This window comes from Siccirubricoccus soli, assembly GCF_024178315.1.
Classification (GTDB): Bacteria; Pseudomonadota; Alphaproteobacteria; order Acetobacterales; family Acetobacteraceae; genus Siccirubricoccus; species Siccirubricoccus soli.
Genome location: NZ_JAMZIK010000016.1, coordinates 55,852 through 110,442, shown reverse-complemented (window position 1 = coordinate 110,442; position 54,591 = coordinate 55,852). Strand labels below are relative to the sequence as shown.

Here is a 54,591-nt window from a genome sequence, read left to right as displayed (position 1 = left end):
CAACGCTTCGCCCTCCGGCAGCAAGATCGCAGAGGGGCTGGCGCGCGCCATACCACTGCGCCGGCTCGGCCAGCCGGAGGACTATCCCGGCATCATCGCTTTCCTGCTTTCCGACGACGCGGCCTACATGACCGGACAGACAATCAGTGTCTCCGGCGGTCTGACGATGAGCTGACGCCATGAGCTTCGCCCTGGGACAGGATCAGATCGAGGTCCGCGACCTGGTGCGTCGCGTCGCGCAAGAGCGCGTCGCCGCACGAGCCGCCGAGATCGACCGCACCGCCGAATACCCGCAGGACATGTTCGACCTGCTGAAGGAGCTCGGTCTCTTCACGCTCCCGTTCCCGCCGGAGCATGGCGGGTCAGGAAGCCTGCTGTCCGCGGTCGTCGCAATCGAGGAACTCGGCCGTGTCTGTTACAATACCGCCTATCTGCTGCTGGTGCAGTGGGCGCCGCTCGGCGCCATACTCGCCGGTGGCACGCCGGAGCAGAAGGCGCGGCTGCTGCCTGGCCTCGCCGATGGATCACTGCGCGCCGCCTTTTCGCTAACCGAGCCGCAATCGGGATCGGACGTCGCGGGCATCCGCACGCGGGCGCGACGCGACGGTGGGGACTACATCGTCAACGGCGGCAAGATCTGGTGCACCAACGCCGGCGTGTCGGATTTCGTCCTCGTCGCCTGCAAGGTGGATGATGGCGACGAAGTATCCTTCTTTATCATTGAGAAGGGCATGCCGGGCTTCACCGTCGGCAGCAAGGAAGACAAGATGGGCGCGCGTGGCGTGCCCTCTTACGCCATCTTTCTCGACAATGTGCGCCTGCCGGCTGCGAACCGTCTAGGCGGCGAGGGCGGCAAGTTCAAGGACGTGATGGAGGCGCTGAACCAGTCGCGGCCACTGATCGCCGCGCGCGCGCTCGGTTGTGCGCAGGGCGCGATGGACCACGCCGTCGCCTTCATTAAGGATCGCCGCGCGTTCGGCCAGTCGGTCGCGGACTTCCAGGGCGTGCGCTGGATCGTCGCCGACATGGCGATCCAGATCGAGGCGGCGCGGCAGCTCGTCTATGCCGCAGCCGCGGCCGTCGATGATGGGCTGCGGGGCGGCGAGATGGCGCGGCTCGCTGCCTCGGCCAAATGCTTCGCCACCGACACCGCGATGAAGGTGGCTACCGACGCGGTACAACTCTTCGGCGCGGCCGGGATCTCGAACGAGTTCCCCATTAACCGCTACTTCCGCGACGCCAAGGTGCTCCAGATCATCGAGGGCACCAACCAGATCCAGCGCAACATCGTCGCGCGCAACATCATCGGCCCAGGGAAACGTTGACCATGACCGCCAGCAGCGACCTGCCCGTGCTCGGGCTCGGCCAGTTCTTCGAGGACATGCCGGTGGGGCGGAAGTTCCGCACCATCGGCCGCACGATCACGGAGCCCGACATCGTCGCCTTCATCAACTGCACCGGCATGACCGAGGTGCTGTTCACCAACATGGAGTTCCTCAAGCACGAGAGCGACATCAAGGGTCGGCTCTCGCCGGGGTCACTGGTTTATTGCTTTGCCGAAGGCCTGCTGGTTCACGCGACCATGCAGCATACCGGCTACGCCTTCCTTGGGATGGAACTGAAGATCGAGAACCCGGTCTTCGCCGGGGATACCATCCATGTCGAGGTGGAGGTGACGGAAAGCCGACGCTCCAAGTCGCGGCCGGATCGCGGCATCGTCACCACCTTCAACCGCGTGGTGAAGCAGGATGGCAGCACAGCGCTGACCTACACGCCGACCCGCATGATCAAAGCGCGGAGCAGCGGCGGATGAGCGGACCGCTCGCGGGCGTGAAGGTCATCGATCTCACGGTCAACATCCTCGGCCCGGTGGCAACCCAGGTGCTGGGCGACATGGGGGCTGACATAATCAAGGTCGAGCCGCCCACGGGCGACCCGATCCGCGTCATGGGGCCAAGCCGTAGCCCGGCCATGAGCGTCTTCTTCCTCAACACCAACCGCAACAAGCGCAGCGTGGTGCTGGATCTGAAGCAGCCCGAGGCGCTGCAGGCGCTGTTGACGCTCATTGACGGTGCCGATGTCTTCGTCCACAACATGCGCATCGGTGCAGCGGAACGGCTGGGCCTGGACCACGCCACACTTACTGCGCGCAATCCGCGGCTGATCTACGCGGCGGCGACCGGCTTCCGTAAGGATAGCGCCTGGCGCGACAAGCCCGCCTTCGACGACGTGATCCAGGGCATGAGTGGCATTGCCGACCTCCATGCCCGGCGCGACGGCAAGCCTGGCTTTGTGCCCATGGTGATCGCCGACAAGTTCTGCGGCTTCGCCCTCGCCTCGGCCATCGGCATGGCGCTCTACCGGCGCGAACGCAGCGGCGTCGGCCAGGAAGTTCACGTCCCGATGCTGGAGACCATGCTGAGCTTCAACATGGTCGAGCATCTCTGGGGCGCGACGTTGGACGACACCTCGCTCGGCCTTGGCTATGTGCGCATGCTGACGCCGTTCCGGCGTCCGCATGCGACCGCCGACGGGCACATCTGCCTGCTGGCGAACACGGACGAGCAATGGGCGCGGCTCTTCGTTGCCATGGAGCGGCCGGATCTCGCGAACGACGCGCGGTTCGCGAAGCTGGCGCAGCGCACGCTCAACGTCGCCGCACTCTATGAGATCGTGACCGCAGTGATGGCGACGCGCACCACGGCGGAATGGCAGCGGCGCCTGGATGCCGCCGATATTCCAAACGGGGCGGTGCTGACCCTCGATGGCATGTTCGACGATCCTTACCTCGTCGAGACTGGCTACTTTCAGCATGTCCAACACCCCAGCGAAGGGGCGATGATCACTACCGCCGTACCGACATCCTTCTCGGAATCGCCGGGCAGCATCCGCCGGCTGGCGCCGCGGCTCGGTGAACATACGGAGGAGGTCCTGCGCGAGGCCGGTGTGCCGGAGGCTGCGGCAGCGCGCCTCGCCTCGTGACGCGCGTCACCCGAAGACGGGCTTGCGCCGCCCCTCGAAGGCGGCGAGACCTTCTTCCACATCCGGCGTAAGCAGGGCAGGTACCACCGCAGAGGCCTCCTGCGCCAACCCCTCGGCTAGGCTGTCCTCCAGGCCGCCCCGTGCCAACTGCTTCATCAACGCCAGGCCCGGCGCGCTGCGCTCCGCGATGGCACGGCAATACTCGATCGCTGCGTCCTGCAGCGCCTCGTCCGCGACCACCTGATTGACCAGCCCCCACCGTTCGGCCTCCGTCGCCTCGATCCAGCGGGCGCTGAACATGAGGTCGAGCGCGCGGCGCAGGCCCACCAGGCGCGGCAGGCGCTGCGTGCCGCCCCAGCCGGGTACTAGCCCAAATTGGGCATGCTGATCGCCGAAGCGCGCCGAGGCCGCGGCCAGGACGACGTCGCAGGCCATGGCGAGTTCCAGCCCCCCTGCCAGGCACAGCCCATGCACCGCGGCGACGACCGGCAGCGGGCTCGCTTCCAGCGCGCAGAGGACGGCATGGCCATGCGCGATGAAATGGCGCAGCGCCGTGTCCTCCGCGCGCATCCGCTTCACTTCGCCGAGTTCAGCGCCCGTACAGAAATGCTTACCCTGCGCACGAATCAGCACGACGCGGATGGCGGGATCTCCTTCGAAGTCGCGCAGGGCGGCAAGGATCTCGTCGTAACTCTGCACCGACAGGCAGTTGAATACCGTCGGCCGCGCCAGTTCGATGACACCAATCCGTCCGTCCCGTGACGCTGCGGTCCGCGCTTCCCGATCCATGCCGTTCCACTCCTTCGCCCGGTGCCCCCGAGGCTGCCAGCCCGACACGCAAAAATCAAGAACGCTGTTCATCATGATGAACATACGCTACGAACGCTTATCGCGGGCAGCGACCCTGCAAGACGGGAGGAACGACAATGAAGCGACGTACCGTGCTGCGCGGCCTCGCGGGTTCGGCTGGCAGCATCATGACGATCCCAGCACTCGCCCAGGATCGCTATCCCGAAAGGCCGATCCGCCTAGTGGTCGCCTTTTCAGCCGGCGGCCCGACGGACCTCATGGCCCGTCGTCTCGCCGAGCGTCTTGGTGCACATCTTGGGCAGTCCGTGGTCGTGGAGAACAAGACCGGTGCGGCTGGCACGATCGGCGCGACGGAGGTCGCGCGGGCGAGGCCGGATGGCTACACGCTGATCGTCGCCGTTTCCTCGAGCCACGCGATCGCCGCGACGCTGATGCGGCGTCCGACCTTCGATCCGGTAAAGGACTACGCGGGCGTCGCCGTGCTTGGCACGGTGCCGATGGCGCTCGCCGTGCATCCCTCCTTCCCGGCGCGGACGCTGCAGGATTTCCTGCGGGTCGCGCAGGACGCACCAGAAGGTCTCAGCTACGGCACCTCGGGCGCCGGCGGCATCGCACATCTGTCGGGCGAACTATTTCAGCGCGAGGCGCGCGGCATCAAACTCACCCCAGTGCATTACCGCGGGGCGAGCACGGCGCTTCAGGATCTGCTCGCCAACAACATCCCGATCGTGATGGACACCATGGCCTCGATCGCCGAGCCTTATCGCGGCGGGCAGGTCCGCATCCTCGCCACCTTCGCCGAACAGCGCTCCCCCTATCTGCCCGACCTGCCCACGGCAAGGGAGCAGGGACTGCCCGGCGTCGTCTCCAACACCTACAATGCGGTGCTCGCCCCCGCCGGCACGCCGGCGTCCGTACTGGCGACGTTGAACGGCGCCGTGCGCACCGCACTCGCCGATCCGACCATGCAGGCCTTCATGGCATCGAACCTGGTCGACCCCTTCCCCGATCCGACACCGGAGCGGACCATGGTCTTCATCCGCAGCGAGCTTGAGAAGTGGCGTCCGGTCGTTCAGGCGACCGGCCTGTCGATGGAGTAGGGCCCGATGGACCGCAGACACCTTCTGTTCGCGGCCGCACTCGGCACGCTCGCCCTGCATGGTCGCGGCGCAGTCTTGGCCCAGGGCACCTTTCCGGACCGGCCGATCCGGCTCGTCCTCGGCTTCGCGGCCGGCGGGCCGACCGACATCGTGGCGCGGCGCCTGGCGGACCGGCTCGGCAGCGTCGTCAGGCAATCGATAGTCGTCGAAAACCGCACCGGGGCCAGCGGCACCATCGCCAGCGCCGAGGTCGCTCGGGCCCGCCCGGACGGCTACACGCTGATGCTCGCCACTTCCTCCAGCCACGCCATTGCAGCGACGCTGATGCGGCGACCGACCTTCGACCCCATTGCGGACTTCGCTCCCATCGCCCTGGTCGGCGAGGTGCCGATGGTCATGGCGGTACACCCTTCCTTCGAGGCACAATCCCTACCCGCCCTGCTGGAACTGGTACGCCGTGCTCCGCGGGGCAGCATCAACTATGCCTCCTCCGGGGCCGGCGGCATCGCGCACTTCACGGCCGAGCTCCTGATGCGGCAAGCCGGCGGGGTGCTGATGACCCAAGTGCCTTATCGTGGCGCAGGGCTGGCGCTGCAAGACCTCCTTGCCGGGCATGTCCCGATCTATATCGACACCTTCGCGACGACGCTGAACCATCACCGGGAAGGGCGGCTGCGAATCATCGCCAACTTCTCCCGCATCCGCTCACCCGCGGCGCCGGAGGTGCCGACCGCGATCGAACTCGGCGTGCCGGACATGGTCGCCAACACCTACAACGCATTGCTCGCGCCCGCCGGCACGCCGCAGCCCATCATCGACATCCTGCAGGATGCCGTACGGCGCGTGGTCGCGGAGCCGGACTTCCAGGCTTTCCTGAGCTCGGTCTCGGTGGAGCCGGTGCCGGATTCGACACCGGTCAGCACCGCCGCTTATATGTGGCAAGAGTTGGAAAAGTGGCGTCCGATCATCCAGGCGACGGGGATGACGATGGAATAGCCGCGCGCCTTGGGTTCGGCGCATTCCGATGCTAGGAAAAGAAGCAGGGCCGCGATGACTGCGGCCAGGGAATTAATGCATGACGACGCTGGATGGCACCCCCCGCTCCCTGCTCCGCGTCCTCGGACTCTTCGAAGCCGTGGCGGGCAGCAAGGATGGCTTGGCGCTCGCCGACCTAAGCCGTGCGCTGGGCAGCCCCAAAAGCAGCCTGCTGCTGCTGCTTCGCCCGCTGGTCGCGCAGGGCCATCTGACGCATATCGACGGCCGCTACCGGCTTGGCCCAGCGGCCTTTCGCCTTGCTAACACCATCCTCGCTGCGCGCGACCAGTCGGCCCAGCTCCGGAACGCCATGGAATGGCTAGCACGCAAGAGCGGCGAGACGGTGCATCTGACCACTATTGAGCGTGAACTTGGCCTTGTCGCCTACGTCGAGATCATCCCGAGCGAGCAGCCGGTGCGCTACGTGCCGCAGCTTGGATCTATGCGGCCGCTGCATTCGTCATCGGCCGGGCGCGTGCTGCTTGCGTTCCAGGACGAGGCCTGGCGCGAGGACTACCTGAAGCGCACCCAGATCAAGCGGCTAACGCCGCACACGACGACGAGCCTGGCGGCCTTGCGTCGCATCCTCGATGATGTGCGGCGCGAGGGCGTATGCGTGACCATCGAGGAGACCATACTCGGCGCCGCCGGCTGCGCGGCGCCGGTCTTCGATGCCGACGGCGGCGTCTCGACGGCACTGTTGATCGGCGCGCCGGCCGATCGCTTTCGTCGCGATGTGGAGCGCCACAAAGCTCTGGTACGGGAAGCGGCGGCGCGGGTTTCCGCAGCGCCGCCACCCGCGGCCATCAGAGCGGGCAGTGGGCCGGAAAGGCCGGCTTCCGCTTCTCGCGGAACGCGGCGACGCCTTCCCGCACCTCAGGCCCCGTAAAGCCAAGGAACTCAAGCGCGAGCGAGGCGTCGAAAGTCGGTCCGGCCTGCCGCAGCCAGTTGTTCAGGGCGTATTTCGTCCAGCGGATGGCTGATGGCGGACCCTCCGCGAGACGTGTCGCAACATCGAGCCCCTTGGCGTCCAGTTCGGCATCATCGACGGCGAGGCTGACCACGCCGATGCGCTCCGCTTCCTCGCCGCTAAGGACATCGCACAGCAACAGGTAGTATTTCGCCTTCGCCATGCCGCAGAGCAGCGGCCAGATGATAGCGCAATGGTCGCCGGCGGCGACGCCGAGCTTGGTATGCCCGTCGATGATACGGGCATCCTTCGCCGCGATGGACACGTCGGCCAGGAGCCCCGCCACCAGCCCCGCGCCCACGGCCGGACCCCGGATGGTGCTGACGATTGGTTTCGAGCAGTTGATGACATTGTAGACGATGTCCCGCGCTTCCTTCCAGTTGCGTGCGCGGGTCTCGGAATCGTCAGCGATGGCCTCGACCAGTGCCATGTCGCCACCGGCCGAGAAAACCTTCGGTCCGCCAGTGAGGAGCACAGCGGAGACGGAGGGATCGGTGTCGATGTCGCGCCACACCTCGCCCAGTTCGGCATGCATCTGCTGGTCGGCGGTGTTCATCCGACCGTTGTTCATGGTGATGCGCAGCACGCGCGGATGCGGGCGATCGAAGAGCAGGCGCTGGTAGCGCGCATAGCGGTCCGTCATGCGGGATCTCCTGGTGAGCTCAGTTCTGCATTGTCAAGGCGACGCGCCCGATAGCCTGGCGCGAGGCAAGCAGGTCGAGCGCCTCGGCAAAGCGCGCCATAGGCAGGCTGTGAGAGATGTGCGGACGCAGCCGGCCTTGTGCGGCATGACCGTACATCCAGCGTTCATAAGCCTCGCCGACGGCGGGATCGCGCTCGGCATGGGTCAGGGCTTGGACACCAACCACGCTGATGCATTTCAGGAGCGGCTGGTTGCCAGGGATCTGTTGGATCCTGCCGCCAGCGAAGCCGACGATGAGGATGCGCCCTCCGAAAGCCATGCAGCGCAACGAGGTATCAAAGGTATTGCCACCGACGGGGTCGAAAACGACATCCGCGCCGCGACCCTCGGTGATCTCACGCACCCGCTCGCGGAAATCCTCCCGGCTATGGTCGATCGCATGGTCGGCGCCATGGGCTGTCGCGACGGCGAGCTTCTCCGCCCCACCGGCGACGGCGATGACAGTTGCGCCCAGCAGCTTGCCCACCTCCACAGCGGCTAAGCCAACGCCACCGCCGGCGCCATGAACGAGAAGCATTTCGCCAGGCGCAAGTTGTCCGCGCTGCAGCAGCGCATTGGTCGCTGTAGCCGTGGCGACGTGGAAGCAGGCTGCCTCGGCGAAGGTGAAGGGGGCGGGTATCAGTCGCACCGTGTGCTCAGGCGCAACGATCTCCTCGGCAAAGGCGCCGTGGCTGAGATTGAGCAGGACACGGTCGCCGGTTCGGCACCGCGTCACGCCACTTCCAACCGCATCCACCACACCCGCGGCTTCCCGCCCGAGCGCGAACGGCAAAGGTGGTTTGAACTGGTAGCGGCCGGCAGCCATGAGGAGATCCGGGAAGTTCAACCCGGCGGCATGGATCCGCACGCGGACTTCGCTCGGCCCGGGCGGGCCAGCCGGCGGCACCTCCTCAAGGCGCAGCGCGGCTGGTCCTTCTAGGACGCGACACAGGACAGCTTTGGGCATGGCGTCACTCCAACCGGATACTGGCGGCACGGATTACGGCCTGCCATTTCTCGGCTTCGCTTTCCAGGAAGGCGCGATACTCGGCGGTCGGCATCGCCATCGGGATGGTGCTGCTCTGAGCAAGACGCTCGATCACGGCAGGCTCTGTCAGGAGGTTAAGCATCTCTGACGAGAAGCGGCGGATGATCGCCTCCGGTGTCCCGGTGGGCGCCATCACGCCTTGCCATGATTCGGCGGTGAATCCGGGCGCTATCGCCTCGGCAATAGTCGGCACGTCGGGCAGGCTCGCCACACGCTGAGCCGACGCGATGCCGAGGGCGCGGACGGTTCCATTCCGCACGAAGGGAACCGCCGTGTTCGTGGTGTCCATGTAGAACTGCACGACACCGCGGACGATGTCTGTCAAGGCAGGTGCCCCGCCCGAATAGGGTACGTGCGTGGCGTTCCCCTGCAGTTCCAACAGCAGCCGCGCCGCAGCGAGATGCGTGGTGTTGCCGATCCCAGCTGAGGCATAGGAGAGATCTGAATTCGGGCGGCGGACCAAGGCCGCGAATTCAGCCAGGCTTTGTGCTGGCAGAGACGGATGCACGAGCAGGATCAACGGCACGCTCGCCACGCCGACGACCGGCGTAAGATCGCGCTGCCAGTCATAGGCTATGTTGGGTGTCAGCGCGGGCGAAGTGACGACGAAGGATGTATTGTAGAGTAACGTATAGCCATCGGGCGCAGCGCGAACGACGGCGAGCGCACCGATGTTCCCCTGACCCCCGATCCTGTTCTCGATCACCACGCTGACGCCAAGCTTCTCCGTCAGCCGCTGAGCGAGGAACCGCGCGGTAATGTCGGTTCCTCCGCCCGCCGCAAAGGGCATGACGATGCGGATCGGCCGTGTCGGCCAAGGCGCATCCTGGGCTCGCGACCTGGCGAAGGGAGCCATCAGCAGGGCAAGAAGCACCAGGATGGTGCAGGCAGAGCGACGCATGAGTGATCCTCCCGGACACTTTGGCTACCACCACTGCGTCGCCGCGGAACGGATGCCGACTGCGAAAAGCACATACGTGGCGGAGAATATGGCCGTCAGCCGGCCATCCGGCTCACGGCACCCGCCGCTTCGTCACCGCTACCGATAGCGTAGCCGGACCCAGATCGAAGGTAGCGGACGGTGAGATGTTGCGCGCCATCACCCGGACCGTGTTGTTGGTCCAGGCCGCGGCGTCGAGTTCGATGAAGCGGGTCGAGGAGACCAGGGCCGCGTCGGCCAGATCGCCCTGCCGGCAGCCGGTGACGGCCACATCGAGCAGGCTGGTGGCACCCGGGACCAGGTTCGGCAGGTCCCAGGCGATCTCCGCGGCGAACTCGCGCGGGCCCACCGGCAGGGTGGGCGTGCCGCAGAGCAGCGCCGGGGCGTGCTCCGGCAGGCCGTAGAGCCGCAGCGCCTCGAGCTCGATCTGCCCATCGAAGCCGACAATCCCGATCTGGGCAAAGGCCACCACCTCGGCCAGGCGGTGCTGCGCAATGCCGACACCCATAGCTCCGACATCGTGCGCCGCGTGTCGGCGGCGGAGATCGAGGCCGCGGTGGTGGACCAAGTCCGCGCCCTGCTGCGCCAGCCGGAGGTGGTGGCCGGCACTTGGCTCGCGGCGCGCGCCGAGGTACCGGACCTGAAGGAGGGCGAAGTCCGGGAGGCCCTGGCCCGTCTCGACCCGCTATGGGGCGATCTCTTTCCGGCGGAACAGGCGCGAATCGTCCGGGCTCTGGTAGAGCGGGTGGTGGTCGGGCCTGCCGGAGCGGATATCCGCCTCCGCGTGGAGGGACTGGCCGGCCTCGTCCGAGACCTGACCGCCGTCGCGCCCGAGGCGCTCAGGGTGGCGGCATGACGGTGGCGACCAGCATCACTGTCCGGGTCCCGCTGACGATCCGGCGCCGGCCGGGGCGGCAGACGGTGGTGACAGCGGCAGGGGATGGCGGCGAGACGGCCCTATCAACGCGGGCCGACCCGGCCCTGGTAAAGGCGCTGGCGCGGGCGTTCCGTTACCAGCGCCTCCTGGACGAGGGGCGGTATGCCTCGATCAGCGAGATGGCGGCGGCTGAGCGAATCGAGCGTGGATACCTCGGGTCGCTGCTGCGGCTGACGCTGCTGGCACCGCAGATCGTGGAGGCGATCCTGAACGGTGAGCAGGTATCTATGGCTGCTTGGAGACACTCTTCGGATGGGTTGCCAGCAGAATGGGATGATCAGCGAAGGATTATGTGTCGTGGTTCGGGTTTGAATATCACCTCGTCTTCGTAAATTTACCCCCGGTTCAGCGTGCCAAAGCAAAGTAATTGATCGTGATATATTGTCGCCAGTTCCTGATGTGCTTTAGGTTTGGTGGTTAAATTTCCTCGAATTCTATGTCGCCAAAAGCCCCTCAATGCGCCATAGTGCAGTTATGCGAATCGCAGCGGCGACAGACCTCTTTGCGGCAGACTCGGGCGAGGCCCCCTGGAGCGATATCCGGAGGGCGATCGCGGACGAGTACGCGGCGTCCCATGCTCTCCCTTGGATCGTGGGCTTTTCCGGCGGGAAGGACAGCACCCTCGTCGCCCACCTTGTGTTCGAGCACCTCTTGTCGCTTCCGCGCAGCGCGCGACGTCGGCCGGTGCATATCGTCGCGAACGACACACTGGTCGAGAGCCCCTTGGTCATCGCGCACATCCGGGCGGTCCAGGACGAGATGCGGAACGCGGCCTCCGCCTTCGACCTGCCGGTTACCGTAGCGACCACCGCTCCCGATCCGGAACACACCTTTTGGGTGAACATGATCGGCCGCGGCTATCCCTCGCCGAACCGCACCTTCCGGTGGTGCACAGATCGGATGAAGATCCAGCCTACTAGCCGGTACGTGCGCCAGCAGGTGGACGCCTCCGGCGAGGTTGTCCTCCTCCTGGGAGTCCGCCGTGACGAAAGCGCAACGCGCGCCGGGACGGTCGCGCGCTACGACAACGGCGAACGACTCAACCGGCACAACGACCTCCAGGGCTGCTGGGTGTTCCGCCCCATCGTTGAGCTCTCGACCGAAGACGTCTGGGAGTTCCTCGGGACCGAGAACCCGCCCTGGGGAGGCAGCCACGCTCGCCTGATTAAGCTGTATCGTGACGCTGGGGGCGGCGAGTGCCCAGTGGTTACAGCCAAGTCCGATGCCCCCTCCTGCGGCACGACGTCGTCCCGGTTCGGGTGCTGGACCTGCACGGTGGTGGACAAGGATCGTAGCCTCGCGGGCTTCGTTGAGGCCGGGTTCGGCGAGTTCACGCCCCTCCTGGACTTCCGAGATTGGCTTGTTTCGATTCGGAACGACCCGGAGCGGCGGCTTGCCCGGCGGCGGGACGGCCGCGTGCTGATCGCGCCGAATGGGGTCCACGTGCCTGGCCCCTTTACGCTCGCAACGAGGGCGGAAATACTTACTAGGTTGCTCGCTTTGCAGGAGCGGGTCGGGCGGCAGTTGATCATGCCGTCGGAGGTGGATCGTATCCGCGCTCTTTGGGCAAAGGACGCCCTGGACGGGGCCGAGCGTTCTGCTGCGGGCTAGAGTAAGGGTCTGAGACGGCATTGGGGGGCAGAGTGCCGCGGAACATCGTAGTGCTGCTGAACAGCGAAGAGGGCCGGGCGCTGGTCAGGAAGAAGTGCCGCGCCGCCGGGATCCGGATCGGAGTGCTCGAGGAGCTAATCGAGGCCGAACTCGACCAGCAGGGGAAGAGGCGCAAGGCAGGGCTCTGGGAGGAGTTTGACCGCATCCTCGACGAGGCGGCACCCGAGGAACAGGGCTAATGCACCTCCGAGCGGTCGAGCTTAGGGACTGGCGGTCCTACCGCCATGCGCGATTCGAGTTCCCAATCCCGAAGGGCCGACGCAATGTCATCCTCGTCCGCGGGCCGAATGAGCACGGAAAGACCTCGTTCTTTGAGGCGGTGACGCTTGGCCTGTTCGGTCGGGAGGGTCTGTTCCTGGTGCCGAGGGCACGCGTTGCAACCAACGGCGATCTGTCCGACCGCCAGGCGGTGACCTACAGCCAGTTCCTGGCCGGCGTGCTGCACCGGCGTGCGATCGCGCAGGGGCGCCAGAGCTGCTCCGTGACTCTGGAGTTCGACGACCCCGAGGGTGACCCGATAACTCTCACTCGGAAGTGGCATTTCTCCGCCAACGGGCAGCACAAGCTCTATGATGATGAGCTGCTGATCTTCGAGGGCCAGGGGCGCCGCCCTGTTGCGCCCCCCGCGGCGGTGACCGACCGCGACGGCTGGTACCGGGACTTCATCGCGCAGACCTGCCTTCCCGCGCCTTTAGCGGAGTTCTTTCTGTTCGATGGAGAGCAGGTACAGCGGTACGCAAGCCGCGGCATGTCCGGTCAGGTGCGGCTCGGCGTCGAAGGTCTCCTCGGGCTACCGGTGCTGAAGAGCCTGAGGGAGTCGCTGCAGAAGTACGCTCAGGCAAAGAGGGCCAGTGCCGCGGCGCCATCGGACGAGAAGGTCCGATCCGTGGAGGCCGATATCGCCCGCCTCGAAGCCGAAATTGTGGAGGAGCGCCGGAAGCTTTCCGAGGCAACCGCCCTGCTGCCCGCCCTTGAGGCGGAAAGCGACGAGCTGGTGCAGCGGCTTGGTGGCGGCGGAGAAGGCACCATGGCGATGGTCGCCGATCTTATCCGGGAGGAGGAGCGGTTCCGGGCGGAGGCTGACCGCGCCACTGACAGCCTTATGAAGCTGCTGGCCGAGGACGTGGCCCTGGCCCTCGCTGGGCCGACGCTGCGGAACGAGACGGTCGCGCGGCTGCGTGCGGAGGAGACCCGCGAGGCTTGGGAGGCGGGTCGCAACCAGGGTAACGCCAATCTCGACCGGTATGTCGCCGATCTCTCGCGGCGCCTGGATGCTCTCAAGCCCCCAATCGAAGCGAAGCAGCGCGACACCGTCGTTGCCGAGGTGCGAGAGGCTTGGCACGCGCTATGGCACCCCGCACCGGAAGGGTGTGCCGAAGGCTATCTCCACGCGGGCCTGATGGGTGCTGCGCGGATGCAGGCGGTCGAGCGGCTCATCGCCGTCGGCGGACGATCGGTCGCGGAGCTCAGCGCAATCGTGGCAACCATCCGATCGTCGGCTGACACTGCGGATGCTAAGAAGCGGGAGCGGCTCTCGCTGGAGCAAAGCGCCCCAGAGGCGGAGCGCCTCAGCGCTCGGCTAAAGGAGGTGAGCGAGGAAATCGGGCGGCTCAGGCTGCAGCGAGACACCGCTGAGCGGGCAGCGGCGGCCCTCGAAGGCCAACTCGGATCGAAGCGGCAGGAGTTCGGCCGCTACACAGACAGCATCGGGCGCGGTGCACCTGTGCTCCGAAAGGCCACACAGGCAGAGGCGGTGGCTCGCCTTATCGATGACATTCTGGAGGACGCGATACCGACGCAGGTCGGGGCGGTCGCCGAGGCCATGACGAAGGCTTGGAAGTCTATGGCCCACATGTCCGACCGCGTGGATCGAATCGAGATCACGCCAGACTGCGACGTCAAGATGCTCAACCGGAAGGGCGAAAACCTGCACGAGATCGAGAAGTCCGCCGGGGCGAGCCAAGTCTTCACCCAAGCCCTTATCTGGGCGGTGACGCACGTCAGCGGACAGGATTTTCCCTTTGTTGTGGATACGCCTCTCGCACGCCTCAGCAGGGACCAGCGACTCGGTGTCCTGAAAACCTTCACTGACCGGCCTGGGCAGGTGATCCTCCTGTCCACCGACGAGGAAGTAGTGGGCGACAAGCTCGATGCCATCAGCGACCGGATCCTAGCAGCCTACCAGCTGCGTGTGCGCAGCGACGACGGGGTCGCCGTCACCTCCGTCGAACGCGATACTGTCTGAGGCTTCAGGCCATGCCCCTCGGCGTCATGGACATCACCAACGCGCAGTACCGGACCACGCGGGCGGCGGACGCCCAGTGTTCGGAGCTGCTCAAGAGACTCGGCTACAAGGTGCGGTACCTTGCGGCTAGGCTGGCCATCGCCCGCTCCCTCTCCCAGACCGAACCTCCTGATCCTCCCCTCCCCGACGACGAGGACGAAGCGGCCGGCGCCATCCGGGGCCAGCAGCTCTTCGGCGACGGTAGCGACCCGGCGGCGTGGCTCGCCTTGATCACCCAGCGATCCGGGCGGACCAATCTTAGCCGCAAGGATTTTCAGGGACTCGTCTCCGCGCATTGGCGGCGCGGCGCCGACCTGCTGACCAAGGATTGGGAAGAGGCGAACGGTAGCCTTGCCGCCTTTGTTACCCGCCTCGCCGATCTCGCGAGCCTCGCCGCCGGCGACCCCGACCGCCCTCACCGCCAGGGGGACCCCGACGAGGCGGCCACGCTCGCCGCCGCCGTCGTGCTCCCCGTCGGCCCGGTCGCAGAGGACGCCCAGACCGGCGAGCCCGTCACATTTCCGCTCAACACGCCTGGCGGCAGCCCGCATATGGCGATCATGGGCGGAACGAACTCAGGTAAGACCTACACAGCTTTGACGATGCTGAAGCGGCTCAGGTCCTTCGGCTCGGTTCCGATCCTTGCTTTCGATTTCAAGGGAGACCTGTCGGATAAGCTTGCGCCCGACATCGGCGCCGAGGTGGTGTCTCCGCCGCGGACGCCTGTCCCCCTGCACGTGCTGTCGGTCCAGGTTGCGGACGAGATGGGCCTTCGCGAGGCGGCGGGGCGCATCCGCGAGTCCATCGGGCGGGTGAAGAGCTCGAAACTCAGCGGCGTGCAGTCGGACGCGTTGCGTGAGGCGGTGCTCCAAACGCTCCGAGCGCGGCCCGGCAGCGGGCCCGCCACCCTCGCCGACGTCTCGCGCGCGCTCGCCTTGGAGTATCAGCGGCGGAACCGAAAGCCAGACGAGCTGACAGCCACGCTGAACGAGCTGACGCAGTTTACCCTGTTCACCCCTCAGATGTCCCCGGCCGAGTTCTTCGGACGGAGCTGGGTCATCAGGCTACCGCAGGATGGAACGGCCGAGGTCCGTAGGCTGGTTATCAATCTGACACTCGATGCACTGGACCGTTGGCTGAACTCGCAGCCGGACTCCCCGACGGTCGAAGGGCGGCGGGCGCTTCGGCACGTGTGCATGCTGGACGAGGCGCACGTGATTCTGGCAACCCGGCTCCCGGCGCTGAGCAATCTGATCCGGATGAGCCGCTCGAAGGGCGGCGTCATCATGCTGGTCTCCCAGTCACCGGACGACTTCGAAGGCGAAGAGGATGGGTTCTTGGACAACATGGGTCTGACGCTCGCGTTCAACACGCAGGCCAAGGCTGGGCCCACGAGGACCATCTTCGGCGCCGGTGCCTCGCTTGCTGAATTGGCGGTCGGGGAGGCGCTTTGCCGGATCAGGACGGAGGCGCGTACGCGTCGTCTCATCGCCTGGCGGCCATGAGTTGCGTGCGTCCAGCGCCCCTCGTTATCGGCCGCAGTGCCATGCCCCTGCTAAGGGGTAATCGAGATCTGCGCGCGTAGGTGCTCCGCTTAGGCCGGTCCGCGGGAGGCATGCATGGTCAAGAAACCGGAGGATAGGGCCACAGAGTTCCTCGAGCAGCTAGGTAAGCTCCGGCAGTTCTCGGCGATGGGGCGTCGGGCGCCGCACAAGCCGCTGCTCCTCCTCTACGCGCTCGCGCAGCTGAAGCACCACGGCCGGGACCGGGTAAAATACCGGGATGCAGAGCGCGTCCTCACTCCTCTCCCGCAGACGTACGGCCCCACCGGTACCCGCGCTCGTGTGGCTGACCCCTTCGCGCGACTCGAGGGAGACGGCATCTGGCGGATCGAGTCGGAGAATCGCGACGCGTTATTCGACAGCGGAGGAAACGCGCGCCCCGGCGCACTCAGCAAGCACGATGCCGAGGCGGGCTTCGACGATCGGACGTTGTCCCTGCTGAGGGACAGGCCGCGCACGATTGATGAGGCGGCCCGGGTCCTCCTCGAACGGAACCTGCCGCCGCAGACCCATGCGGAGGTGTTGGAGAGAGTAGGCCTTCGGCTGGACGACCCCGCATGATGTGGCGGCATAACTTGGGGCGCTAGCCAAACCGGTCTGCGAGCCAGCGCAACGGACGCACCTGCGGCACCCGCCGCCCGCTCGGGCCCGGCAGCATCGTCACCAGCGCTCGCTTCTCCTCAGGGCCGATGCTGATGTGGAGGGGCCGATCCGCACCATAAAAGTACATCCTGTCGAAGGTTCGCCGATTGACGATCCAATGTGCAATTTGCCCGGAACAGATGCCCTCGATGCGGAAGTCGGCGGCTTGGCCGAGGCGCGAACAGATCGGTGTTCCGTCTTCCTTGAGCTCGTGTCCAGCGTGCTGGTCGCGCGTCGGGTCTATGCGGCCCGGCACCATGCGCGCCAGCGCGCGCGACGAGAAGCCGTAGGTCACTTCCAGCGGCCCGAACTCGGCGATCACCGGGTCCAGGATCTCCTCCGCAAGCTTGTGCATCGACAAAATCGTTTCAGGCCTCTCCGGGAGATTGGGCACGCGGGTCCGCTGCCATGTTTCCCCTGCCTCGACCAGGTCACGCAGCCGCAGGAAGCGCCCGCACGGGGCATCCAAGTCGACGCTCAGCACCGATCCGCCTCCGGCTCGCCGGACGTCCGATCACGCCTGACAATGCCTGCGGCCGCAAGACGGCGTGCTAGCGCATGGGTGCCCGGCCCCAGACCTTCTTGGACCAGCACGCCCCGGCTGCGGAGGACCCTATCGAAGCGCTCCTGTCGGTCGCGCCCTGGCGCGTCGGACGGCATAAGCCGCGCCTTACCGAGCAGGACGCGTCGGCCTTCGGGGCCATCAACTGGCACGTCCTCGGCGCGTCGGCGCCGGAGATCCACCACGAGCCGCCAGGCAAGGACCGGGAGCGGGCGCCCGGCGAAATCGTCGAAGCGGAGATAGCTCACGCGGTGGCCCGAGCCGTGAACCTTTAGCAGGTCGACGTTGGAGGAAATGGGCTCTAGCCGCTCGGCGCAACCTAGGAGGATGCGAAGCGGCGCGGGCTGCTGCTGCAGGAGCGAGGCATGGAAGGTGTAGTCGCCGTCCTTGGCGGCTAAAACACCCAACCCTTCGGTCGCTGCCTGCGCGGCTGCCGCCGCCGTGTGCTCGGCGGAACCGCTCTCGAACAATGCGCTCCGCGCCCGCTCAACCGCGGCCTTTTGGCTGCCGAAGAAGCACCGGATGTCCCGCTGGACGGACGCGGGCAGCGTCTGCGCCGACCCCCGCTGCTCGAAGAGATTCAACGCTAGGTAGACGAGGAGATCTTCAGCACGACGGGCCGCCACCCGCGCCAGCTCAGCCTCTCTGTCGGAGAACGGAAGCGCCGCGAAGGCGCGACGTGAACCGCCGAACGCCTCTGCAATGTCGCTCCACCGCTCAAACTCCCCGGCTCCGGCAGACGACCGAGCTCAAGTGCATCGCTCCAGAAGGCATCGAGGAGCTCTCGGTGCTTCTCGTAGAGCGATGGACGCGTCCGCTTGGCCCGCTCGCGTGCATGCATTTCCGTGCTCAGAGCGTCGCCGGGTCGCAGGACACTCCGTTGCCGCTGCGCCAGGAACGCTTGCTCCTCCTCGTCAGCGCGAAAGACAAAGACCATCCCTGGCCCGACCGTCACCGGGTCGCGGCACAGGACACCGGCCACGTAGTCGCACAGCTCGGCTTGCCCGAAGTACCGCTGGAAGGTGCCGCGCCGCGTCAGGACGCCGTCCGCGTACTCGCGCCCGCCGCCCCCGCGTCCGTCGCCAGGCTGCATGACCGCAACCGAGAGGACGCGTCGGGCTAAGGCAAAGGCTCGGCTGAGGGTCTGTGCCCGCTCCACTGAATCCTCGATGACATTGAGCACAAAGCCGAGGTTAACCACATCTGCGGGTTCCAACGGCTCCTCGGGCGCGAAATGCGGATCCCAGCCGGTTGCCGCCACCCCGGCGGCCCTGAGAGCGCGCACATCGTCACCGCGGCCGCAGCCGTAGTCCAGGACAGCCGTCGAGCCATCAATGAAGCCCCAGCGGGTCAGCGCTTGCATGGGAGCGGAGAGGCGACCGCGGGCAATTGCCGTCCTGTGGCGTTTCACCGCACCAAGGCTGGAGCCGCGTCCGTGCGCGGTTCCGCCGCCGTCTCTCACCGTAACCGCATGGTCCTCGACACGCAGCCCGAGCTCTGCGAGGGACTGCTCCCAGAATAGGCGTCGTCCGATACGGTTCGCTGACCGGTCGAAGGCGCCCATATCCTCCAGTTCGGCTGTGAGGCGGGCAAACCTCGCTCGGTCCGGATGACGGTCATCCAACATCAGCTCCTTGCGATGCAGGATCGGCGGGTTGCCCTGGTTCGGGAAGTCGCGACGCGAGACGCGGCCGGCACCAAGCTCCACGAGCCAAGAGGTGTGCAGCGCCGGGAACGGGACCTCAAGAAAGTCTGGGTAGTCCAGCAGCGCCACCTCCGGTCGGTCGTGACAGATGCGCACGACGGTGAAGCGGCCACTGTCCACGCCAGCGATTCGCGCCGCATCCTCGACCAGATGACGCACCACCTGAACCTGCGCTCCGAGGAGCGAAACATGCATGTAGGTGGCGTTCCCTATGCGCTTGCCGCCGTCGAGCTCGCGCACAGCCCTAGCATGTACACGCTGGACATCTCGCTGATCGCAATTCATGTGCCTGTCCATGGCGCTCTCCACCGGAGACCTTCGGCGCCGGCCTGACGTAGTTCGGCGCCTCGAGAACACAGCCTGGCCATACTGGGACAGCACGTTCCACGCGCGGCTCAAATGCCCCCTAGCTAGGTCACTAGCGGGGAACCTAATCTATCTCCAGGCTAGGGGCTTAACGAGATACATCATCCATGGTGCACGATTTCGTCCAGAAGGTAGACCAGATAGCTGTGGACCGCCGTGACTTTTACGTTAGTCCCTCGCGCTGGAATACATCACGCGTTTCAGTAAGTCTGAATTGGATGAGCATACAGTTCTCTGCCGCCAATCAGGCGTCCGTGCCACGCGCGCCGGGGGTTTATTCTTTCGTTGTTCGGCGCGAGAACGGTCACTTTCCTCCACACGGCTTCATTATGTACGTCGGAATCACGACCCGCACACTGAGAAAGCGTTACGGTGAGTATTTGGACGAAATGAGACGTGGGAAGAGACCTCGCGTCTATTACATGCTGAACAAGTATCCGGATGATTTGTATTTTAATTATGTCTCCCTGCAGCCTGAAACCGCAGATTTGGAGCAGCTTGAGTTGGATTTGAACGATGCGATATTGCCCCCGGTTGTGACTAAGGATTTTACTGCTGAGATCAGAGATCTGGTAAGTGCTCTGAGGTGATGAGGGAGCCCGTAATGAGTAGGCTTGATAGCCCGGCTGACGTGCCGAGTCTCGGTGAGGGTAGGCATCTCCTTCCGGCTTTAAGGGGCCGCTTCGGCGATTGGGCATACTACTCCGCCCTAATGACGCTGGAGGTTGTGAATGAGCGCGTGCGAATGGCTCACGAGCTGCACAGCGTGAATCGTTCACGCGAGCTTTCCAGACTGATCCAGCGAGAACTTCAGGGCGGGCGCGAGAAGGAGATTGCGAACTACCTCAGGAGCAACTCCGACAGGTTCTTTAATTCCCTTGTGATTGCCGTATACGGAGGCGAACCCGAATGGCTACCGTTTGAAATAAAGGCACGAATCGGCGGCATCGACATAGAAAACCTGGATTCTACATCACGGCATAGCGTTGGCTTTTTTGCACTAGGACGTTCTGAGGAGCTGTATGCCCTTGATGGGCAGCATCGCCTTGCTGGCATCCGAGCAGCCATCAAGACGAATCCAGAACTCGCCCGCGACGAAGTTTCTGTACTGATTGTGGCGCACCATAACGATGAGGCTGGGATGCGCCGGACTCGGAAACTCTTCACCACGCTGAATAAGACCGCGAAACCTGTGCATAAAAGCGAGATTATCGCTCTTGATGAAGCAGACATCTCGGCCATTGTGACGCGACATTTGGTAGAAAATCATAGATTTTTTGCAGATAGTCGAACGGAAGTGCTCCGAAGAACACCAAACCTGCCTAGCACAGATGCAGAACATATTACGACGATTGTTAACCTTTACGATACGGTCGATACGCTATTCTCTTCGGTAGTTGACAAAGTAAGTCCCAAGGATTGGGCTAACGTGAAAAGCCTCAGGCCGGACGATATAGAGGTTCAGAGATACATCAAGATTGCCTCATCGTATTTCGAAAAACTAGCGAGCATTTTCCCGGAGCTTGAAGAATATTTTCTTTCCAAGAACCCTGGCGCTGTTCTGCGAAAGTATCGAGGGCGTAGCGGGGGGCATATTCTGTTTCGCCCTGTCGGGCAAACTGTGTTCGTGCAGTTCTTGGGACATCTTCGGCGCTCTGGTATGTCGATGGATGAGTCCTTTTCCGTATTGTCCCGACTGCCAACAAATTTGGCTAAGCCTCCCTACGCAGGCGTGTTATGGGACAAGCAAAATGGCACTGTAATCAACAAAGGATCTTCTCTAACGCGTGATCTTCTATTGCACATGGTCGGGAAGTTCGGGGGATCGCTAACGACTTTGCGCAAGCGCTATGCATCGGCTTTAGGAGTCGAGCCGACTGATGTGTCACTTCCTGGTCAAGTTTCTGCCTCACGGCGTTGACCGTAGGTGAAGTGTGGTGTGCGAGGATTGTGGGGCGTGATCTCAGTGCCTGATTCGCGACACAGCACATCGTCCGCTGGGTCGCCGCCCTGCCATTCGTCTCGATACCCTACACCTTGCCGCCGGGGGTGTGGAGCTCGCAACCCGGTGTAAGCGACTCAGGTTACTGGCCCCGAGCCGTCTCTCGCAGGCGTCCTGATCGGCTCGATCGAGCAATGTGGCCGCCGGCTTGGAAGTGAAGCGGTATTCTCGGCCCTCCGCGTCTTTGGTCGGGCAATCGACTTGCTGAATCCGAGCGAGATGGCCCGCCCAAAACGCTCGGTAGAACAATACGTTAGGCCTTGTTGGCCAAATTGCCTAACCCTCAAGGTCCGGAGAGTCTCCGCCGTCCGGAGAGCGAACTGCGCCCTCGTTCCGGTTTGGCACCATCAAGGTGCGCGCCGAAAACGGCGGGCAAACCGCGGCGCAGCGCGACGCCGGTGCTATGGAGAATGTTCTGGTAGGGACCGACTGGAGCAGCGGTGGGAACCGGGAACTGAAATTCTCTGGGCTGCACCTTCTTCAATACCAGAAGCCCGATCGATGAAAGCGAGGTGCCTGCGGGCGGGGCACTTCGAGCCCGAACTCCCTGTGAGGCGGAATGGCGAGATCCCCACCCCGCGGACCCAGCAGTGATCGCAGCTTCCTGATCCGCTCCTCGGTTGGCGGGTGCGTGCGCAGGAGTGACGGTTCGGGGATCCGGCGCCCCGGCAGGAACATCTCCTCCCAGAAACGCCCGACCCGACGCTCAAGCTTGGCCAGAGCCGAGGCGAGGCCCTCGGGGTCGCCCGTCAGCCGCACCGCCCCGAGATCGGCATCGAACTCGCGCCTTCGCGACAGCGCGAGTTGCAGCAGGGCCATCACGGTCGGCGAGAAAGCAAGGGCCAGCGGCGCGATCCAGGGAAGCGTCACCGCTCGCGCGACAATCAGGGGCAGGTTCGCGAAAAGCAGGATCTGTCCGAGCCAGCTCGCCAGCGAAACCGCCCGCGACATGGTGTCCGCGAGGCCCATGAGCCACAGGTCGCGGTGCGCGATATGCGCGATCTCATGCGCCAGAACGCCCGCCATCTCGCGAGGGGACAGGAGACGAAAGAGACCGTCCGAAACGCAGACGACGCTATCCTCCGGATTTCCCATCGCGAACGCGTTCGGCAGCTGGCTAGGGACGTACCAGAGTTCCGGGCAGCGCGGCAGTCCGGCGCGTGCGGACAGGGTCTCGAGCAACGCGAAGCCCTCGGGCCAGTCGCGTGCGCCGAGTTGCCGCGCGCGGTAGCCGGGCAGCAGAAGCTCGCGCGACAGCGTGGGCGCGAAGAGGAGCCCTCCGGTCATCACCGCAACGATGACGAAGGTCGTCTCGGGGCCCGCGATCATGCCGACGACGAGCCAGGCGATCGCAGCCATGCCGCCGAGCAGCAGGACCGTCTGCGCGAGGTTGTTCAGCCGGTGGGCCAGCGTGGGGGCGATGACGAAATGGAACATATCGTAATCAGAATCTCCCGGGCGGAACGCCAAGCATATTCAGCACGACGCGCGCCAGAACCCGGCCTGCGAACGTGATGCCTGACGCCCACCTTCACTTCCGCCCCGCATCCAGCCATCGCACCGCACGACGACATCCGGCGTCCCCCTGCGCCGGTGCCGCCGATCTTGCAGATCGCGATCCGCGGATCGGCCGGCAGCCTGTCGAGCGCGCCCTAGGTCAGTGCCTCGTGGGAGCCGCCGCCCTGCGGGGTCGAGATCCACCGGCCTCACGGGCACGCCGTCGGCAATGCCGGACATCGGTGCCCCGCGGTCCGGCGGCCTGCATCGCGGCCGGGCACGGTCGTGACCGGACCCTTTTGATCCCGAGGCGGAGCGGAGGGCGGGGCATGTGCCTTGCCACGCCCCGCCGCGGCGCATCTCAGCCCGCCTTCACCTCGATCCGCTTGACCTTGGCCTGCGCCTCCGGCGTCTGCGGCAGCCGGATGGTCAGCACCCCGTTCTTGAAGCTGGCCTCCGCCTTGCTGCCATCGACGCCGGGAGGCAGCGGGATCGCGCGATAGATCGCACCATAGCTGCGCTCGGAGAGGTAGTAGCCCTTCTTCTCCTCCTGCCGCTCGATGCGCTTCTCGCCCTTCACGGTCAGGACGTCGTCCCCGACCGTCACCTCGATATCCTTCATCTCCATGCCCGGAAGTTCGATCGAGATCTCCACGGCGTTGTCGGTCTGCACCACGTCCGACTTCGCCTCGCTCTGCCCCCAAGGCCATTCGAACCCCGCGAGCGGCTTGCCGAAGCGGTTCATGAAGTTCTCAAACACCTGGTTCATCTCCCGCTGCAGCGAGGCGATCGGGCTTTGCTCGGCGGCCTTCTGCTCGGGCTGGTCATCCTTCCGGGCCCACGGGATGAGATCCTTGATCTGCATGATATCCTCTCCTTTGCCGCTCAGGCGGCCTTGACCTGGATCTTGCTGGGCTGAGCCTCGGCCGCGCGAGGCAACCTCAACGTCAGCACACCGTCCTTCAGCACGGCCTCGATGCGCGCGGCATCGAAGTCTTCCGACAGGACGAAGCTGCGCTCGTAGTCCCCCGGCTCGAACTCGAGGTGGACGAGGCGGAGGCGATCGGGCTGCGGGCTGCTCCCGCGGCCGCGCACGGTGAGCACTCGCCGCTCCAGCGTGATGTCGACGTCGTCGGCGACCACCCCCGGCATCTCCATCATCAGCACGATGCCCTCTGCCGTCTCCACGACATCGGTGAGCGGGCGCCAGATGCGCACGTTGCGGGTCGGCTCGGCCCCCGCGGCCGCCGGGGAGACAGCGCCGGCTTCGGTTTCGGCATTCATCGGTGTCGCTCCTCTCAGCCGGCCTTGATCTCGATCCGGCGTGGACGTTGGTCCTCGGGACGCTGCAGGGCGATGGTGAGCACGCCGTTCGCGAAGCGGGCCTCGACCTGGGACGGATCGACTGCGAAGGGCAGGCGGACGATGCGGGTGAAGCGGCCGAAGGCGCGCTCGCGCCGGTGCCAGACGGCGCCCTCGGGCATCTCGGGCGGCCGCCGCTGACCAGTGATCGTCAGGACATCATCCTTGGCCGTGATCTCGATGTCCTCCGGGGCCACACCCGGGACTTCGGCAACGATCGCCACCGCCGCCTCGTTCTGCCAGAGGTTCAGGGGCGGAAAGGCCGGGGCGGAGGTCCCGAACGGCATGCGATCGAGCGTCTCTCCGAAGCGTCGCAGCAAGGCGAAGGGATCGGCACGGTAGAGCGTCAGTGGATGCAACATCGGCTCCTCCTGGTTGCGGGACGCGGCGCGTCCCCTGGTGAACGGCCCCCCGGGCGAAGATCCGCGAGCGGCCGAAGGCAGGCGTGGAGATCGCGCGGTGCCGCCGGCCGGAGCAGCCAGCTCCGCCCCGGCCCTCGCGTGCCATCGAAAGCCGCGGCTGCTGCTCGAGGCCGGCGCCGCCATGCCGGCCGGCGGCATCACCGTCGCCTCCCGGCTTGGCGTCGGCAGGATCAGACGGCGTCGGGATGTGGGGCGTGCCGGTCATGCGAGCCTCACCCCTGTCCAGGCAGGCGGATCGCTGGCCGGGAAGGACTCGAGGCTCGCCTCCTCGACCGGATCGGGTCGGGACTCGATGTTGTCCGCCCCGACCCAAGGCAATACGCGCCCGATGGCATCACCAATGTCGTATCGGAGCTGGTCGGCATAGCTCCTGTAACGGATGCGCCTCGGCGGCGGTTCGTCCACTTCGTAGAGCCAGCCGTGCCGCTCTGCGAAGGCGATCGCGCTCATCCGATCAGGAAACTCGATCCGCAGATGCGCGAGGGGATCGCTGGCCGGAGCCCGGCGCACCGGGAAGTTCCGGCCTGGCACCTCCGCAGGCAGGAACTCCAGCACCCATCGGCTCCGTCCTGGTGCGGATTGGGTGACCGACCGGCCCGGCTGGTGGATCCGGACCTTTGGCGGGCCGCTATATGGCACAGCCATCCCTCCGCCCGGCATCACGGGGACGGGGCGCCGCATGCCCGCGTCCGGCGCGACGGCCAGCGGCGTTCCGGACGCCCCGGTCACCGCGGCGGAGTCGCTCGCATCGGCCGGGGGCGTCCCGCTCGTCATGATGCCGCCTGCTGGGCCGCTTCGGCGGCCTTGGCGTCATCCCCGCCGGGCTTCGCCGCCGCCTCGATCACGACCTGCTCGGCCGTCGCATCCCAGCGCAGCCGGATCGTGTCGCCCTTCGCCACTTCCCCGCCCAGCATGGCGCGCGCGAGCCGGGTCTCGACCAGGCTGCGGATCTGGCGCTTGAGTTCCCGGGCCCCGTATTCGGGGCGGTAGCCTTCGGCGGCGAGCATCTCGACCAGGCTGTCGTCGAGCTCGACCGTCACTCCCTGGCTTGCCGCAGTGCGCTTCACCCGCTCGAGCTGCAGCAGCACGATCTGGCGGATCTCCGCCTTCGAGAGCGCGTGGAAGACGATGATCTCGTCGATGCGATTGAGGAACTCAGGCCGGAAGTGCCCGCGCAGGACCTCCATCAGCTCCTCCTTGAGCTTCTCCGGCTGCTCGGCCACCGTGCCGCGCAGGTGGAGCCGCTTCTGGATGCGATCCGAGCCCAGGTTCGAGGTGGCGATGATGATGGTGTTGGTGAAGTCCACCACCCGCCCCTTGCCGTCGGTGAGCCGCCCATCGTCGAAGACCTGGAGCAGCACGTTGTAGACATCCGGGTGCGCCTTCTCGATCTCGTCGAGCAGGATCACCGAATAGGGCTTGCGGCGCACCTTTTCGGTGAGCTGCCCGCCCTCGTCATAGCCGACATAGCCCGGCGGCGCCCCGATCAGGCGGGCGACCGTGTGCTTCTCCATGTACTCCGACATGTCGATGCGCAGCAGCGCGCCCTCGTCGCCATAGACCACCTCGGCCAGCGCCTTGGCGAGCTCGGTCTTGCCCACCCCCGTGGGCCCGAGGAAGAGGAAGGTGGCGACCGGCTTCGAGCCCTCCCGCAGCCCGGCGCGCGCGAGCCGCACCGCGTCCGAGACGGCCTTGATCGCCTGCTCCTGCCCGATCACGCGCTGGTGCAGCCGTTCCTCCATCTTCAGCAGCTTCTCGCGCTCGGCCTCGGTCAGCTCGCTGACCGGGATGCCCGTGAGCTTGGAGACGATCTGCGCGACATGGCTCGCGCGCACCTCGGCCGAGCCGGTGGCGCGGTCCTTCTCCCAGGCCTCGGTCAGTTCCTTGAGCCTCGCCTCCTTCGCCGCGATCTCCTTGCCGAGCTCGGCCGCCTTCTCGAAGTTCTTGCGCGAAGCGGCGTAGTCCTGCTCGCGCTTGAGCTGGTGCAGCTCCGCCTCGATCTCCTGCACCTCGACCGGGCGCGCGGTGGCCGAGAGCTTCACCCGCGCCGCCGCCTGGTCGATCAGGTCGATCGCCTTGTCGGGCAGGAAGCGGCCCTGGATGAAGCGGTCGGAGAGCTCGGCGGCGGCCAGGATCGCCTCGTCGGTGATCGTCACCTTGTGGTGCGCCTCGAAGGTGTCTCGCAGGCCGCGCAGGATCATGATCGCCTGCGCGACGGTCGGCTCCGCCACCATCACCGGCTGGAAGCGCCGCTCCAGCGCGGCGTCCTTCTCGATGTGCTTCTGGTACTCGTTGAGCGTGGTGGCGCCGATCAGGTTCAGCTCGCCGCGCGCGAGCATCGGCTTGAACACGTTGGCGATGTCGAGCCCGCCCTCGCCGCCGCCCTGGCCGGCGCCGACGATGGTGTGGATCTCGTCGATGAAGAGGATCATCTCGCCCTGGTGCTCGGTCACCTCCTTGAGGATCTTCTGCACCCGTTCCTCGAACTCGCCGCGGTACTTCGAGCCAGCGACCATCGAGTTGATGTTGAGCTCCACCAGCCGCTTGCCGCGCAGCGCCTCGGGCACCTCGCCATCCACGATCCGTTGCGCGAGGCCTTCCACGATCGCGGTCTTGCCGACGCCCGGCTCGCCGATCAGCACGGGGTTGTTCTTCTTGCGCCGGGCGAGGATCTCGATCGTCGTCTCGATCTCCTGCGCGCGGCCGATCACGGGGTCGAGCTTGCCGTCGCGCGCCATCTTCGTCAGGTCGCGCGAATACTTGTCGAGCTCGGGCGTGTTGGTGGGCGCTTCGGCGCGGCCCTCCTCCGCGCCCTCCTTGCCGACCACGCGCGCCACCTGCTGGCGCAGCGCCTGCGGCGTGAGGCCGAGCTTGCGCAGGATGTTGGCCGCCAGGCCCTCGCCCTCCTCGGCGAGGCCGATCAGCAGATGCTCCGGCCCGACATAGGAGTGGCCCATGTCGGTCGAGGCGGTGAAGGCGCGGCTGAGTGCATCCTTGACGCGGGGCGCGACACCGATCTCGCCCTCATGCGGCTTTTCGCCGCGCTTGGCCTCCTGCTCGATCTGCGTGCGCAGCTGGTCGGCCGAGATCTTGAACTGGCCGAGGACCGTCTTGACGACTTCCGAGCCGAGCAGCGCCAGCAGCAGGTGTTCCGTGTCCACCTCCGGCCTGCCCCGTTCGGCCGCATGGCGGGCCGCCTCCTGCAGCAGCCGTTCGGCCTGGTCGCTGATGCGCGCGGCAAGGCCGCCGCCCGGCCGGCGTGCCGAACCGCGCCGCTGGCTGCGACGCGGCAAATCCGAGGCGGCGGCGTCGCCGAAGGTGGCATCCACCACCTGCTCATCCTCCTCCGCGGCGGGCAGGTCGCGCCCGAAGCCACCGATCAGGCTGCCGAAGGGGCGGTCGCCGAAGAACTCCTCGAACAGGCTGCCATGGCTGCCGAACAGGGCCTCAAGAGGCGAGGCGGTCCGCCCCTGGCGGCGGAGCGTGTCGCGGTAGTGCTCGTCGCAGAGCTCAAGATCCTGCCGCCGCCCATTCACCGAAGCGCGGACGCGCACCGTCGCCGCCCGTCCACAGACATCGCATTTGCCGTCCATCAGATCCGCTCCCTCTCCGGATCCGCTGCCAAGGTCGCGGATCCTGTCATGGCGTGTCTGCCGTCCTCATACCGCATCCCGCTGCCGCAGCGGCGGGAAATCTTCCGGCGTGATCGTCTCGCGCTCCAGCAGCAGCCGGGTGCCGGCCTCGAGGTCGGCGCGGCGTTCGGCCAGCAAAGCCTTGGCGCGCGCATAGGCCGCATCGATCAGTTCGCGCACCGCGACATCCACCTCGCGCGCCGTGGCCTCGGAATAGTCGCGCGGCGTGAGGCCCGGCACGCCGTCGCCGAGGAAGCTCTGCCGCTCGGGCTCCAGCACCGCCTGGCCGAGGGAGGGATGCATCCCGAAGCGGGTGACGATCTGGCGCGCGATGTCGGTCACGCGCGCGAGGTCGTCCGCCGCGCCGGTCGAGATCTCGCCGAGCACGAGGTCCTCCGCCGCGCGGCCGGCCAGCAGCACGACCATGCGGTTCTCGAGGTCGCGGCGGGTGATCAGGAAGCGGTCCTCGGTCGGCCGCGTCATGGTGTAGCCGAGCGCGCCGATGGAGCGCGGGATGATCGAGACCTTGTGCACGGGATCCGCCCCGGGCAGGGAGGCGGCGGCGAGCGCATGGCCCATCTCGTGCCAGGCCACCGCCTCGCGCTCCTTCGGGTTCAGCACGCGCCCCTTGCGTTCGAGACCGGCGACGATGCGCTCGATCGCGGCGGTGACATCGGCCATGGTCACGGCCTCGGCGCCGCGGCGGGTCGCCTGGATGGCCGCCTCGTTCACCAGGTTGGCGAGTTCCGCGCCCGAGAAGCCCGGCGTCAGCGCGGCGATCTGCTCGACGTCCAGCCCCTCGTGCTTCACCTTCTTGAGGTGCACGCGCAGGATGGCGGCGCGGCCGGACTTGTCCGGGCGGTCCACCACCACCTGGCGGTCGAAGCGGCCCGCGCGCAGCAGCGCGGGGTCGAGGATCTCGGGCCGGTTGGTGGCGGCGAGCAGCACGATCCCCTCGCGCGGGTCGAAGCCGTCGAGTTCGGTCAGCAGCTGGTTGAGCGTCTGCTCCTTCTCGTCATGGCCGCCGCCGAAGGCGCCGGCGCCGCGGCGGCGGCCGAGCGCATCCAGTTCGTCGATGAAGATGATGCAGGGCGCGGCCTTGCGCGCCTGCTCGAAGAGGTCGCGCACGCGCGCCGCGCCCACGCCCACGAACATCTCGACGAATTCGGAGCCGGAGATGGAGAAGAAGGGCACCCCCGCCTCGCCGGCAACCGCGCGCGCGACCAGCGTCTTGCCCGTGCCCGGCGGGCCGACCAGCAGGATGCCCTTCGGGATGCGCGCGCCGAGCCGGCCGTATTTCTCGGGCTGCTTCAGGAAATCGACGATCTCGCGCAGCTCGGCCTTGGCCTCGTCCACGCCGGCGACGTCGTCGAAGGTGACGCCGGTGTCCTTCTCGACATAGACCTTGGCCTTCGACTTGCCGACCGACATCAGCCCGCCGAAGCCCTGCTTTTCCGCCACGCGGCGGAAGACGAACATCCACAGCCCGAAGAAGACGACCGCCGGCACCACCCAGGAGAGCAGGTTCGTCAGGAAGGTGTTCTGGATGGTGCCGTCGTAGCGCGCGCTCGACTGCTCGAGCCGGCGGGTGAGGTCCTCGGGCACGATGGTGGTCAGGAAATGCGTCCGCCCCTCGATCGGCTCGCGGTAGCGGCCGACGATGCTCTCGGGGCGCACCTGCACCTCGGCGATGCGGTCCTGCTGCAGCAGTTCGAGGAAGCGCGAATAGGGGATGCGCTCGGTGACCGATGCGCCCTGCCACCAGCCCTGGAAGAGCAGCAGCAGCAGGAACGCCCCGATCCAGTACCAGATGTTGATCTGCTGCTGCTTGTTCACTGACGGCTCCGGTCGCTGGCGCGGAGCGGAGTGAAGCGCGAACGGCCCTCCGGCCGCAAGGGAGGGAAGCGGGTGATCAGGGCGGCCTCGTCTCGGCGCTTTCGAGGGCCGCGGCCTCGGCCTCGCGCCGGTCCTGGTCGCGCACCAGCCAATAGACGATGCCGAGCGCCAGTATCGCCGCGCCGAGTGCGAGCAGCTTCATCGCCTCGGTCTGGCTGAGGTCGAGGATGATGAACTTCCGCACCACCGCGAGGATGGCGATCATCACCACCGCGCGCACCTGGACGATGCCGAATCGCCGTTCCACTACGACCAGCAGGGACCGCTTGAACTCCAGCGCGATGACGACGGTGAAGATCGCGCCGAAGACGGTCTGGAACACCGCCGGATCCGTGGGGTCGAAGATGTCCACCAGAAGCAGCGAGGTGGCGACCAGCTTGAGCAGGTTCCACAGCGCGGCCAGCACGATCAGCGCGATCAGGATCGTCAGCACGAAGACGACGGACTGCTCGAACTTCTCGTAGAAGGTCAGCGACCGCCACAGCGCGAGGCTGCCACGCGACGGTTTCGGTTCGCTCATCTGCCCGCATCCAGTGTGACCGCGATCCCGAGGCGCGCGCCGTCGCGCAGGATCGTCAGCGTGAGGGTATCACCCGGCGCGTGCCGGTCGAGCGCGGCAAGCAGGTCCGCCACGCGCCGCAGCGGGCGGCCCTCCACTTCCAGGATGACGTCCCCGGTCTGGAAGCCGCTGTCGCGCCCAAGGCGGGCCGAGCGGATGCCGGCGCGCTCCGCGGCCGAGCCGGGCTCGACCTCGAGCACGAAGACGCCCTCGATGCCGAGGCGCGCCGAGAGCGCCGCATTGAGCTGTTCCTCCACCCGGATGCCGAGCGAGGGGCGGATGTAGCGCCCCTGCGCGATCAGCCGCGGCACCACGCGGTTGACCGTGTCCACCGGCACCGCGAAGCCGATGCCGGCCGAGGCGCCGGAGGGGCTGTAGATCGCGGTGTTCACGCCGATCAGCCGGCCGGCGGAATCGAGCAGCGGGCCGCCGGAATTGCCGGGGTTGATCGCGGCGTCGGTCTGGATCAGCCGCTCGATCACCGCCCCCGTCTCGCTGGGCAGTTCGCGGTTCAGGGCCGAGATGATGCCGGTCGTCAGCGTCCAGTCCAGGCCGAAGGGATTGCCGATGGCGAAGACCTTCTGGCCGACGCGCAGGTCGTGGCTGGTGCCGATCGGCAGCGGCTCGGGCCGCCCGGTGCCGACGCCGATGCGCAGCACCGCGAGGTCATGGGCCGGGCTCGTGCCCACCAGCACGGCGTTGTAGGCGCGGCCATCGGCCAGGCGGACCACGGCCCCGGAGGCGCCGGCGATGACGTGGTCGTTGGTGACGACATGGCCGAGCCGGTCCCACAGGAAGCCCGAACCGGTCCCCCGCGGCACCTGCAGCGCGTTGCGCGTCCAGGGGTTGAGCACGCGCTCGGTGGTGGCGATGAACACCACCGATCCCCGCGCCTGCTCGAACAGCGTGATGGTCGAACGCTCATCCTCCGCGAGGTCCCCCCGCGGCGTCACCACCCGCGGTTCCGCCCGGCCGGCGAGGAACTCGGCCTGCAGCAGCGGGATGCTCTGCCAGGCGGCCATCAGCACGAGACCTGCCAGCATCAGCAGCAGGGTCCGGAACATGAATCGCGCGTTGTCCAACGCCGCACTCTCCTGCCAGCCGAGTTCCCGGGATGCAGGGTGCCCCTGCCGCCCGATCATGCCAAGCCCCGTTCGCCCGCCGCGCGGTTTCGTTGACCCGGCCGGGCGGGGGCGGGCATCCGCCCATCAACCGCTGCCGATCAGGATGCCGGCGGCCAGCACCAGGCTGCCGCCGAGCACCACCTGGAACACCGCCCGCCGGATCGGCGTTTCCATGTAGCGGTTCTGGATCCAGGCGATCGCCCACAACTCGATGAAGACCACCGCGATGGCGATCGCGGTCGCCGTCCAGAAATGCGGGATGAGGTAGGGCAGCGCGTGCCCCAGGCCGCCAAGCGCGGTCATCACCCCCGAGGCGAGGCCCCGCTTCCAGGGCGCGCCGCGGCCGGAGAGCCTGCCATCGTCATGTGCGGCCTCGGTGAAGCCCATCGAGATCCCCGCCCCCACCGACGCCGAAAGCCCGACCAGGAAGGTGGTCCACGGGTCCTGGGTGGCGAAGGCGGTGGCGAAGATGGGCGCGAGGGTGGAGACCGAGCCGTCCATCAGCCCGGCCAGCCCCGGCTGCACCCAGGTCAGCACGAACTGCCGGCGGGCGGCGAGGCTTTCCTCGCTGGCCGCCCCGCCGCGCGCGAGCTCGGCCGCCATCGCCTCGACGTCGCTCTCGTGCCGCGCCTCCTCGGCGGCGAGGTCGCCGAGCAGCCGGCGGGCCTCGGCATCCGTCGTGCGCTCGGCGGCGGCGCGGTAGAAGGCCTCGGCCTCCCGCTCCATGGCCATCGCCTCGGCGCGAATGCGGTCGAGGCCGAGATTCTCGACCAGCCACAAAGGCCGGCGGGCGTAGAAATCGGCGACATGCTCGCGACGGATGGGCAGGATGAGGTCGCCGTAGCGGGCGCGGTAGAGATCAATGAGCCGGCGCCGGTGCTCGTCCTCCTTGGCGGCCATGGCATCGAAGATGCGGGCGGTCGCGGGATAGGAGTCGCGCAGCCGCTTGGCATAGAGCGCGTAGATGCGCGCGTCCTCCTCCTCGGAGGCGATGGCGAGGGCCAGGATCTCCTGCGCCGAGAGGCTGGCGAAGCGGCGGCGGCCGAAGCTCGGCAGGGGAAGAAGGCGCATGCGGCTCCGGGAGAAGCTGGGGGCGGGACCGTTCGGACAATACCCGCCTCGGCCAGGTTCCGCGACCGCGCCGGCCGACCTCGGTAGATCGGTAGGGGTCGGAGCAACGCGACGATGTGCCATGATGCGGACCGGCGTTCGGCGGGACGGGCGCGGCGCCAGCCGGGGCATTCCGCTGAGGCTCGGCCGATGCCATGATCGCGACGCGCGCCACACGCCCTGGCCTCCAGGCGGCGGGCGGTTCTTCCTCGTGCCGGATCCTTCGATGCTGCCCTTGCAGGACACAGTTGCACTCCGGTTCCCGCCCTTCGTCGTGTGGTCCCTGATCGGGGCCTGCGTCTTCGGGTTCCTCCATCAGATGTCACTGCCGCCGCGCGAACTGGAGGCCTTTCTCTACCGCCACGCCCTGGTGCCGGCGCGCTTCTCCGGCGCCTTGCCCGCGGCGTCGCCAGGGGGGTGGAGCGCATTCCTGACCAACATGTTCCTGCATGGCGGCTGGCTCCATCTCATCCTGAACATGTGGACGCTCTGGATATTCGGGCCCGCCGTGGAGGACCGGCTGGGCGCGGCCCGGTTCCTGGCCTTCTACCTGATCTGCGGCATCGCGGCCAGCCTCGCGCATGTGCTGGCCAATTCGGCCTCGACCGTGCCCGCCCTCGGCGCCTCGGGCGCGATCGCCGGCGTGATCGGATGCTATGCGAGGCTGTTTCCGGCGGCACGGCTCGTTATGATGGTGCCGATCCTGTTCATTCCGTTCTTCTTCGAGGTGCGGGCGATCGGCTTCGCGCTGATCTGGTTCCTCATGCAGATCGTGCCGGGGCTTCTGACGCTGGGCCAAGAGGGGGATTCCGGCGGAATCGCCTGGTGGGCGCATATCGGCGGCTTCCTGGCCGGATGGCTCCTCGCCCCCTTCGTCCGGCGGGCGCGGCGCGTGTATCGGCCCTACTATCGCGACGAGGGGATGTACGGGTTCCTGCCGGATGGCCGGCGCAGCGGAGGGCGCGGACCGTGGGCGTGATGGATCTTCTCTGGCTGTTCTTCATGCTGTCGGCCCTGCAGCCCCTGCTGCAGCGGCGCTACCTGGATGCCATGCGGGCGCGCAAGATCGCGCAGATCCAAAAGGCCCGCGGCAGCCGCGTCATCCTGCTGGTGCACAGGCAGGAGACGATGAGCCTGCTCGGCTTCCCGCTCCTGCGCTACATCGACGTCAATGACAGCGAGGAGGTGTTGCGCGCGATCCAGCTCACGGATGACGAGGTGCCGCTCGACATCGTGCTGCACACGCCGGGCGGCCTGGTGCTGGCAGCCACGCAGATCGCACGGGCGATCCAGGGGCACAAGGGGAAGGTGACGGTCTTCGTGCCGCATTATGCCATGTCCGGCGGCACGCTTATCGCACTGGCTGCCGACCAGATCGTCATGTGCCGCCATTCCGTGCTCGGCCCGATCGATCCGCAGCTGAACGGCATGCCGGCCGCCTCGATCATCAAAGTCGCCGAGGAAAAGCCGATCGCCGAGGTGGACGACCAGACGCTCGTGCTGGCCGATGTCGGCCGCAAGGCGATCGCGCAGGTCGAGGCAGCCGCGACCCGGCTTCTCGCCGCGAAGATGGAGGAGGCGGCGGCCCGGACGCTGGCCGCCCGCCTCGCGACCGGGACCTGGACGCATGACTATCCGATCGCGGCCGAGGAGGCGCGGGAGATGGGACTGCCCGTCACCGTGGAGATGCCACCGGAAGTGCTCGAACTGATGACGCTGTATCCACAACCTGTGCGGCGGCAGGGCGGCGGCGTCGAGTATCTTCCGCAGCCACGCCAGCGTGAGGCACGGGGAGGGTGACGGCGGACAACCGCTTGGGCGGATTCGTCGTGATGGTCACGGCGCGGTTTCCGCCTCGGCCCTGCACGACGTCAATTCCGACATCGTCCATGAAGAACGACACATCCGAGCGGAGGATCAACCCGTGCCAACCGTTGCCTGCCCCGATTGTGCGACCACAAACCGGGTTCCGGAGACGCGCCTCAACGACAATCCGCGCTGCGGTCGCTGTGGCACGGCCCTGTTCCAGGGCGCGCCGGTCGTCCTGACGGCGAACAACTTCGAGCGGCATGCGACGGCGGAACTGCCCTTGCTGGTCGATTTCTGGGCTGCCTGGTGCGGACCCTGCAAGGTCATGGCACCACAATTCGATGCCGCGTCGCGCATGCTGGAACCCCGGTTCCGTCTCGGCAAGATGGACACGGAAGCCGAGGCCGACATTGCCAGCCGCTTCGGCATCCGAGGGATCCCAACGATGATCCTGTTCAAGGCAGGCAAGGAGATCGCGCGCACCAGCGGCGTCATGTCCGCCGCTGATATCGTTCGCTGGGCCTCCGCACAGGCCGGGCGAGCCGGAAAGTTGCCCTATCGTGGGACGTCTCGTGCAGCATTCGCCGCCCGGATTGCCGCAAGATTTCGGGCCAACGGTGCGCGGCAATGTGGCGAAAGTCGCGGTCGATGATTGTCTCGGATCACGGCAGCCGCCGCTTCGTCACCTGCACCGCCAGTGGCGCTGCCGCGAGGTCCACCGTCGAGGCGCTGACGTTGCGCGCGGTCACGCGCACGCTGTTGTTCGACCACACATGGCAGTCGAGCACGAAGGCAATGCTGCTGGTGTCGAGCGAGGCGTCGGCGAAGTCGCCCCGCCGTGCCCCAGGCACCGTGACGTCGAGGTTCGCCGTCGCGCCGGGGCCGAGGCTCGGCAGGTCCCAGCTGGTCTCCAGCGTCAGCGTCCGCGTCCCGGCAGGTAGCGACGGGCAGCCGTAGAGGATGGCCGGCGCATCCTCCGGCAGGCCGTAGAGCCGCAGCGCCTCGAGCTCGATCTGCCCGTCGAAGCCGATGATCCCGATCTGTGCGAAGGCGACGCCTGCGCCGAGCCGCACCGTCTGCCGCCGGTTGAGCGAACTGTCCTGCATCACCGCGCCGGCCTGCCAGCTCTTCGAGGCGGTGTCCCACTGCATCGTGGTGCCGGAGGCCAGCACGTCCTGCGGCTGGTTCTCCCGCACCGTGCCCGCGCCGTCGAAGCAGCGGACGCAGAGCCGCCCGCCATCGGCGCCGCCGACCAGCCATTGCGCCAGGGCGAACTCCTTCGCGTGTGTAGTCTGGACCACGAAGGCGACGCCGCGGTTGGCGTTCAGCAGCAGCCCCCGCCCGGTCGCCGCGATGCCATCCAGCCCGTTCCAGGACAGCGCGGCCATGGTGGTCTCGGTGGTCGTCGAGGTCGCGATGATGCACGCCCCCTCCACGCCGATCTCGGTGTTGCTGTGCCGGAAGGCGGCGGCGCGGAGGTTCGGGATGTTGGCCAGCAGGCGGGTCAGCCGCGAGGCCGGTGCGCGGTGCCGGTTGTAGACGGCGTTGCCGGCGCGGGTCGCCGTCGCGGTGTAGTCGATGCCGATGCCGTAGGTCTGCGCCCAGGCCACCTCGTACTCGCAGTCGGTCGCTGCCCCGGTGTGCCGCGCCGCGATCGGCGAGCACGCCTCCATGCGCATCCCCCGCGCGATGATGGCGGTGCCGCTGGTCTCGTTCAGGAAGGGGATGGCGACGTTCGGATCGAGCTGGCGCAGCTCGAAATTCGGCGCGTCGAAGACGTGGCGGTTGTGGTTGCTGTAGGCGCCGTCGGCCCTGGACAGCCGGATCCCGAAGCGGTCGATCGAGGGATTGATCCCCGTCGCCACCGCGAAGTGGCCGCCATAGTAGCGGATCGAGGTGTTCCAGGCGGTCGCGGTGGCGCAGTGGATGTCGAGGCCGATGCGGTTGTTGAGGATGCGGCCGAGATGGAAGGTGCTGTCCTCGACGCCGCGGCCGTCGCCCAGCGTCCGCATGCCGATGGTGAAGCCCGAGACCAGCCGGAGTTCGACCACCGAGGCGTCGATGTTGCGCACCAGGATTCCGATGTCGGCCTCGTCGAGCCAGCCGGACTGGCTCTGCCGGACGACCTGCAGCCCGGCATAGTGCTTCTCGCCGTTGCGCGTGGTGCCGCCATCACCAAGAGTCAGCACGGTGGCGGCGGCGGTGCCGGTGTATCGGATGACGCCATGCATGATCAGCCCACGGGCCCCGCCACCGAGGGTGATGCCGGCGGAGACGTTCCAGGTGCCAGGCGGGATGACCGCGAACTTCTGGTCCGCCGCCGCGCGGTCGAAGGCCGCCTGGATGGCAGCGCGGTCATCGGCGACGCCATCACCCAATCCACCAAAGTCGGAGGGCAGCACCGTCTCCCGGTCGCGCAGGTACTTGGCGAGATCGGTCTTGCTGACCGCGGTGTCGAGCACCAGCAGGTCGTCGATGCGGGCGGGCATGGTGGGTTTCCCTACAGCGCGGTCGCTGTCACCGGCCCGGCCAGGGCCGAGACGTTGCCCTCGGCCGAGACGGCGCGCAGCCAGTACCAACGGGTGTCGCCGGCGGTCAGGCCAGTGCGGTCCCAGAAGAGGCTGGTCGGCTCGTCCGCCAGCTTGGCCGCGGCGGCGAGGCTGTTGGTGGTGGCCTCGAACACCTGCAGGCGGATGGCATCGGGCGGGAACCCGCCGGAGAGGCGGATGCCGCTGGCGATCCCCGTCGCCGTGGGCGCCGACACGGCCACCGGGACCAACGCCTGCCGCCAGCCCGACACGGCGCCACTGCGGGTCACCGCGCGCACCCGAAAGCCGGTCGGCTCGGCGGTGGGGATGGCGGCCGCGGTGGCGCCCAGCGAGCCGCCATAGCCCTGCCAGGCCGCGACCGAGGCCGGCTGGAACTCGACCTGGTAGCCGGCGAGGTGAGAGGAACCGACCGCGGCCCAGGCCAGGGAGAGCACGGCAAAGGCGGTCGCCTGCGGCGTCTCCACCGCGAGGCTGGCCGGCGCGGCGATGACGCCCGGGTTGGGCAGCACCACGGCGGGGTTCGCGCCGGTGGCGCGCTCATCGACCGCCGGGTTCCAGTCCCACACCGCGGCGTCCTCCTCCTCCAGGGTGAGATCCACACCGCCCTCGGCGGCGAGCGACCAGGCGGTCACCCGCGCTGGGAAGGGGGTGAGGCGGTCGAGGGCGACGGTTGCCGCCTCCCAGGGTCGCAGGCGCAGGGCGGAGAGGTTGGCGGGAAAGGCGACGGTGCGCTGGCGGCGGTTGCGCTCCAGTTCGACCTTCATCAGCCGCTGCACGGTGCTGACCGAGGTGGTCAGCGGGAATTCGAGGTCGCGGTAGATCATCTCGCCGCCATCCTGGGCGACGTAGTTGGAGGCCAGCAGCGGCGGGGCATCGGTCGGCTGCCAGTTGGCCGCCGGCTCGACATAGACGGCACGCACCCCGTTGAAGAGATCCCGCCGCGGCCGGGCGCCTTGGATGGTGACATCGCCGCGGAGGTCGTCCGAGGTCAGCGTCGCCGCTGGCAGGGCCGGCGCCCCCGCATGAATGAAGAACCGTCCGCCGCTCACTACTAGCGCGCCGGCCATGGCGGCGGCGAGCTTGCGGGTGATGGCGATCTTGCCCTCGGCGAGCGACAGCACGCCGTTGGCGGTGTAGCGGCGCTCGTAGACCCCGGCCCTGGTGCCAACCAGCTCGTCGCAGACGTTGGCGGCGGCCATCAACGCCGGGATGTCGATGTCGAACCAGGACGCCCGCCAGCCGAAGGGCGCGGTGAGGTACCAGGCGAGCAGCAGGGCGGGATTGTCGGTCCAGCCCACCATGCCGGTGCGCGGGTCGAGGATGGTGTCGGCGCCCTCGACGATCGCAGCGATGTTGGGCGGGCCGGCGGGGAAGGCCTCGGCGGTGAGCTTGAGGCGGACGGCGACATAGGCCCGGCCGCGGCCGCGGTGCTCGCTGGTCCACTGGCCGCCGGTCTCGGCGATCAGGTTGGCGTCAGCGGCCTGGTCGGGATCGCCGAGATGGCGGTCGATGCGCACGAGGCCAGAAAACGACCCATCGCTCTCGACCTTGTCGCCGAGATAGACCTCGCCGATCGCCCGCACGCGGTGCGCGGCCAGCACCACCACCGAGTAGAAATAGCCATCGGCGCGGCCCTCATCGTCGGTCGCCGAGTGCAGGAAGACGATCGGGCCCGAGACCTTGCAGCGGCCGAGGACAATCTGATGCTCGGTGACTGGCTGGCGGAAGGCCTGGGTGCGGCCGGCGCCGGGCTGGCCGGCGTCGAAGCCGGCGATCGCCGCCGCCTGCGGGCTGAGGCTGGCCTGTTTTTTCTGCTTTTGCGGAAAGACCGACTGGCCGATGGCGGAGACGATGAAGGCGGCCCCGGCGCCGACCACGGCGCCGATGATGCCGCCACCAACCGCTGCGGAGGCGACGCCGGCCGCGGCGACGGCGATGAGCGGCACCGCAGCCGGCATCAGGCGATCCTCCAGGCGATGGGGCAGGTGGTGAGCGGGACGCGGACCAGGCCGCGCGGCCCGACGAAGGCGGCGCGGCCGCCGTCCACCACCACGCCGAGGCGCGGCGGATCGACGGCGAGGACGACATCCCCCGTCCGCGCGAAGGCGGGCGGGATGCGCGGGAAGCCCGCGCTGTCGGCGGTCGCCTCCAACGAAGATAGGCTGCGCCAAGCCGGCCGGCGGCCGGTGGTGGCCAGCACCGCGGCGAGGGCAAATCGCCCGCAGTTCCAGCGATGGGCATCGAAGGGACGCGTTTCCGCCGCGGCGAGCAGTGCTGCCAGCCGGTCGTGCCAATCCGGCAGCCGGGGCATCAGCTGGCCGGCAGCCGGATCTCCGCCTCCTGCAGGGCGGGGACGAACTCGAAGAAGCGATCCCCCGGATACTCGGCCTGCTGGTCAGCATCGGTGTAGCGCCGCACCTCGGCGCGCTCGAGGTCGACCAGCCGGCTTTCGCAGGTGAGCGAGATGCGCGGCTCGGCCCCGTCCACCACCTGCATGGTGTCCATCAGCCCGGCCCAGAGCGGGAATGGATCGGCGACGAAGGCGCCCTCGGCATCGAGCAGCGCGCCCCACAGCCGCGCCGGGCGCAACCGGAAGGACTGCTCGGCCAATGCGATGTCGACCACCTCCTGCGGCACCGGCGACAGCGTCAGCGTGATGCGCACCGCGCGCAGCTCGGCCGTCTCCTCGATGTCGGAGACCGCACCGATGGTGCCCATGCCCTCGAACACCACGCCGGCCCAATGCAGCGACCCAAGTCCGGTCCAGGCGCGGATCGGGCCCGAGGCGAAGTCGAGCTCGACCAGGACCACGGGCGTGGCGACCGGCGCGGTCGCGGCGGCCGCAGCCTGGGGCGAGAGCCGCGGCGTGGCGGTGATGCCCTCGCTCATGGGAGTGCCTCCTCGAGGCGGATGGTGATGGCGGTGAAGCGCCCGGGCCGGGTGGGGTTGGCGCCCTCGTCGTCGGAGGCGAGACGCATGGCGACGGTCGGCGTCGTCAGTACCAGCGGCTCGGCGAGCGACGCCGCGGCGCGCAGCGGCGGGGCGATCGGAATGGTGGCGGTGCCGGTGCCGGAGGCGACGACACCCTCCGTGGCCATGTAGAGCCGGCCGGCGAGGCCGATATGGTCCCCCGCGCCGACCGCCACCGCATTCGGCCACCAGCCCTGGGTTTGCAGGGCGAGGGCGCCGCGCGCGGCACCGGCCGCCAGCGACGGCGTGCCCGATCCGACCACCAGCCCCGTCCCATCGGTGAAGATGGTGGCGTCCGAGAAGGAATACGGCCCCGCGGGCACCTCGCCCTGGCTGCGGGGATCGCCGGTGCGGTACTCGCGCCGCCAATCCCAGATGCGGACGGTGTTGGCCGAACCGGCGAGCGCCGCCAGCAGCCCCTCCAGCACGCCGGCCTGGATGCGGTTGAGCGGATCGAAGCTGGCCTCGGCGATCCACCGCGCACCGTCGCGGCGCAGCACCTGGGTGGCGCGGCTGACCGGGGAGACGAAGCGCAGCGTGTTGTGCTGCAGGTAGAAGCTCAGCCGCGACGGCCGCAGCGAAGCGGGCCAGGCGTATTCGGTCATGCCGACCCCTTCCCGCTATCCGCGCACGGTGTCGTAGGCCGCGCCGCCGCGGCGGATGGCGTCGAGCGTCATCGCTGAGGCCTGGCGGGCGATCTGGCCGGCGAGCAGCCGCAGCCGCGCCTCGACGCCGGCGTCCGCGCCGCGGGCGTCGATGCTGATGCTGGTGTGGATGGTCGGGCCGCCCCCGCCTGGGGCGACACCGTTCGGCAGCACCGTCCCGGCCTGGCGCGGCACGAACCATTCGGGGCCGCGCTCACCGACGACATAGGGCTGGCCGGCAGCGACCGGCCCACCCTCGGCGCGGAACAGCCCGCCCAACCAGGAGCCGACATCGGTGAACAGGCTGTCGAAGGAGATCCCCGACAGTCCCGCGGTGACCGCATTGCCGAGCGGCTCGGTGATGACCTTACGGGCGAGGATGCGGGTGATGTCCTGCAGCAGCCCCTCCAGGACGGAGGAGAACTTCTCGCCCTTGACGATCGCGTCCTCGAAAGCACTGGAGAAAGTCAGGCCCAACTCGCGGACGGTGTCAGAGGTGCGCGATGCCCCCTCCTCGACACGGCGCTCGGCGCGTTCCAGCTCCTCCATCGCTGCGACCGCCTCGCGCTGGATGGTCTCGTCGGGCACCGCCCGGCCCGCCCGTTCGGCGCGCTCCACCAGGCCGGAGAGATTGGCGAGGCGGCGCTGGTAGCGCTCATAGGCGGTCTCGTTCTGCTGGATCAGCCGCTCGCGCTCGCGCAAAAGCTCGTTGAGCTCCCGCTCCGCCTCGCGGGCCTCTCGCGCCCCCTCGGTGCTGGCGCGGCGGACGGCGGCGACGCGGGGCTCGAGGCGCCGCAGCGCCTCGTCGCGCTCCTGCAGCGCCAGCGTCTCGAGGCGGGTGCGCTCGGCGGTGGTGACGCCGCCGGCGGCTTCGGCCTCGCGCAGCCGGCGGACGCGCTCGTCGTACTCCCGGTTGATCCGGAAGCGGTCGTCGAGGTCGCGGGTGAGGTCTTGGACGTCTTGCGTCGCCCGGCGGCGGCGGGCCTCGGCGGCCTGGGCAGCGGCGCTCTCCTGCTCACTGCGCTGGCGCTCGCCGGCCGCCTGCTCGCCACGGGTGATCTCGGCCTGGAGGTCCGTGTATTGCCGGCGCAGCTCCTCCAGCCGGGCGGCGCGATCGACCCCGGCCTGCTGCTCGGCGGTGCCGACCAGGCCGGGACGGATGCTGCCGCGGCGGACCGGGGCGCTGAGGCTGGCGCGGCCGTCCTGCTGGCTTTCCAGCCGGGCGATCTGCGCCGCCAGCGCCTCGGCCTGGCGGCGCATGCCGGCGAAGCGTTCCTCCTCGCTGAGCATGCCGGCACCCTGGCGGACACCGTCCACCGCCCGCGCCGCGGCGGAGAGGGCGCGGGCCAGCGCGTTGGACAGGCCGATGGCGCGGTCGAGCTGGCCAAGAAAATTCTCGGTCGCCGCCGTGAGCTGCCCGAAAGCGCGGCCGAGCGAGAGCGGCGCGCGGTCGAGTTCGGCGCCGAGGCGTTCGGTGGCGCGCAGCAGCGCCGGGAAGACCCGCTCGGCGGTGAGCTTGCCCTCGGAGCCGAGCTTACGCAGCTCGCCGATGGAGACGCCGAGTTCCTTGGCCAGCCCCTCGGCCAGCAGCGGCATGGCCTCGAGGATGGAGCGCAGCTCGTCGCCCTGCAGCACGCCGGAGGCCAGCGCCTGGGCGAGCTGCAGCGTGGCCGAGGAGATTTCCTGCGTGGAGGCGCCGGAAACGATGGCGACGCGCTGCAGGCCGCCGACCAGGCGGACCACCTGGTCGGAGGTGGCGCCGATTTCGCGCGCGGCGATCGAGAAGCGCTGGAAGGCGTCGACGCTCTCGGAGACGGCGACACCCGTGGAGAGCGCATTGCGATACAGCGCCTCGTAGACCTGGCCGGCACGCTCCACCGAGCCGGTCGCGTTCTGCAGGCGGGAGAGGCTCTGGGTGAGCGCGTCGCCGGCCTGGACCAGGGCGCGGGCAGCGACCGCCACGCCGGCGATCTGAATGCCGCGGGTGACGACGTCCAGCAGTTCGAGGGAGCGGGAGGCGCGCTCGGCGCCGCCCTTGATCTGGTCGAGGGAGCGCTGGCCGGTCTCGCCGACCTCGCGCAGCCCGGCCTTGACCCGGGCGGCGTCGTCCAGCGAGAGCCGGACGGAGACGCGGCGGGTGGCGTCGGCCATGCACTACGCTCCCTCTCCGGTCGGTGTCGCCACCGCGGCGCGGCCTTCAGCGATGCCCTGGCGCAGGGCGAGCAGCAGGTCGGCACTGGCCCAGCCGGTGGCGCCGAGTTCACGGGCCGCAGTCAGCGCACCGCCGATGTCGAGATCGAGACCGGCCATGCTGGCGGTGATGCAGGCGGTGCCGGACGACCAGCAGGCAGCCCCCTCGACGCTGGTGGGGGCGTGTTGGGCGTAGGGGCAGGCCAGGCCGCAATCGCGATCGAGGGCGGCGCAGCCGCGGCAGTATTCGGGTCCGCGGCCGAAGTGCCAGGCGGCGCGAGCCCTCAGCCGTTTCCCTCGGCGGTCACCGCGGCGACCGGGCGCGTGGCCTGGTCCCAGAAGGCGGCGGCGATGTCGTCGAGATCCATCAGGCGCTCAACGGCCTCGCCCGACAGCGCGAGTGGGTCGCCGGCGGCATCGCCGATGCCATCCCACGCCGTCACCGCGTGCCGGGCGAGCGCCTTGACCAGAAAGGCGAAGGCGAGGCCGCGGGCGATGTCGGGATCGAGAGCCGCGTCAGCGGCGCGCACGGCACCGAGACGACGCGACGCGGCAGCCTGCGCAGCCGCCATCAGCGCCGTGGTGACGGGCTGGATCTCCACGCGCACGCCGCGCGGCAGGTCGAGCCAGTACGGCTCGACCGGGAGGTCGAGGGTGAGCATGAGCTTCTCCGTTGTCGGGATTGTGGGGTGTGGGTGTCAGCAGTTGGCGATCAAAGCCGCGACCAACGCCCGTATCGTGATGTGGCTCCAACGGCGTGAGTGACACGCGGGGACGGCAAGCGTCGCGAGCCAGAGAGCAGGAAATGCGCCCAGCACGGATGCTCGAGGCCTCAGATGAAAGGCATCAGGATGTGGGCCGCGCTGCGCGCCTGAACTGTCGCAGCCAAGCGCTCGATGTCAGTGTTGCAGCATGATGGATATGCTGTTTGCCGTTGCCCTCGTCGTTGTCGCCACCCTCTATTCTGCTGTCGGGCAAGCGGGCGGCACGGGTTACGTAGCGCTGATGGGCTTGGCGGGCTTCGATTCAGACGTCGTCAAGCCGACGGCGCTTGCCCTGAATGTGCTGGTGTCCGGCATTGGTTGCATTCGGTTTTATCGCGCCGGTCTCATCACTTGGCGAACCAGCTATCCGTTCGCCATTCTCGGCCTGCCCTTCTCGCTATTGGGAGGCGCGCTTCATCTTCCACCGGCTGCTTACCAACCGGTCGTCGGCGCTCTGCTGCTGGTTGCCGGAATGCAAATGCTGCGCTCCGCGAAGATGACCACGAATCTCGACCGCGTTGCGCCCGACGTTCCACCCTTTCTGGCGTCGCTTTTCGTCGGGGGGATCATCGGGCTCGTCTCCGGTGTTACCGGCGTCGGCGGTGGCATCTTCCTTGCGCCGCTTGTGCTGTCACTCGGTTGGGCGACGACGAGACAGACAGCCGCCATCTCCGTCGTGTTCAACCTGCTGAATTCGACGTCTGCCCTTGTTGGGGCATGGGCAACCCTGCCGCTACTACCTCCGCAGTTGCCCATCTGGCTGATCTGCGTGGGATTCGGGGGGCTTCTTGGCTCATGGCTGGGCGCGCGGCACCTCAACCCGCCCACCTTGCGGCTGGTATTGGCTGCCCTGCTGCTTACGGCTGCCGCCCGAATGATTGCCGCTTCTCTCTAGGTAGGTTCACGCAAGTCAGCGGGGAGCGATGACATGCGGATCACGCATACTCCGTCCCCGCCTGCTGGTTCTTCAGCACTGCGGTCATCATCCGCGTCGCCGTGGCGTTGAAGGCCGCACGGAACTCGAAGCTGGCCTCGACGCCAGCGGGCCCCTCGATCGGGGTCTTGGCGAGCGCCAGGTAGACCTCGTGCAGCGTGAAAGTGAGGCTGCGGTTCGCGTCGATGGTGAACGCGAAGGCGAACTCCGCCGCGGTGCCGTTCTGCGCCTGCGTCAGCAGCATGGTGTCGGCGAAGCGTGCGGTGATCTGGCCGGTCGCGCGCGCGATGCCGGGATCCGCGCCCTCGATCTTGCGATCGGCACGGATGGTACGCACCGCCTCGACGCTGTTCGAGTAGGCGAGCCGCGCGCCGGTGACCTGCGCCAGCGCGGAGCCAGCGCGGGTGATCGAGCCCTGCGCCTTGTTGAACGCGGTGTAGGCAGCGGTGGTGGGCGTGCCGCCTGAGGACGAACCCGAGCGCGTCGAGCCCTGCGCGATGAGCTTGATCGTGGCCGTCGCCGGTCCGGTCGGGCTGAAGTCGATCTCCAACGCGTCCGCGCGCACGCCGGCGCAGACGTCGTAGCTCGGCACGTCGGGATAGCCGATCTCGATCGCCTGCGAGGGCAGTGTCGCTGCGCCGGAGCTGAAGGTGTGCGTGAAGTTCGGATTGGTGCCGGTGGTGGTCGGCGCGCCGAGCAGCAGCCGCAGCCAGTGGCCGATGTTGATCAGGTCCACCGGCACCACGACGTCGCCCTCGACAGTGACAGTGTCAAAGAACGGCGCGGCGGGATCGCGATTGCCGCCGAGGCCGATGACGTCGGCGTCCAGCAGCGGCTGCTCGGCGCCGAGGTTGCAGGAGAGGAAGGGCACGCGCCGCCAGTTGCCGCCCGGCGCGGTGCCGTAGGTCACCTCGGGGATCATGAGCAGGCGCGAGTTCGCGCCGATGGCACGGGGCATCGGAAGCTCCTGTCAGGCCAGCGGCGAGCCGGCGACGGTGAAGAACAGCGTGACGGGGGCCGAGGCGGCGCGGGCTGCGGCGGCGCCCTCAGCCTCCGCGTCGTCGAAGGAGGGCGCACCGGGCTGCGCCCACTCGACCGCGCCGCCGAGGGTGCGGTCGCCGGCGACCGCGGACGCAATGTCGACCAGCAGCGCGTCGAGCAGCGCGCCGGTGGCCGTGACGACCTCGACTTCCGCCCTGTGCTCGACCGCCCAGGCAAGCGGCGAGAGGATCGCGGTCTCCTCCACCGTCTCGCCGTCGCGGACCACGACCAGCCCGCCGGCGGGCAGGCGCTGCGGGACGGTCTCGTTGCGGAGGACCTTCGGGGCGGGGTTCCGCGCGGCCAGGGCGGCGCCCAGGCGGGTGTACAGGGCGGCCAGGGCTGTCTCGCGGACACTCACCCGGACCTCCCCGCTTCGGCTTCCCAGGCCGCCACGAAGCGCCGCGGCAGGCGCCGCAGAGCGCGGAGCGACGCCCCGCGCACGTCGAGGCGCTTGGCGAGCTTCACCTGCGGCAGCAGCAGGAACATCGGCACCATTCCCTGTTCGAGGAGGCCGCGGGCCCAGGTCTCGCGACCCTTGCGGTTGGCGGTGCCGACCTCGGCCACGCCGCCGGCGATCAGGCGGGTGCGGCGGCGCCGGCCGGTCTGCGTCCCCTGGCGCAGCGGCAGGCACCAGACGAAGCCTCGCCCCGAGCGGAAGGGCCGCAGGAAGCCCTGACCGGAGGCGACCATCTGCGCCGGCGTGACGCGCAGCCCCTTGTCGCCGCGGCCGCGCCAGCCGCGGGCGGCGTTGAAGCCGGTGGCGATGGCGAGGAAGCGCCCGCCGCCCTTCGGCCGGATCAGCGCGCCGCGCTCGAAGGCGTCGATCACCAGCGGGGTCTTGCTCCAGACGAGGCCGGCGGCGCGCATCGATACGCCGGTGCGCGGAAAGACCTGCGAGCGCCAGGCATTGGCGATGCCGCGCGCCTTGCCGCCGAGCGAGCCGGTGACCTGGCCGCGGAGCTCAGTCTTCAGCGCATCCGTCTCGGCGCGGACAGCGCGCGAGGCGGCGCGCTCACCGGCGCGAACCTCCTCGGCCAGGGCCTTCCGGAGGTCGCCGACGATGGCGGAAAGGCGCACCGCCTACCGCCGGCAGAGCACGCGCCAGGCGACGCCGGCGGCATCCCGTTCGGCGCTGTCCACCGTCAGCAGGTCCGCGCCGATGGTGAAGGTGTCGCCCGTCTCGATCGCTGGCAGCAGGGCGATGGTGACCGTCAGCACGTCGGTCGCGCGCAGCAGCAGCGTGTCGAGGGCGTCCACCACGCGATCGGGGCTGGAGCGCAGGATGCGGAGGGACACGGGCGCGCCGGTGCCGGCGGCACGGTAGGTCGCCTCGACGCCGAGGTTCGGATCAGCCGCGAGCACCGCCAGCGCATCGTCGAACACGCCCATGACGGGTCAGCCGAGCCCGAGCCAGGAGGCGAGCTTCGCGCCGACCGCGGCGCCGACGATGCCGCCGGCTGCGGCCGCACCCGTGGCCGGGATTGCAGGCGATGCGCCCGGCAGGCCGGCGGCCGACAGCGACAGCCGCGCCGTGAGTCCGGCCATCGCCTTGACCAGCTCGGTCACGGTGCGGGTGAGCTCGCGCATGTCCTTGTCGCCCTCGGCGAGGCGCCGCTCGATCTCGGTGAGGCGGGTGACGATCGTGCCGAGTTCCCGATCGTGGTCCGTCATCGGGTGACCTCCCGCTGCCGCTGCAGCCGCCCGTGGATGGTCCAGGCCGCGACGCCGATCACCGCGGCGGCGACGCCCCAGGGGCCGAGCGCCCGCAGCACCGCCGCGAGGCCTTCTGCATGCGGCGCCAGCGTGGTGACGGCATCAACCACCGCCGCGGCCGTGACGCCGGCGACAACCGAGCCCGCGGCCGCGCGCACGGTGCCGCTGTGGGCCAGGCCGGGCTGCACCAGGCCGGCCATGCGCAGGCCCTCCGCGACCGTCTCCGGCGCGTAGGGCATGCCGCCGAGTTCATGGCGGATGATTGCCTCGACGAGGCCGCGCATGGTCGCCGCGTCGTGCAAGTCGATCGGGTCGTCGAGGGCAACGCCGAGCCGCGCGGCGACCGCCGCCTGGTAGGCGTGGGTGTCGTTCTCGCTGCTTGGCGCCCAGCGCGCGACGATGCCGCGGACCGTGCGCAGGCCGTGCCGGTCCTGGTAGCTCTGCAGGAGCAGGGCGAGGGCGCGGATGCCGTGCTGGTGTGAGCGGAACCGACAGAACCGCCCGTCCGAGGGCGGCGTCTCGAGGCCGAGCCACTTGTTCGTGGCGACGTGCTCGATGTTGCCGGGGTTGCGGTTGCGGTAGCCCCGGCTGGCCTTCGGATCCATGGTCACGCCCCGCTTGCCGGCACGCGCGCCAGCATGACGCGCACGGTCGCATCGGCCGCGAGGGCGGCGACGGTGACGATGCCGACCTGGAAGTTGCCCGTCGCGGTGGTGGTGAGGCGGCGGTTCGTGTTGTCCCAGAAGACGCGCGTGCCGGCGGCCATGGCCTGGGTCGGGTCCTTGGTGAGCTCGAACTCGCCGCGGGTCTCGCACTCGACGGTGGCGTTCTGCGCGGCGTCGGCCGCGGCCACGCCGAAGAAGGCGCCGACCAGCATGCCCTGGCCGGAGAGGATCCCGCCGGCATAGGGCACCACCATCGGGATGGAGCGCGCGTCGGGACGGATGCAGTTGCGCATGGGAGGGTCTCCTGAAAGCGCGCAGGGCGCCGACCGACTCTCCGGGACCCCATCGCAGCCTGCTGCGATGGGAACCCGTCCGGCGGCGCCCTGGCGCGATGCGGATGGGAGGGAGGGAAGCGGCGGGATCAGGTGCCCGGGTTGAACCAGGCGCCGCGCCAGTCGATGGCGCCGACGCCGAAGTCGAAGATCACGCTGACCTCGACGCCATCGGCGCCCTGCACCGGGCCGGTCGTGACCTGCGGCCCCTCGGCACCATTGAGGTAGCCGTAGACATAGACCGGCGCGGCGACCGGGTCGGAGAACAGGTACCAGCGGTTCGCCTGGATCAGCGGCTCGATCACCGGCTGCACGAAGCCGGCAAAGACGTTCGCCTTGCCGATCTCGTTCGCCTGCACCACCACCGTCGCCTGGCGCGCGGCGAGTTCGAGGTTTGGCCCCACCAGCAGCCGCATGGTCTGGCCCATCGAGATGGGCAGCCCGTCCAGCGTACGCTGCTTCATGATGGCGGTGCGGCCGGCACCAATGGTCGAGGTGTCGAGCACCGTGCCGGTGCTGGCCTTGTTGGCGCGCGCCGCACCGGTGGCGAATACGGGCGCGCTGCCGGTGGTCAGCGTCGGACCGTCACCATTGGCGCTGTTGAGCAGGTTGTAGGCGGTGGCGTTCTCGAACTCGGCGACGCGCCGGCCAATCGCCGCGGCGAAGTCGGTGAAGGCACCCAGATCGTCGTTCACCAGCATCGGTCGCGTGACGCGGATACGCCGCGCGAAGGTCTGCAGGAGCACGATCTCCTGGCTCTCGGACATGGTGCCGACCTGGATCTCGCCGCTCTCCGCGAGCGGCAGCAGGGTCGGGAAGTCGCCGATGCGCAGGTGCCGGTGCGGCTTGAAGTCGCGGAAGTCGCGGCGGAGGAAGATCTGGCGGTAGGTCGGCTGCGCCGGCTGGTAGGCGGCGAGCAGCATCTTGTTGGCAGCGGCAGCCAGCAGCAGCGGAAAGTCGGAGCTGGTGTGGAAGGCGCGCTCGGCGAGGAGCGTGGGATTGCGGGGCACGCTCCGCGCGCCGCGGGCGCGCAGCAGTTCGCCGATCATGTCGGAGGGGCGCCAGCCCATGAACTCGGCATGGCGGCCCGAACCCTGCGGCTGGTAGCCGGGCATGGCACGGGCGGCGAGCGCTTCGGCCATGGCGTCGAGGATCTGCGCCGGGTCGTCGTGGCCGGGGCCGGTCTCGGGGCGGGCCGGGAGCGTCGGGCGGCTCGTCTGCGTCTGGGTGAAGGCGTCCCACAGGCGGCCTCGCAGCACCTCGGGGCTGACACGCTCGCGGATGGCGGCCTGGCGCAGCGCGTCGATGGTGTCCGCGGCGAGCAGGCCGCGGGCAGCGGCGAGGACCGGCTCGTAGCTGGCAATGCGCTCGGCGGCGGCGCGCTCGGCCTCGGCCCGGACGGCCTCGAGGTCGATCGCCGGCACGGCCGGTGCGGGCGCGGCGCGGGTCGGCTCGGGCGGCGTGGTCGGCGCGGGGCTGGTGGTCACGGTGGTCTCCTGAGGAGTGGCGGACGGCGACGCGGCAGGCGGCGCCGACGGGGCAGCAGCCGGCTCGGCCGGCGTCGTCTCGGGCATGGGTGGGTCCTCGTCAGGCAGGGCGGGTTCGATCGCGACGGCGGGCGCGCCCTGCGGCGCCTCGCCACGCACACTGGCGTCCCGGTCCACCGGAACGGGCACGACAGAGATCTCGAAGGGCTCCCAATCCACCGCGCGGTGGACGGTCTCGCCGGTCGCGGTGTCCGGCCGCGGCTCGTAGCGGTGCACGCGGTAGCCGACGCTCACCGCCCGCAGCGTGCCATCGGCGATGCGCTGCCAGACCGGCTCCACATCGGCGGCGGTGCTGAATTGCAGCGTGGCATAGCCGCGCCCGCGCTCGAGGCGGGCGGCCACGACGCGGCCGAGCACGTCGCGGGCGTCGCCGCGCCGATGCGTATTCAGCACCGGTGCGCGCCCCGAGCGCAGCGCGTCCATGCGCACCGCATTCGGCGACATCTCCAGCTCCTCGGTGATCAGGCCGAGGGCCGGGACGAAGTTCCGCGCGCGAGCACCGGTGCTCCACACGACCTCGACGGTGCGCGCGGCACGATCGACGGTGGCAGGCGCTGTGATGGCACGCTGCGCCACGAGCGGAACGTCCGCCGCGGTTGGCGCAGTAGCAGGCTCCGGCGTGGCATCGCTGCCGCCCAGCCCATTGGTCTCGGTCATGTGGATATCCCTGTGGAAAAGGCCGGGATGTTCTGTGGACTGCGGACGCTCAGCCAGGCTCCGCCTGGCTCCCGGCCGGCTGCCGCAGCGGAGCTGCCGCCCCTGTCGCCGCGATTTCCACCGCTGCCATCTGCGCAGCGTCCTGGGCGGCGCCGGACTTCGCGACACGGCGCGGATCGGTGTCGAGCGAGATGCCCGCCTCGTCGAGTAGCGCATTGGCCTCGCGGATCATCTCGACGGCCGCGCGGAAGTCGTAGCCAAAGGCACCGGCGGCCTCGGGCTGAGGCACGAAGCCGGCGCGAACCTGGGCAATGAGCGCCGTGGTGTCCTTCAGCGGGTCGATCATCTCGTGCGCTGGCGGGACGTGCGACACGCCGACCGGCATCTCCGCGCCCCACAGCCCGAGCAGCGCGCCCTGGGCGTGAAAGCGGTCCGCGATCGGGCGGACCAGCATCGGGATCAACATCCCGTACTGCACCTGCTCACAGAGCCGGCGGAACTCGATCTTGCCGGCGCGGAGCGAGGAGTAGTTCGCCTGCGTCAGGTCGCCCGAGACCTGGTCGTAGGTGAGGCCAGCGCCGACCGCGGCGGCCTCCAGCGCGCGGCGGGCGAAGGCGGCATGGCTCCCGCCGCCGGAGGGGTTCACCACCTCCACGGAGCCCATGCCGCGGCGATACAGGATCATCCCTGGCTCGAAGCTCTCGACCGTCCGACCCTGGGCGTCGCGGAGCAGGCCGGTCGCCGCACCGGTGAGCGCCTCATCGCCCTCCTCGGTGACCACCGCCGCGAGGCAGGCCTCGATCTTGGCCTTCATCAGGAGGGCGGCCTCGTAGTCGCCGAGGTCGCGCAGACGGAGCAGGACCGGAGCGAGCCATGACACGTCGCGCAACTGGCCGGGCCGGCGCTTGCGGTAGATGTGCAGGACCTCCGCCGCCGGGATGCGCTCGCTGCTCTGCCAGGTCACCCCCGGCAGGATCCAGGCGGCGCCGGGATGGACGCGATGCAGCCAATAGCCGATCGGCTCCCCGGCCTCGCCAAGCGCGATGCCCTGGATGGTCGGCGCGCCCTCGACCATGCCGTTCCGCGCCGTGTCGAGATGGTCGCTCTCCAGCACCTGCAGGCGCAGGCCGATCGGGTTCGCCTGCGAGGGAGCAGTCATCAGGAAGCGCACGAAGCACTCGCCGCTCTCGACCACAGCCCGCATCACCAGCGCCTGCAGGCCGTAGAGGTCGAGCCGTCCCTCGGCGTCGCAGGCGTTGCTCTCCGCCCAGCGCTGCCAGGCGCGGCCGTGCGCGTCGCCGGGCCAGCGGGTGGTGATGCCCGCGCCGACCGCATTGCCGGTCCAGAGATCAACGATGCGGCTGGCATAGGGATCGTTCCGCACGGCATCGCGGGCGCGGCGGGCGACCGTGGCCGCAGCCATGCCGACCTCGGCATTGGCGCTGCCGCCCGAGGGCGCCCAGGCGGAGGCGCGGTGGTCCTGCGCCGCGGCATAGCCGCGCAGCACCTGCCATGCATCGCGGAGGCGTCGGATCACCCGGTTCTCTCCCGCGAGAAGCTGGCGAGTGTCACGGAGGGACGGCGCGTTGCGCTCATCTCCGCACCGCGCAGCACGGCCAGCGCGCGGCCGAGCTCATCGAGGCTGCGATACTCCACCGTTCGCCCGTCGAAGCTCACGCGCGTCGTGCCGCCCGTGTAGGCGGCCGCCAGCGCCGCGGCGCGGCTCCCCTGCGGCTGCGCCAGCGCCCACGCGAGAACAGTCGGATCCATCACGCCGCCCTGAGCGTCGGCAGCGGCGTCGCCGCGTTGACGAGATAGGACAGCCCGGTGGGAGGGTTCGGCATAATCGGCACACCGGCCTGGTGCGTCAGCGCCGCGAAGAACCCGTTCTCGCTGCCGGTCGTGCCACCGCCGGCGCCGCCATCCGCCGCGGCCGAGCCGAGCAGCAGCGTGTTCCCGCCGCTGAATGCCTGCGTGCTGGTACCGCGTACCGAGGGAGCCCCGGAGAAGCACAGCAGCAGCCACCAGATGCCGGCCGAGATCCAGCGCGGCTGCGCGAAGGGGCAGAGTGCATTGCCAGTGGCGGCGGTGTCGGCGTCCACCACCGGCTCTTCGATCACCGCTCCCGGCCGGCCGGCACCATTGTCCGCCGCGAGCGCCATACGCAGGAGTCCGGCCGCGCCCGTCGTCACACTGACAGCCATGGCCGAGAACAGCCCGGGACGCGCCAGCACGTAGGGGACGCAGTACAGCCGGTTCGCCGTCATCGCGACCGCGCCGCCGACGGCGCGCGCATGCTGCGAGGCGTAGAAGCGCCCCGAGACGTGGGGCAGCATCGCCGGCGCCGGCGGCAGGTAGTGCTGGAACAGCGCGGTCATGCGAGGGGCCGGATGCCGAGGGTGAGAAGGCGCTCCGCCACCTGGTTCACCGGCGCAGCGGCGAGGCCGGAGCGCATCCGCAGCCAGCGCCAGCCGAGCAGAAGGGTGGGCGGCAGGGTGAGTGCCCGGCCGGCGGCGGCGGCCAGCACCACCTCATTGCCGAGATGGTCGTAGAGATCCGCCCAGGCTGCAGGCTCGCCCTCGTCGAGCGAGCCTTGCAGGGTGAGCGGGGCGTCGGTCCAGGCGGCGGGCAGCAGCAGCAGGCAGACGCCATAGCCGACGCTGGCGACAGGGCCGCTCAGTGCCTGGCCGGCGGCGATACTGGTGCGCACGGGCACGATCGCGGTCATCAGGGTCTCCAGGATCAGCGCAACCAGCCGCTGCGCGGCGCGAGCCAGCCGCGTGGGCGATGGGTGTCGGGTGCGGCCGGCGAAGGCGACGGGGGAGCGACATTCCCGCCCGTGGGAAGTTCGGCTGCCGGCAACGACAGCGCATCGGCCATGCGCGCCCAGCGCCCGTCGCCCCAGCCATCCATGCCAAGCGCCGCCGCGGCCGCGCGGGCATAGACCCGGCAGTCCAGCGCCTCGTTCCTCTCGCGGGTCTTCACCCACTCCAGCCGGCGGAAGCCGTTGCGGCCGGCGCGGGCGACCAGCTGCTCGGCGGTGAGCTGGCGGCAGAACTCCTCACCCGCCGCATGCACCGGCAGGTGCACATAGCCCGGAGGGAATGGATCCCCGCTCTCCTCCGTCGGCCGGTCGAGCTTCAGCCAGCCATAGGTCTCGGCCTTCAGGAAGGAGGATCCCACGGGCCAGACCTTCAGGCCGCCGAGCTTGCGGCCGTTCCGCCGCACCTCCGTCGCGGCGGGCTGGCCGATCGCGGCGCGCAGCCCGTCCTGGCCCTTCACCGCAATGGCGCGACCCGCGCCAGCGCGCCGCACGAAGGCGTACACCTCCGCGGTGGTCATGCCGTCGCCGCTGTCGATCGCCGCCATGGCGACCGGCAGGCGATGCCCGCTCGCGTGCCGCCAGGTCTCGCCCAGCAGCAGCCGCAGCTCTTCCCACACCGCTGCCTCGAACGGGTTCCCCGCCAGCACGCGGTGCTCCACCAGCCAGGACTGGCGGTCCTGGCCCCAGGCCCAGAGGCTCGCCTCGAGGCGGTCGCGCTGCACGTCCACGCCGGCTGTCAGCAGCAGCCCGCCCATCGGCACGTTGCCCGCGGGCCACGTCTCCCTGCGGTCGTAGAGCCGCTGCCAATCCGGCGCCTCGCCCGCCTCCTGCCAGGTCTCCCCGAGTACGGTGTTGCGAAAGGTCTTGATCGCGCGGTCGTCGCCCTGCGCGGCAAGCCAGAGCCGGGCGATCTCCGACCAGGGCATCCAGCCCGGCGGCGAGTAGAGCGCCGAGATGTGGAAGCCGACGGCGTGCGGGTCCGTGGCCGTGGCGGTTGCCCGCCATTCCCCCGCGGCCAGCATCGCCGCCTTGTGCTGCTCGCCGATCGGCGC

59 protein-coding genes (2 of these 59 cut by a window edge) are annotated in these 54,591 nt (G+C 68.7%); 20 read left to right on the top strand and 39 right to left on the bottom strand.

The genetic code is table 11. The features are described 5' to 3' along the window. The 4 genes in view from NJ376_RS03435 to NJ376_RS03420 are tightly spaced (at most 4 nt apart) and all read left to right on the top strand, a layout consistent with a single transcriptional unit that may run on beyond the window. Positions 1-175 carry the 3' portion of an SDR family oxidoreductase gene (locus tag NJ376_RS03435; protein WP_252951824.1) on the top strand. It extends 590 nt beyond the left edge of the window, so 175 of the gene's 765 nt are visible here — the last part of the coding sequence; its start codon lies off the left edge, out of view; the stop codon is at positions 173-175. Positions 176-179: 4 nt separating this feature from the next. Then, entirely contained in the window at positions 180-1,325 is a 1,146-nt protein-coding gene (locus NJ376_RS03430) for an acyl-CoA dehydrogenase family protein (RefSeq protein WP_252951823.1), read from the top strand. 2 nt (positions 1,326-1,327) lie between these two features. Next, the gene (locus tag NJ376_RS03425; RefSeq protein ID WP_252951822.1) at positions 1,328-1,813 is read left to right on the top strand and encodes a MaoC family dehydratase; all 486 of its coding nucleotides are present in this window, start codon (positions 1,328-1,330) and stop codon (positions 1,811-1,813) included. After that, a complete protein-coding gene (locus NJ376_RS03420; RefSeq protein ID WP_252951821.1) occupies positions 1,810-2,982 on the top strand; it encodes a CaiB/BaiF CoA transferase family protein in 1,173 nt (390 codons plus the stop codon). Before NJ376_RS03425 ends, NJ376_RS03420 begins: the two co-directional genes overlap by 4 nt. Positions 2,983-2,988: 6 nt before the next feature. On the opposite strand, the gene NJ376_RS03415 is transcribed toward NJ376_RS03420, so the two are convergent. Then, positions 2,989-3,855 carry an enoyl-CoA hydratase/isomerase family protein gene (locus NJ376_RS03415; protein ID WP_252951820.1) on the bottom strand — a complete coding sequence of 289 codons (867 nt, stop codon included), beginning with the start codon at positions 3,853-3,855 and terminating at the stop codon, positions 2,989-2,991. A gap of 53 nt (positions 3,856-3,908) precedes the next feature. Here NJ376_RS03415 and NJ376_RS03410 point away from each other — a divergent pair, with 53 nt between their 5' ends. The 3 genes from NJ376_RS03410 to NJ376_RS03400 all read left to right on the top strand — a co-directional run bounded on the left by NJ376_RS03410 (position 3,909) and on the right by NJ376_RS03400 (position 6,816). After that, a complete protein-coding gene (locus NJ376_RS03410; protein ID WP_252951819.1) occupies positions 3,909-4,892 on the top strand; it encodes a Bug family tripartite tricarboxylate transporter substrate binding protein in 984 nt (327 codons plus the stop codon). Positions 4,893-4,898: 6 nt separating this feature from the next. Beyond that, positions 4,899-5,888, top strand: coding sequence for a Bug family tripartite tricarboxylate transporter substrate binding protein (locus NJ376_RS03405; protein ID WP_252951818.1), 990 nt, complete (start codon positions 4,899-4,901; stop codon positions 5,886-5,888). Between the two features lie 79 nt (positions 5,889-5,967). Further along, positions 5,968-6,816 (top strand): IclR family transcriptional regulator, encoded by an 849-nt coding sequence (locus NJ376_RS03400; protein WP_252951817.1) that lies wholly within the window; start codon positions 5,968-5,970, stop codon positions 6,814-6,816. Here the strand turns inward: NJ376_RS03400 and NJ376_RS03395 are convergent. The 4 genes from NJ376_RS03395 to NJ376_RS03380 form a co-directional block, all read right to left on the bottom strand. Next, complete coding sequence (locus NJ376_RS03395; RefSeq protein WP_252951816.1) at positions 6,734-7,540, bottom strand: enoyl-CoA hydratase/isomerase family protein; 807 nt, start codon at positions 7,538-7,540, stop codon at positions 6,734-6,736. The genes NJ376_RS03400 and NJ376_RS03395 overlap by 83 nt on opposite strands. Before the next feature lie 19 nt (positions 7,541-7,559). Beyond that, entirely contained in the window at positions 7,560-8,546 is a 987-nt protein-coding gene (locus tag NJ376_RS03390; RefSeq protein ID WP_252951815.1) for an NADPH:quinone oxidoreductase family protein, read from the bottom strand. A gap of 4 nt (positions 8,547-8,550) precedes the next feature. Beyond that, entirely contained in the window at positions 8,551-9,528 is a 978-nt protein-coding gene (locus NJ376_RS03385) for a Bug family tripartite tricarboxylate transporter substrate binding protein (RefSeq protein ID WP_252951814.1), read from the bottom strand. A gap of 112 nt (positions 9,529-9,640) precedes the next feature. Next, complete coding sequence (locus NJ376_RS03380; RefSeq protein WP_252951813.1) at positions 9,641-10,075, bottom strand: hypothetical protein; 435 nt, start codon at positions 10,073-10,075, stop codon at positions 9,641-9,643. On the opposite strand from NJ376_RS03380, the gene NJ376_RS03375 reads away from it, so the two are divergent. From NJ376_RS03375 to NJ376_RS03345, 7 genes are all read left to right on the top strand, one after another. After that, entirely contained in the window at positions 10,052-10,423 is a 372-nt protein-coding gene (locus NJ376_RS03375; protein ID WP_252951812.1) for a hypothetical protein, read from the top strand. The two genes, NJ376_RS03380 and NJ376_RS03375, sit on opposite strands and share 24 nt — an antisense overlap. Next, positions 10,420-10,836 carry a hypothetical protein gene (locus tag NJ376_RS03370; protein WP_252951811.1) on the top strand — a complete coding sequence of 139 codons (417 nt, stop codon included), beginning with the start codon at positions 10,420-10,422 and terminating at the stop codon, positions 10,834-10,836. Before NJ376_RS03375 ends, NJ376_RS03370 begins: the two co-directional genes overlap by 4 nt. Before the next feature lie 142 nt (positions 10,837-10,978). After that, positions 10,979-12,115, top strand: a complete 1,137-nt coding sequence (gene dndC, locus NJ376_RS03365; RefSeq protein ID WP_252951810.1) for a DNA phosphorothioation system sulfurtransferase DndC — start codon at positions 10,979-10,981, stop codon at positions 12,113-12,115. A gap of 50 nt (positions 12,116-12,165) precedes the next feature. Next, a complete protein-coding gene (locus tag NJ376_RS03360) occupies positions 12,166-12,354 on the top strand; it encodes a hypothetical protein (RefSeq protein WP_252951809.1) in 189 nt (62 codons plus the stop codon). Beyond that, complete coding sequence (locus NJ376_RS03355; protein ID WP_252951808.1) at positions 12,354-14,420, top strand: AAA family ATPase; 2,067 nt, start codon at positions 12,354-12,356, stop codon at positions 14,418-14,420. Before NJ376_RS03360 ends, NJ376_RS03355 begins: the two co-directional genes overlap by 1 nt. An 11-nt stretch (positions 14,421-14,431) precedes the next feature. Next, positions 14,432-15,964 carry an ATP-binding protein gene (locus tag NJ376_RS03350; RefSeq protein WP_252951807.1) on the top strand — a complete coding sequence of 511 codons (1,533 nt, stop codon included), beginning with the start codon at positions 14,432-14,434 and terminating at the stop codon, positions 15,962-15,964. A 114-nt stretch (positions 15,965-16,078) separates the two neighbouring features. Beyond that, a complete protein-coding gene (locus tag NJ376_RS03345) occupies positions 16,079-16,582 on the top strand; it encodes a hypothetical protein (protein ID WP_252951806.1) in 504 nt (167 codons plus the stop codon). Positions 16,583-16,604: 22 nt separating this feature from the next. Here the strand turns inward: NJ376_RS03345 and NJ376_RS03340 are convergent, their stop codons facing one another. The 3 genes from NJ376_RS03340 to NJ376_RS03330 are packed head-to-tail and all read right to left on the bottom strand — an operon-like array spanning position 16,605 to position 19,170. After that, entirely contained in the window at positions 16,605-17,147 is a 543-nt protein-coding gene (locus NJ376_RS03340; RefSeq protein ID WP_252951805.1) for a hypothetical protein, read from the bottom strand. Further along, the gene (locus NJ376_RS03335; RefSeq protein WP_252951804.1) at positions 17,141-17,809 is read right to left on the bottom strand and encodes a class I SAM-dependent methyltransferase; all 669 of its coding nucleotides are present in this window, start codon (positions 17,807-17,809) and stop codon (positions 17,141-17,143) included. The genes NJ376_RS03340 and NJ376_RS03335 overlap by 7 nt, the downstream gene beginning before the upstream one ends. A gap of 2 nt (positions 17,810-17,811) precedes the next feature. Beyond that, positions 17,812-19,170 (bottom strand): DNA phosphorothioation-associated putative methyltransferase, encoded by a 1,359-nt coding sequence (locus NJ376_RS03330; RefSeq protein WP_252951803.1) that lies wholly within the window; start codon positions 19,168-19,170, stop codon positions 17,812-17,814. Positions 19,171-19,403: 233 nt separating this feature from the next. Here NJ376_RS03330 and NJ376_RS03325 point away from each other — a divergent pair, with 233 nt between their 5' ends. Together NJ376_RS03325 and NJ376_RS03320 are read left to right on the top strand one after the other, a co-directional pair. Then, a complete protein-coding gene (locus NJ376_RS03325; RefSeq protein ID WP_252951802.1) occupies positions 19,404-19,886 on the top strand; it encodes a GIY-YIG nuclease family protein in 483 nt (160 codons plus the stop codon). Further along, complete coding sequence (locus NJ376_RS03320; RefSeq protein ID WP_370287804.1) at positions 19,886-21,217, top strand: DNA sulfur modification protein DndB; 1,332 nt, start codon at positions 19,886-19,888, stop codon at positions 21,215-21,217. The genes NJ376_RS03325 and NJ376_RS03320 overlap by 1 nt, the downstream gene beginning before the upstream one ends. A 561-nt stretch (positions 21,218-21,778) precedes the next feature. On the opposite strand, the gene NJ376_RS03315 is transcribed toward NJ376_RS03320, so the two are convergent. From NJ376_RS03315 to mbfA, 10 genes are all read right to left on the bottom strand, one after another. Further along, positions 21,779-22,735: a zinc metalloprotease HtpX gene (locus NJ376_RS03315; protein WP_252951801.1), complete on the bottom strand. Its 957-nt coding sequence runs from the start codon at positions 22,733-22,735 to the stop codon at positions 21,779-21,781. 421 nt (positions 22,736-23,156) lie between these two features. Further along, complete coding sequence (locus NJ376_RS03310; protein ID WP_184487284.1) at positions 23,157-23,660, bottom strand: Hsp20/alpha crystallin family protein; 504 nt, start codon at positions 23,658-23,660, stop codon at positions 23,157-23,159. A 20-nt stretch (positions 23,661-23,680) separates the two neighbouring features. Next, positions 23,681-24,079, bottom strand: a complete 399-nt coding sequence (locus NJ376_RS03305) for an Hsp20/alpha crystallin family protein (RefSeq protein WP_027282470.1) — start codon at positions 24,077-24,079, stop codon at positions 23,681-23,683. 14 nt (positions 24,080-24,093) lie between these two features. After that, on the bottom strand, positions 24,094-24,519 hold the full coding sequence (locus tag NJ376_RS03300; protein ID WP_027282469.1) for an Hsp20/alpha crystallin family protein: 426 nt from the start codon (positions 24,517-24,519) through the stop codon (positions 24,094-24,096). Between the two features lie 261 nt (positions 24,520-24,780). Further along, on the bottom strand, positions 24,781-25,224 hold the full coding sequence (locus tag NJ376_RS03295) for an NADH dehydrogenase ubiquinone Fe-S protein 4 (protein WP_252951833.1): 444 nt from the start codon (positions 25,222-25,224) through the stop codon (positions 24,781-24,783). A 125-nt stretch (positions 25,225-25,349) separates the two neighbouring features. Next, positions 25,350-28,172, bottom strand: a complete 2,823-nt coding sequence (locus NJ376_RS03290; RefSeq protein WP_252951800.1) for an ATP-dependent Clp protease ATP-binding subunit — start codon at positions 28,170-28,172, stop codon at positions 25,350-25,352. A 66-nt stretch (positions 28,173-28,238) separates the two neighbouring features. After that, positions 28,239-30,047 (bottom strand): ATP-dependent zinc metalloprotease FtsH, encoded by a 1,809-nt coding sequence (gene ftsH / locus NJ376_RS03285; RefSeq protein ID WP_252951799.1) that lies wholly within the window; start codon positions 30,045-30,047, stop codon positions 28,239-28,241. 76 nt (positions 30,048-30,123) lie between these two features. After that, positions 30,124-30,627 (bottom strand): phosphate-starvation-inducible PsiE family protein, encoded by a 504-nt coding sequence (locus NJ376_RS03280; RefSeq protein ID WP_252951798.1) that lies wholly within the window; start codon positions 30,625-30,627, stop codon positions 30,124-30,126. Further along, positions 30,624-31,748, bottom strand: a complete 1,125-nt coding sequence (locus NJ376_RS03275; RefSeq protein ID WP_252951797.1) for a S1C family serine protease — start codon at positions 31,746-31,748, stop codon at positions 30,624-30,626. Before NJ376_RS03275 ends, NJ376_RS03280 begins: the two co-directional genes overlap by 4 nt. A 126-nt stretch (positions 31,749-31,874) precedes the next feature. Continuing rightward, positions 31,875-32,861 (bottom strand): iron exporter MbfA, encoded by a 987-nt coding sequence (gene mbfA / locus NJ376_RS03270; RefSeq protein ID WP_252951796.1) that lies wholly within the window; start codon positions 32,859-32,861, stop codon positions 31,875-31,877. Positions 32,862-32,982: 121 nt separating this feature from the next. Between mbfA and NJ376_RS03265 the strand changes: the two genes are divergently transcribed. The 3 genes from NJ376_RS03265 to trxC all read left to right on the top strand — a co-directional run bounded on the left by NJ376_RS03265 (position 32,983) and on the right by trxC (position 35,361). Next, a complete protein-coding gene (locus NJ376_RS03265) occupies positions 32,983-33,879 on the top strand; it encodes a rhomboid family intramembrane serine protease (RefSeq protein ID WP_252951795.1) in 897 nt (298 codons plus the stop codon). Beyond that, complete coding sequence (locus NJ376_RS03260) at positions 33,879-34,700, top strand: SDH family Clp fold serine proteinase (RefSeq protein WP_252951832.1); 822 nt, start codon at positions 33,879-33,881, stop codon at positions 34,698-34,700. Before NJ376_RS03265 ends, NJ376_RS03260 begins: the two co-directional genes overlap by 1 nt. A gap of 124 nt (positions 34,701-34,824) precedes the next feature. Next, positions 34,825-35,361 (top strand): thioredoxin TrxC, encoded by a 537-nt coding sequence (gene trxC, locus NJ376_RS03255; protein WP_456308908.1) that lies wholly within the window; start codon positions 34,825-34,827, stop codon positions 35,359-35,361. Positions 35,362-35,371: 10 nt separating this feature from the next. On the opposite strand, the gene NJ376_RS03250 is transcribed toward trxC, so the two are convergent. The 8 genes from NJ376_RS03250 to NJ376_RS03215 form a co-directional block, all read right to left on the bottom strand. Beyond that, positions 35,372-37,198 (bottom strand): glycoside hydrolase family 55 protein, encoded by a 1,827-nt coding sequence (locus tag NJ376_RS03250; RefSeq protein ID WP_252951794.1) that lies wholly within the window; start codon positions 37,196-37,198, stop codon positions 35,372-35,374. 11 nt (positions 37,199-37,209) lie between these two features. Then, on the bottom strand, positions 37,210-39,216 hold the full coding sequence (locus NJ376_RS03245) for a phage tail protein (RefSeq protein ID WP_252951793.1): 2,007 nt from the start codon (positions 39,214-39,216) through the stop codon (positions 37,210-37,212). Continuing rightward, entirely contained in the window at positions 39,216-39,569 is a 354-nt protein-coding gene (locus NJ376_RS03240) for a DUF6950 family protein (RefSeq protein ID WP_252951792.1), read from the bottom strand. The genes NJ376_RS03245 and NJ376_RS03240 overlap by 1 nt, the downstream gene beginning before the upstream one ends. Next, the gene (locus NJ376_RS03235; RefSeq protein WP_252951791.1) at positions 39,569-40,147 is read right to left on the bottom strand and encodes a hypothetical protein; all 579 of its coding nucleotides are present in this window, start codon (positions 40,145-40,147) and stop codon (positions 39,569-39,571) included. Before NJ376_RS03235 ends, NJ376_RS03240 begins: the two co-directional genes overlap by 1 nt. Beyond that, positions 40,144-40,833, bottom strand: coding sequence for a hypothetical protein (locus tag NJ376_RS03230; RefSeq protein WP_252951790.1), 690 nt, complete (start codon positions 40,831-40,833; stop codon positions 40,144-40,146). Before NJ376_RS03230 ends, NJ376_RS03235 begins: the two co-directional genes overlap by 4 nt. A gap of 15 nt (positions 40,834-40,848) precedes the next feature. After that, a complete protein-coding gene (locus NJ376_RS03225) occupies positions 40,849-43,023 on the bottom strand; it encodes a tape measure protein (protein WP_252951789.1) in 2,175 nt (724 codons plus the stop codon). Positions 43,024-43,026: 3 nt separating this feature from the next. Continuing rightward, on the bottom strand, positions 43,027-43,182 hold the full coding sequence (locus NJ376_RS03220; protein WP_252951788.1) for a hypothetical protein: 156 nt from the start codon (positions 43,180-43,182) through the stop codon (positions 43,027-43,029). A gap of 164 nt (positions 43,183-43,346) precedes the next feature. Beyond that, positions 43,347-43,724, bottom strand: a complete 378-nt coding sequence (locus tag NJ376_RS03215) for a hypothetical protein (RefSeq protein ID WP_252951787.1) — start codon at positions 43,722-43,724, stop codon at positions 43,347-43,349. A 250-nt stretch (positions 43,725-43,974) separates the two neighbouring features. Here NJ376_RS03215 and NJ376_RS03210 point away from each other — a divergent pair, with 250 nt between their 5' ends. After that, the gene (locus NJ376_RS03210) at positions 43,975-44,721 is read left to right on the top strand and encodes a sulfite exporter TauE/SafE family protein (RefSeq protein WP_252951786.1); all 747 of its coding nucleotides are present in this window, start codon (positions 43,975-43,977) and stop codon (positions 44,719-44,721) included. Between the two features lie 40 nt (positions 44,722-44,761). Here the strand turns inward: NJ376_RS03210 and NJ376_RS03205 are convergent, their stop codons facing one another. The 13 genes from NJ376_RS03205 to NJ376_RS03145 form a co-directional block, all read right to left on the bottom strand. After that, positions 44,762-45,718 carry a phage tail tube protein gene (locus NJ376_RS03205; RefSeq protein WP_252951785.1) on the bottom strand — a complete coding sequence of 319 codons (957 nt, stop codon included), beginning with the start codon at positions 45,716-45,718 and terminating at the stop codon, positions 44,762-44,764. A gap of 12 nt (positions 45,719-45,730) precedes the next feature. Continuing rightward, on the bottom strand, positions 45,731-46,159 hold the full coding sequence (locus tag NJ376_RS03200) for a hypothetical protein (protein ID WP_252951784.1): 429 nt from the start codon (positions 46,157-46,159) through the stop codon (positions 45,731-45,733). After that, positions 46,156-46,878: a DUF6441 family protein gene (locus tag NJ376_RS29125; RefSeq protein ID WP_252951783.1), complete on the bottom strand. Its 723-nt coding sequence runs from the start codon at positions 46,876-46,878 to the stop codon at positions 46,156-46,158. Before NJ376_RS29125 ends, NJ376_RS03200 begins: the two co-directional genes overlap by 4 nt. Before the next feature lie 3 nt (positions 46,879-46,881). Beyond that, positions 46,882-47,190, bottom strand: coding sequence for a head-tail joining protein (locus NJ376_RS03190; protein WP_252951782.1), 309 nt, complete (start codon positions 47,188-47,190; stop codon positions 46,882-46,884). Between the two features lie 6 nt (positions 47,191-47,196). After that, positions 47,197-47,472 carry a hypothetical protein gene (locus NJ376_RS03185; RefSeq protein ID WP_252951781.1) on the bottom strand — a complete coding sequence of 92 codons (276 nt, stop codon included), beginning with the start codon at positions 47,470-47,472 and terminating at the stop codon, positions 47,197-47,199. Beyond that, entirely contained in the window at positions 47,469-48,119 is a 651-nt protein-coding gene (locus NJ376_RS03180; RefSeq protein WP_252951831.1) for a structural protein, read from the bottom strand. The genes NJ376_RS03185 and NJ376_RS03180 overlap by 4 nt, the downstream gene beginning before the upstream one ends. Positions 48,120-48,121: 2 nt before the next feature. After that, positions 48,122-48,472 carry a DUF2190 family protein gene (locus tag NJ376_RS03175; protein WP_252951780.1) on the bottom strand — a complete coding sequence of 117 codons (351 nt, stop codon included), beginning with the start codon at positions 48,470-48,472 and terminating at the stop codon, positions 48,122-48,124. A 128-nt stretch (positions 48,473-48,600) separates the two neighbouring features. Beyond that, a complete protein-coding gene (locus tag NJ376_RS03170) occupies positions 48,601-50,715 on the bottom strand; it encodes a prohead protease/major capsid protein fusion protein (RefSeq protein WP_252951779.1) in 2,115 nt (704 codons plus the stop codon). A gap of 49 nt (positions 50,716-50,764) precedes the next feature. Next, complete coding sequence (locus NJ376_RS03165; protein WP_252951778.1) at positions 50,765-52,252, bottom strand: phage portal protein; 1,488 nt, start codon at positions 52,250-52,252, stop codon at positions 50,765-50,767. Continuing rightward, on the bottom strand, positions 52,249-52,485 hold the full coding sequence (locus NJ376_RS03160) for a phage head-tail joining protein (protein ID WP_109873291.1): 237 nt from the start codon (positions 52,483-52,485) through the stop codon (positions 52,249-52,251). The genes NJ376_RS03165 and NJ376_RS03160 overlap by 4 nt, the downstream gene beginning before the upstream one ends. Then, positions 52,485-53,093: a hypothetical protein gene (locus tag NJ376_RS03155; protein WP_109873292.1), complete on the bottom strand. Its 609-nt coding sequence runs from the start codon at positions 53,091-53,093 to the stop codon at positions 52,485-52,487. The genes NJ376_RS03160 and NJ376_RS03155 overlap by 1 nt, the downstream gene beginning before the upstream one ends. Next, a complete protein-coding gene (locus NJ376_RS03150; RefSeq protein WP_252951777.1) occupies positions 53,090-53,443 on the bottom strand; it encodes a hypothetical protein in 354 nt (117 codons plus the stop codon). The genes NJ376_RS03155 and NJ376_RS03150 overlap by 4 nt, the downstream gene beginning before the upstream one ends. A 14-nt stretch (positions 53,444-53,457) precedes the next feature. Next, positions 53,458-54,591 carry the 3' portion of a phage terminase large subunit family protein gene (locus tag NJ376_RS03145; protein ID WP_252951776.1) on the bottom strand. It continues 837 nt past the right edge of the window, so 1,134 of the gene's 1,971 nt are visible here — the last part of the coding sequence; the start codon falls outside the window, past its right edge — the gene reads right to left on this strand; its stop codon occupies positions 53,458-53,460.

Bases quoted from the DNA above. Each gene is read 5' to 3' on its own strand.
- NJ376_RS03430 (WP_252951823.1), top strand. From the start codon at position 180: ATGAGCTTCGCCCTGGGACAGGATCAGATCGAGGTCCGCGACCTGGTG.
- NJ376_RS03425 (WP_252951822.1), top strand. From the start codon at position 1,328: ATGACCGCCAGCAGCGACCTGCCCGTGCTCGGGCTCGGCCAGTTCTTC.
- NJ376_RS03420 (WP_252951821.1), top strand. From the start codon at position 1,810: ATGAGCGGACCGCTCGCGGGCGTGAAGGTCATCGATCTCACGGTCAAC.
- NJ376_RS03415 (WP_252951820.1), bottom strand. From the start codon at position 3,855: ATGTTCATCATGATGAACAGCGTTCTTGATTTTTGCGTGTCGGGCTGG.
- NJ376_RS03410 (WP_252951819.1), top strand. From the start codon at position 3,909: ATGAAGCGACGTACCGTGCTGCGCGGCCTCGCGGGTTCGGCTGGCAGC.
- NJ376_RS03405 (WP_252951818.1), top strand. From the start codon at position 4,899: ATGGACCGCAGACACCTTCTGTTCGCGGCCGCACTCGGCACGCTCGCC.
- NJ376_RS03400 (WP_252951817.1), top strand. From the start codon at position 5,968: ATGACGACGCTGGATGGCACCCCCCGCTCCCTGCTCCGCGTCCTCGGA.
- NJ376_RS03395 (WP_252951816.1), bottom strand. From the start codon at position 7,540: ATGACGGACCGCTATGCGCGCTACCAGCGCCTGCTCTTCGATCGCCCG.
- NJ376_RS03390 (WP_252951815.1), bottom strand. From the start codon at position 8,546: ATGCCCAAAGCTGTCCTGTGTCGCGTCCTAGAAGGACCAGCCGCGCTG.
- NJ376_RS03385 (WP_252951814.1), bottom strand. From the start codon at position 9,528: ATGCGTCGCTCTGCCTGCACCATCCTGGTGCTTCTTGCCCTGCTGATG.
- NJ376_RS03380 (WP_252951813.1), bottom strand. From the start codon at position 10,075: ATGGGTGTCGGCATTGCGCAGCACCGCCTGGCCGAGGTGGTGGCCTTT.
- NJ376_RS03370 (WP_252951811.1), top strand. From the start codon at position 10,420: ATGACGGTGGCGACCAGCATCACTGTCCGGGTCCCGCTGACGATCCGG.
- dndC (WP_252951810.1), top strand. From the start codon at position 10,979: ATGCGAATCGCAGCGGCGACAGACCTCTTTGCGGCAGACTCGGGCGAG.
- NJ376_RS03355 (WP_252951808.1), top strand. From the start codon at position 12,354: ATGCACCTCCGAGCGGTCGAGCTTAGGGACTGGCGGTCCTACCGCCAT.
- NJ376_RS03350 (WP_252951807.1), top strand. From the start codon at position 14,432: ATGCCCCTCGGCGTCATGGACATCACCAACGCGCAGTACCGGACCACG.
- NJ376_RS03345 (WP_252951806.1), top strand. From the start codon at position 16,079: ATGGTCAAGAAACCGGAGGATAGGGCCACAGAGTTCCTCGAGCAGCTA.
- NJ376_RS03325 (WP_252951802.1), top strand. From the start codon at position 19,404: ATGGTGCACGATTTCGTCCAGAAGGTAGACCAGATAGCTGTGGACCGC.
- NJ376_RS03320 (WP_370287804.1), top strand. From the start codon at position 19,886: ATGAGGGAGCCCGTAATGAGTAGGCTTGATAGCCCGGCTGACGTGCCG.
- NJ376_RS03315 (WP_252951801.1), bottom strand. From the start codon at position 22,735: ATGTTCCATTTCGTCATCGCCCCCACGCTGGCCCACCGGCTGAACAAC.
- NJ376_RS03310 (WP_184487284.1), bottom strand. From the start codon at position 23,660: ATGCAGATCAAGGATCTCATCCCGTGGGCCCGGAAGGATGACCAGCCC.
- NJ376_RS03305 (WP_027282470.1), bottom strand. From the start codon at position 24,079: ATGAATGCCGAAACCGAAGCCGGCGCTGTCTCCCCGGCGGCCGCGGGG.
- NJ376_RS03300 (WP_027282469.1), bottom strand. From the start codon at position 24,519: ATGTTGCATCCACTGACGCTCTACCGTGCCGATCCCTTCGCCTTGCTG.
- NJ376_RS03295 (WP_252951833.1), bottom strand. From the start codon at position 25,224: ATGGCTGTGCCATATAGCGGCCCGCCAAAGGTCCGGATCCACCAGCCG.
- NJ376_RS03290 (WP_252951800.1), bottom strand. From the start codon at position 28,172: ATGGACGGCAAATGCGATGTCTGTGGACGGGCGGCGACGGTGCGCGTC.
- NJ376_RS03280 (WP_252951798.1), bottom strand. From the start codon at position 30,627: ATGAGCGAACCGAAACCGTCGCGTGGCAGCCTCGCGCTGTGGCGGTCG.
- mbfA (WP_252951796.1), bottom strand. From the start codon at position 32,861: ATGCGCCTTCTTCCCCTGCCGAGCTTCGGCCGCCGCCGCTTCGCCAGC.
- NJ376_RS03265 (WP_252951795.1), top strand. From the start codon at position 32,983: ATGATGCGGACCGGCGTTCGGCGGGACGGGCGCGGCGCCAGCCGGGGC.
- NJ376_RS03260 (WP_252951832.1), top strand. From the start codon at position 33,879: ATGGATCTTCTCTGGCTGTTCTTCATGCTGTCGGCCCTGCAGCCCCTG.
- NJ376_RS03250 (WP_252951794.1), bottom strand. From the start codon at position 37,198: ATGCCCGCCCGCATCGACGACCTGCTGGTGCTCGACACCGCGGTCAGC.
- NJ376_RS03245 (WP_252951793.1), bottom strand. From the start codon at position 39,216: ATGCCGGCTGCGGTGCCGCTCATCGCCGTCGCCGCGGCCGGCGTCGCC.
- NJ376_RS03240 (WP_252951792.1), bottom strand. From the start codon at position 39,569: ATGCCCCGGCTGCCGGATTGGCACGACCGGCTGGCAGCACTGCTCGCC.
- NJ376_RS03235 (WP_252951791.1), bottom strand. From the start codon at position 40,147: ATGAGCGAGGGCATCACCGCCACGCCGCGGCTCTCGCCCCAGGCTGCG.
- NJ376_RS03230 (WP_252951790.1), bottom strand. From the start codon at position 40,833: ATGACCGAATACGCCTGGCCCGCTTCGCTGCGGCCGTCGCGGCTGAGC.
- NJ376_RS03225 (WP_252951789.1), bottom strand. From the start codon at position 43,023: ATGGCCGACGCCACCCGCCGCGTCTCCGTCCGGCTCTCGCTGGACGAC.
- NJ376_RS03220 (WP_252951788.1), bottom strand. From the start codon at position 43,182: ATGGCCGGTCTCGATCTCGACATCGGCGGTGCGCTGACTGCGGCCCGT.
- NJ376_RS03215 (WP_252951787.1), bottom strand. From the start codon at position 43,724: ATGCTCACCCTCGACCTCCCGGTCGAGCCGTACTGGCTCGACCTGCCG.
- NJ376_RS03210 (WP_252951786.1), top strand. From the start codon at position 43,975: ATGATGGATATGCTGTTTGCCGTTGCCCTCGTCGTTGTCGCCACCCTC.
- NJ376_RS03205 (WP_252951785.1), bottom strand. From the start codon at position 45,718: ATGCCCCGTGCCATCGGCGCGAACTCGCGCCTGCTCATGATCCCCGAG.
- NJ376_RS03190 (WP_252951782.1), bottom strand. From the start codon at position 47,190: ATGGGCGTGTTCGACGATGCGCTGGCGGTGCTCGCGGCTGATCCGAAC.
- NJ376_RS03185 (WP_252951781.1), bottom strand. From the start codon at position 47,472: ATGACGGACCACGATCGGGAACTCGGCACGATCGTCACCCGCCTCACC.
- NJ376_RS03180 (WP_252951831.1), bottom strand. From the start codon at position 48,119: ATGGATCCGAAGGCCAGCCGGGGCTACCGCAACCGCAACCCCGGCAAC.
- NJ376_RS03175 (WP_252951780.1), bottom strand. From the start codon at position 48,472: ATGCGCAACTGCATCCGTCCCGACGCGCGCTCCATCCCGATGGTGGTG.
- NJ376_RS03170 (WP_252951779.1), bottom strand. From the start codon at position 50,715: ATGACCGAGACCAATGGGCTGGGCGGCAGCGATGCCACGCCGGAGCCT.
- NJ376_RS03160 (WP_109873291.1), bottom strand. From the start codon at position 52,485: ATGGATCCGACTGTTCTCGCGTGGGCGCTGGCGCAGCCGCAGGGGAGC.
- NJ376_RS03155 (WP_109873292.1), bottom strand. From the start codon at position 53,093: ATGACCGCGCTGTTCCAGCACTACCTGCCGCCGGCGCCGGCGATGCTG.
- NJ376_RS03150 (WP_252951777.1), bottom strand. From the start codon at position 53,443: ATGACCGCGATCGTGCCCGTGCGCACCAGTATCGCCGCCGGCCAGGCA.